Origin of the sequence: Fodinicurvata fenggangensis DSM 21160, from assembly GCF_000686045.1 — a bacterium.
Classification (GTDB): Bacteria; Pseudomonadota; Alphaproteobacteria; order Kiloniellales; family DSM-21159; genus Fodinicurvata; species Fodinicurvata fenggangensis.
In genome coordinates this window covers 1-52,720 of the sequence record NZ_JMLV01000010.1, presented here as the reverse complement: position 1 = coordinate 52,720, position 52,720 = coordinate 1, and the positions used below count along the sequence as shown (strand labels likewise).

General features: G+C 61.5%; 70 protein-coding genes and 1 riboswitch (1 of these 71 cut by a window edge). Of the genes, 23 read left to right on the top strand and 47 right to left on the bottom strand.

What is annotated here, in order from left to right; all coding sequences use genetic code 11:
- The 6 genes from uvrC to BP38_RS0113480 all read left to right on the top strand — a co-directional run.
- A protein-coding gene (gene uvrC, locus BP38_RS20710; protein WP_081816682.1) for an excinuclease ABC subunit UvrC crosses the window boundary here: on the top strand, positions 1-1,716 show its 3' portion. It extends 207 nt beyond the left edge of the window; 1,716 of the gene's 1,923 nt are visible here — the last part of the coding sequence; its start codon lies beyond the left edge, outside the window; its stop codon occupies positions 1,714-1,716.
- 76 nt (positions 1,717-1,792) lie between these two features.
- Positions 1,793-2,350, top strand: a complete 558-nt coding sequence (gene pgsA, locus BP38_RS0113500) for a CDP-diacylglycerol--glycerol-3-phosphate 3-phosphatidyltransferase (protein WP_026988159.1) — start codon at positions 1,793-1,795, stop codon at positions 2,348-2,350.
- Positions 2,351-2,365: 15 nt separating this feature from the next.
- Positions 2,366-2,926 (top strand): molybdopterin-guanine dinucleotide biosynthesis protein B, encoded by a 561-nt coding sequence (mobB, locus tag BP38_RS0113495; protein ID WP_026988158.1) that lies wholly within the window; start codon positions 2,366-2,368, stop codon positions 2,924-2,926.
- Entirely contained in the window at positions 2,910-4,172 is a 1,263-nt protein-coding gene (locus tag BP38_RS0113490) for a molybdopterin molybdotransferase MoeA (RefSeq protein ID WP_026988157.1), read from the top strand. The genes mobB and BP38_RS0113490 overlap by 17 nt, the downstream gene beginning before the upstream one ends.
- Positions 4,173-4,192: 20 nt before the next feature.
- Positions 4,193-4,444, top strand: coding sequence for a molybdopterin converting factor subunit 1 (gene moaD, locus BP38_RS0113485; protein WP_026988156.1), 252 nt, complete (start codon positions 4,193-4,195; stop codon positions 4,442-4,444).
- A gap of 5 nt (positions 4,445-4,449) precedes the next feature.
- Entirely contained in the window at positions 4,450-4,905 is a 456-nt protein-coding gene (locus tag BP38_RS0113480; protein ID WP_026988155.1) for a molybdenum cofactor biosynthesis protein MoaE, read from the top strand.
- A 61-nt stretch (positions 4,906-4,966) separates the two neighbouring features.
- On the opposite strand, the gene BP38_RS0113475 is transcribed toward BP38_RS0113480, so the two are convergent.
- Positions 4,967-5,872 carry a branched-chain amino acid aminotransferase gene (locus tag BP38_RS0113475; RefSeq protein WP_026988154.1) on the bottom strand — a complete coding sequence of 302 codons (906 nt, stop codon included), beginning with the start codon at positions 5,870-5,872 and terminating at the stop codon, positions 4,967-4,969.
- Positions 5,873-6,082: 210 nt separating this feature from the next.
- On the opposite strand from BP38_RS0113475, the gene BP38_RS20705 reads away from it, so the two are divergent.
- The 3 genes from BP38_RS20705 (at position 6,083) to BP38_RS0113460 (ending at position 8,771) form a co-directional block, all read left to right on the top strand.
- Positions 6,083-6,595, top strand: coding sequence for a MarR family winged helix-turn-helix transcriptional regulator (locus BP38_RS20705; RefSeq protein WP_051609361.1), 513 nt, complete (start codon positions 6,083-6,085; stop codon positions 6,593-6,595).
- Between the two features lie 24 nt (positions 6,596-6,619).
- Positions 6,620-7,312 (top strand): response regulator, encoded by a 693-nt coding sequence (locus tag BP38_RS0113465; protein ID WP_026988153.1) that lies wholly within the window; start codon positions 6,620-6,622, stop codon positions 7,310-7,312.
- Positions 7,313-7,385: 73 nt separating this feature from the next.
- Positions 7,386-8,771 carry an ATP-binding protein gene (locus tag BP38_RS0113460; RefSeq protein ID WP_081816670.1) on the top strand — a complete coding sequence of 462 codons (1,386 nt, stop codon included), beginning with the start codon at positions 7,386-7,388 and terminating at the stop codon, positions 8,769-8,771.
- A 39-nt stretch (positions 8,772-8,810) separates the two neighbouring features.
- Here the strand turns inward: BP38_RS0113460 and BP38_RS0113455 are convergent, their stop codons facing one another.
- From BP38_RS0113455 to BP38_RS20690, 7 genes are all read right to left on the bottom strand, one after another.
- Entirely contained in the window at positions 8,811-9,164 is a 354-nt protein-coding gene (locus BP38_RS0113455; protein ID WP_026988151.1) for a tRNA-binding protein, read from the bottom strand.
- Between the two features lie 158 nt (positions 9,165-9,322).
- Entirely contained in the window at positions 9,323-9,817 is a 495-nt protein-coding gene (locus BP38_RS20700; protein WP_035725289.1) for a phasin family protein, read from the bottom strand.
- Between the two features lie 98 nt (positions 9,818-9,915).
- Complete coding sequence (locus BP38_RS20695) at positions 9,916-10,557, bottom strand: TetR family transcriptional regulator (protein ID WP_035725286.1); 642 nt, start codon at positions 10,555-10,557, stop codon at positions 9,916-9,918.
- A gap of 57 nt (positions 10,558-10,614) precedes the next feature.
- Positions 10,615-11,097, bottom strand: a complete 483-nt coding sequence (locus BP38_RS0113440) for a YbaK/EbsC family protein (RefSeq protein ID WP_026988150.1) — start codon at positions 11,095-11,097, stop codon at positions 10,615-10,617.
- On the bottom strand, positions 11,097-11,915 hold the full coding sequence (proC, locus tag BP38_RS0113435) for a pyrroline-5-carboxylate reductase (protein ID WP_026988149.1): 819 nt from the start codon (positions 11,913-11,915) through the stop codon (positions 11,097-11,099). The genes BP38_RS0113440 and proC overlap by 1 nt, the downstream gene beginning before the upstream one ends.
- 6 nt (positions 11,916-11,921) lie before the next feature.
- A complete protein-coding gene (locus tag BP38_RS0113430; protein WP_026988148.1) occupies positions 11,922-12,422 on the bottom strand; it encodes a type III secretion system chaperone family protein in 501 nt (166 codons plus the stop codon).
- 156 nt (positions 12,423-12,578) lie between these two features.
- Complete coding sequence (locus tag BP38_RS20690; RefSeq protein WP_081816669.1) at positions 12,579-12,965, bottom strand: accessory factor UbiK family protein; 387 nt, start codon at positions 12,963-12,965, stop codon at positions 12,579-12,581.
- A 140-nt stretch (positions 12,966-13,105) separates the two neighbouring features.
- Here BP38_RS20690 and lgt point away from each other — a divergent pair, with 140 nt between their 5' ends.
- From lgt to BP38_RS0113400, 5 genes are all read left to right on the top strand, one after another.
- Positions 13,106-13,930: a prolipoprotein diacylglyceryl transferase gene (gene lgt / locus BP38_RS0113420; RefSeq protein ID WP_026988147.1), complete on the top strand. Its 825-nt coding sequence runs from the start codon at positions 13,106-13,108 to the stop codon at positions 13,928-13,930.
- On the top strand, positions 13,927-15,045 hold the full coding sequence (locus BP38_RS20685; RefSeq protein WP_051609360.1) for a class I SAM-dependent methyltransferase: 1,119 nt from the start codon (positions 13,927-13,929) through the stop codon (positions 15,043-15,045). Before lgt ends, BP38_RS20685 begins: the two co-directional genes overlap by 4 nt.
- Positions 15,042-15,809 (top strand): peptidoglycan editing factor PgeF, encoded by a 768-nt coding sequence (gene pgeF, locus BP38_RS0113410; protein ID WP_026988146.1) that lies wholly within the window; start codon positions 15,042-15,044, stop codon positions 15,807-15,809. The genes BP38_RS20685 and pgeF overlap by 4 nt, the downstream gene beginning before the upstream one ends.
- Positions 15,810-15,838: 29 nt before the next feature.
- A complete protein-coding gene (locus BP38_RS0113405; RefSeq protein WP_026988145.1) occupies positions 15,839-16,990 on the top strand; it encodes a M24 family metallopeptidase in 1,152 nt (383 codons plus the stop codon).
- Between the two features lie 79 nt (positions 16,991-17,069).
- Positions 17,070-18,065 (top strand): hypothetical protein, encoded by a 996-nt coding sequence (locus BP38_RS0113400; RefSeq protein WP_026988144.1) that lies wholly within the window; start codon positions 17,070-17,072, stop codon positions 18,063-18,065.
- A 12-nt stretch (positions 18,066-18,077) separates the two neighbouring features.
- Here BP38_RS0113400 and BP38_RS20680 read toward each other — a convergent pair whose 3' ends face one another.
- Positions 18,078-18,998, bottom strand: coding sequence for a methyltransferase domain-containing protein (locus BP38_RS20680; RefSeq protein ID WP_155992437.1), 921 nt, complete (start codon positions 18,996-18,998; stop codon positions 18,078-18,080).
- 232 nt (positions 18,999-19,230) lie between these two features.
- Between BP38_RS20680 and BP38_RS0113390 the strand changes: the two genes are divergently transcribed.
- The 4 genes from BP38_RS0113390 to cbiB are packed head-to-tail and all read left to right on the top strand — an operon-like array spanning position 19,231 to position 22,073.
- Positions 19,231-19,677, top strand: coding sequence for a PAS domain-containing protein (locus BP38_RS0113390; protein ID WP_026988143.1), 447 nt, complete (start codon positions 19,231-19,233; stop codon positions 19,675-19,677).
- Positions 19,674-20,096, top strand: coding sequence for a hypothetical protein (locus tag BP38_RS0113385; RefSeq protein ID WP_026988142.1), 423 nt, complete (start codon positions 19,674-19,676; stop codon positions 20,094-20,096). Before BP38_RS0113390 ends, BP38_RS0113385 begins: the two co-directional genes overlap by 4 nt.
- Before the next feature lie 11 nt (positions 20,097-20,107).
- On the top strand, positions 20,108-21,115 hold the full coding sequence (gene cobD / locus BP38_RS0113380; RefSeq protein ID WP_211250322.1) for a threonine-phosphate decarboxylase CobD: 1,008 nt from the start codon (positions 20,108-20,110) through the stop codon (positions 21,113-21,115).
- Entirely contained in the window at positions 21,108-22,073 is a 966-nt protein-coding gene (gene cbiB, locus BP38_RS0113375; protein ID WP_026988140.1) for an adenosylcobinamide-phosphate synthase CbiB, read from the top strand. The genes cobD and cbiB overlap by 8 nt, the downstream gene beginning before the upstream one ends.
- Here cbiB and BP38_RS0113370 read toward each other — a convergent pair whose 3' ends face one another.
- The 7 genes from BP38_RS0113370 to BP38_RS0113340 form a co-directional block, all read right to left on the bottom strand.
- On the bottom strand, positions 22,074-23,543 hold the full coding sequence (locus tag BP38_RS0113370) for a cobyric acid synthase (RefSeq protein WP_026988139.1): 1,470 nt from the start codon (positions 23,541-23,543) through the stop codon (positions 22,074-22,076).
- 21 nt (positions 23,544-23,564) lie between these two features.
- Positions 23,565-24,191, bottom strand: coding sequence for a cob(I)yrinic acid a,c-diamide adenosyltransferase (cobO, locus tag BP38_RS0113365; protein WP_035725284.1), 627 nt, complete (start codon positions 24,189-24,191; stop codon positions 23,565-23,567).
- 3 nt (positions 24,192-24,194) lie between these two features.
- Positions 24,195-27,932 (bottom strand): cobaltochelatase subunit CobN, encoded by a 3,738-nt coding sequence (gene cobN, locus BP38_RS0113360; protein ID WP_026988137.1) that lies wholly within the window; start codon positions 27,930-27,932, stop codon positions 24,195-24,197.
- A gap of 25 nt (positions 27,933-27,957) precedes the next feature.
- The gene (cobW, locus tag BP38_RS0113355; protein WP_026988136.1) at positions 27,958-29,007 is read right to left on the bottom strand and encodes a cobalamin biosynthesis protein CobW; all 1,050 of its coding nucleotides are present in this window, start codon (positions 29,005-29,007) and stop codon (positions 27,958-27,960) included.
- On the bottom strand, positions 29,004-29,681 hold the full coding sequence (cobU, locus tag BP38_RS0113350) for a bifunctional adenosylcobinamide kinase/adenosylcobinamide-phosphate guanylyltransferase (RefSeq protein ID WP_322098961.1): 678 nt from the start codon (positions 29,679-29,681) through the stop codon (positions 29,004-29,006). The genes cobW and cobU overlap by 4 nt, the downstream gene beginning before the upstream one ends.
- A riboswitch (cobalamin riboswitch) is annotated at positions 29,666-29,887 on the bottom strand. (Overlaps the previous gene by 16 nt.)
- A gap of 3 nt (positions 29,888-29,890) precedes the next feature.
- A complete protein-coding gene (locus BP38_RS0113345) occupies positions 29,891-30,343 on the bottom strand; it encodes a hypothetical protein (protein WP_026988134.1) in 453 nt (150 codons plus the stop codon).
- A 67-nt stretch (positions 30,344-30,410) separates the two neighbouring features.
- Positions 30,411-31,181 carry an ABC transporter ATP-binding protein gene (locus tag BP38_RS0113340; protein ID WP_026988133.1) on the bottom strand — a complete coding sequence of 257 codons (771 nt, stop codon included), beginning with the start codon at positions 31,179-31,181 and terminating at the stop codon, positions 30,411-30,413.
- Positions 31,182-31,606: 425 nt separating this feature from the next.
- On the opposite strand from BP38_RS0113340, the gene BP38_RS0113335 reads away from it, so the two are divergent.
- Positions 31,607-31,960: a helix-turn-helix domain-containing protein gene (locus tag BP38_RS0113335; RefSeq protein WP_026988132.1), complete on the top strand. Its 354-nt coding sequence runs from the start codon at positions 31,607-31,609 to the stop codon at positions 31,958-31,960.
- A gap of 38 nt (positions 31,961-31,998) precedes the next feature.
- Here the strand turns inward: BP38_RS0113335 and BP38_RS0113330 are convergent, their stop codons facing one another.
- Positions 31,999-32,313, bottom strand: coding sequence for an I78 family peptidase inhibitor (locus tag BP38_RS0113330; protein WP_026988131.1), 315 nt, complete (start codon positions 32,311-32,313; stop codon positions 31,999-32,001).
- Between the two features lie 24 nt (positions 32,314-32,337).
- Positions 32,338-34,023, bottom strand: coding sequence for a thiamine pyrophosphate-binding protein (locus BP38_RS0113325; RefSeq protein ID WP_211250320.1), 1,686 nt, complete (start codon positions 34,021-34,023; stop codon positions 32,338-32,340).
- An 89-nt stretch (positions 34,024-34,112) separates the two neighbouring features.
- Here BP38_RS0113325 and pncA point away from each other — a divergent pair, with 89 nt between their 5' ends.
- The 4 genes from pncA (at position 34,113) to speE (ending at position 36,604) form a co-directional block, all read left to right on the top strand.
- The gene (gene pncA, locus BP38_RS0113320; RefSeq protein ID WP_051609356.1) at positions 34,113-34,781 is read left to right on the top strand and encodes a bifunctional nicotinamidase/pyrazinamidase; all 669 of its coding nucleotides are present in this window, start codon (positions 34,113-34,115) and stop codon (positions 34,779-34,781) included.
- Positions 34,782-34,846: 65 nt separating this feature from the next.
- Complete coding sequence (locus tag BP38_RS20675; protein WP_035725281.1) at positions 34,847-35,125, top strand: YrhK family protein; 279 nt, start codon at positions 34,847-34,849, stop codon at positions 35,123-35,125.
- Positions 35,126-35,215: 90 nt separating this feature from the next.
- On the top strand, positions 35,216-35,740 hold the full coding sequence (speD, locus tag BP38_RS20670; RefSeq protein WP_245602412.1) for an adenosylmethionine decarboxylase: 525 nt from the start codon (positions 35,216-35,218) through the stop codon (positions 35,738-35,740).
- A 15-nt stretch (positions 35,741-35,755) separates the two neighbouring features.
- Positions 35,756-36,604 carry a polyamine aminopropyltransferase gene (gene speE / locus BP38_RS0113305; RefSeq protein WP_026988128.1) on the top strand — a complete coding sequence of 283 codons (849 nt, stop codon included), beginning with the start codon at positions 35,756-35,758 and terminating at the stop codon, positions 36,602-36,604.
- Positions 36,605-36,653: 49 nt separating this feature from the next.
- Here the strand turns inward: speE and BP38_RS0113300 are convergent, their stop codons facing one another.
- From BP38_RS0113300 to tuf, 29 genes are all read right to left on the bottom strand, one after another.
- Complete coding sequence (locus BP38_RS0113300; protein ID WP_245602411.1) at positions 36,654-37,241, bottom strand: biotin transporter BioY; 588 nt, start codon at positions 37,239-37,241, stop codon at positions 36,654-36,656.
- Between the two features lie 96 nt (positions 37,242-37,337).
- Positions 37,338-37,766 carry a 50S ribosomal protein L17 gene (rplQ, locus tag BP38_RS0113295; protein ID WP_026988126.1) on the bottom strand — a complete coding sequence of 143 codons (429 nt, stop codon included), beginning with the start codon at positions 37,764-37,766 and terminating at the stop codon, positions 37,338-37,340.
- 116 nt (positions 37,767-37,882) lie between these two features.
- Positions 37,883-38,899 (bottom strand): DNA-directed RNA polymerase subunit alpha, encoded by a 1,017-nt coding sequence (locus tag BP38_RS0113290; protein WP_026988125.1) that lies wholly within the window; start codon positions 38,897-38,899, stop codon positions 37,883-37,885.
- Between the two features lie 154 nt (positions 38,900-39,053).
- Positions 39,054-39,446: a 30S ribosomal protein S11 gene (gene rpsK, locus BP38_RS0113285; RefSeq protein ID WP_022728243.1), complete on the bottom strand. Its 393-nt coding sequence runs from the start codon at positions 39,444-39,446 to the stop codon at positions 39,054-39,056.
- Positions 39,447-39,461: 15 nt separating this feature from the next.
- Complete coding sequence (gene rpsM, locus BP38_RS0113280; RefSeq protein WP_022728244.1) at positions 39,462-39,839, bottom strand: 30S ribosomal protein S13; 378 nt, start codon at positions 39,837-39,839, stop codon at positions 39,462-39,464.
- 152 nt (positions 39,840-39,991) lie between these two features.
- On the bottom strand, positions 39,992-40,564 hold the full coding sequence (locus BP38_RS0113275; protein ID WP_026988124.1) for an adenylate kinase: 573 nt from the start codon (positions 40,562-40,564) through the stop codon (positions 39,992-39,994).
- Positions 40,561-41,913 (bottom strand): preprotein translocase subunit SecY, encoded by a 1,353-nt coding sequence (gene secY, locus BP38_RS0113270; RefSeq protein WP_026988123.1) that lies wholly within the window; start codon positions 41,911-41,913, stop codon positions 40,561-40,563. The genes BP38_RS0113275 and secY overlap by 4 nt, the downstream gene beginning before the upstream one ends.
- A 34-nt stretch (positions 41,914-41,947) precedes the next feature.
- Positions 41,948-42,442 carry a 50S ribosomal protein L15 gene (gene rplO, locus BP38_RS0113265; RefSeq protein ID WP_026988122.1) on the bottom strand — a complete coding sequence of 165 codons (495 nt, stop codon included), beginning with the start codon at positions 42,440-42,442 and terminating at the stop codon, positions 41,948-41,950.
- Positions 42,443-42,527: 85 nt separating this feature from the next.
- On the bottom strand, positions 42,528-42,746 hold the full coding sequence (rpmD, locus tag BP38_RS0113260) for a 50S ribosomal protein L30 (RefSeq protein ID WP_051609355.1): 219 nt from the start codon (positions 42,744-42,746) through the stop codon (positions 42,528-42,530).
- A gap of 6 nt (positions 42,747-42,752) precedes the next feature.
- Positions 42,753-43,322 carry a 30S ribosomal protein S5 gene (gene rpsE / locus BP38_RS0113255; RefSeq protein ID WP_022728249.1) on the bottom strand — a complete coding sequence of 190 codons (570 nt, stop codon included), beginning with the start codon at positions 43,320-43,322 and terminating at the stop codon, positions 42,753-42,755.
- 19 nt (positions 43,323-43,341) lie between these two features.
- The gene (rplR, locus tag BP38_RS0113250) at positions 43,342-43,704 is read right to left on the bottom strand and encodes a 50S ribosomal protein L18 (protein ID WP_035725277.1); all 363 of its coding nucleotides are present in this window, start codon (positions 43,702-43,704) and stop codon (positions 43,342-43,344) included.
- The gene (rplF, locus tag BP38_RS0113245; protein ID WP_026988118.1) at positions 43,704-44,237 is read right to left on the bottom strand and encodes a 50S ribosomal protein L6; all 534 of its coding nucleotides are present in this window, start codon (positions 44,235-44,237) and stop codon (positions 43,704-43,706) included. Before rplF ends, rplR begins: the two co-directional genes overlap by 1 nt.
- Positions 44,238-44,250: 13 nt before the next feature.
- On the bottom strand, positions 44,251-44,649 hold the full coding sequence (gene rpsH, locus BP38_RS0113240; protein ID WP_026988117.1) for a 30S ribosomal protein S8: 399 nt from the start codon (positions 44,647-44,649) through the stop codon (positions 44,251-44,253).
- Between the two features lie 13 nt (positions 44,650-44,662).
- The gene (rpsN, locus tag BP38_RS0113235; protein ID WP_026988116.1) at positions 44,663-44,968 is read right to left on the bottom strand and encodes a 30S ribosomal protein S14; all 306 of its coding nucleotides are present in this window, start codon (positions 44,966-44,968) and stop codon (positions 44,663-44,665) included.
- Between the two features lie 21 nt (positions 44,969-44,989).
- Positions 44,990-45,532: a 50S ribosomal protein L5 gene (rplE, locus tag BP38_RS0113230; RefSeq protein WP_026988115.1), complete on the bottom strand. Its 543-nt coding sequence runs from the start codon at positions 45,530-45,532 to the stop codon at positions 44,990-44,992.
- 15 nt (positions 45,533-45,547) lie between these two features.
- On the bottom strand, positions 45,548-45,859 hold the full coding sequence (rplX, locus tag BP38_RS0113225; RefSeq protein ID WP_155992435.1) for a 50S ribosomal protein L24: 312 nt from the start codon (positions 45,857-45,859) through the stop codon (positions 45,548-45,550).
- A gap of 11 nt (positions 45,860-45,870) precedes the next feature.
- Complete coding sequence (rplN, locus tag BP38_RS0113220) at positions 45,871-46,239, bottom strand: 50S ribosomal protein L14 (protein ID WP_026988113.1); 369 nt, start codon at positions 46,237-46,239, stop codon at positions 45,871-45,873.
- 11 nt (positions 46,240-46,250) lie between these two features.
- Positions 46,251-46,502, bottom strand: a complete 252-nt coding sequence (gene rpsQ / locus BP38_RS0113215; RefSeq protein ID WP_026988112.1) for a 30S ribosomal protein S17 — start codon at positions 46,500-46,502, stop codon at positions 46,251-46,253.
- 13 nt (positions 46,503-46,515) lie between these two features.
- The gene (gene rpmC / locus BP38_RS0113210; protein ID WP_026988111.1) at positions 46,516-46,719 is read right to left on the bottom strand and encodes a 50S ribosomal protein L29; all 204 of its coding nucleotides are present in this window, start codon (positions 46,717-46,719) and stop codon (positions 46,516-46,518) included.
- Between the two features lie 4 nt (positions 46,720-46,723).
- Entirely contained in the window at positions 46,724-47,143 is a 420-nt protein-coding gene (gene rplP / locus BP38_RS0113205; protein ID WP_022728259.1) for a 50S ribosomal protein L16, read from the bottom strand.
- A gap of 32 nt (positions 47,144-47,175) precedes the next feature.
- Positions 47,176-47,865, bottom strand: coding sequence for a 30S ribosomal protein S3 (rpsC, locus tag BP38_RS0113200; RefSeq protein WP_026988110.1), 690 nt, complete (start codon positions 47,863-47,865; stop codon positions 47,176-47,178).
- Between the two features lies 1 nt (position 47,866).
- The gene (rplV, locus tag BP38_RS0113195) at positions 47,867-48,247 is read right to left on the bottom strand and encodes a 50S ribosomal protein L22 (protein ID WP_035725276.1); all 381 of its coding nucleotides are present in this window, start codon (positions 48,245-48,247) and stop codon (positions 47,867-47,869) included.
- Between the two features lie 5 nt (positions 48,248-48,252).
- The gene (gene rpsS, locus BP38_RS0113190; protein WP_026988108.1) at positions 48,253-48,531 is read right to left on the bottom strand and encodes a 30S ribosomal protein S19; all 279 of its coding nucleotides are present in this window, start codon (positions 48,529-48,531) and stop codon (positions 48,253-48,255) included.
- A gap of 12 nt (positions 48,532-48,543) precedes the next feature.
- Positions 48,544-49,380 (bottom strand): 50S ribosomal protein L2, encoded by an 837-nt coding sequence (gene rplB / locus BP38_RS0113185; protein ID WP_026988107.1) that lies wholly within the window; start codon positions 49,378-49,380, stop codon positions 48,544-48,546.
- A gap of 3 nt (positions 49,381-49,383) precedes the next feature.
- Positions 49,384-49,716 carry a 50S ribosomal protein L23 gene (locus BP38_RS0113180; protein ID WP_051609354.1) on the bottom strand — a complete coding sequence of 111 codons (333 nt, stop codon included), beginning with the start codon at positions 49,714-49,716 and terminating at the stop codon, positions 49,384-49,386.
- Complete coding sequence (rplD, locus tag BP38_RS0113175; protein WP_026988105.1) at positions 49,713-50,333, bottom strand: 50S ribosomal protein L4; 621 nt, start codon at positions 50,331-50,333, stop codon at positions 49,713-49,715. The genes BP38_RS0113180 and rplD overlap by 4 nt, the downstream gene beginning before the upstream one ends.
- Positions 50,334-50,335: 2 nt before the next feature.
- Complete coding sequence (rplC, locus tag BP38_RS0113170; RefSeq protein WP_026988104.1) at positions 50,336-51,136, bottom strand: 50S ribosomal protein L3; 801 nt, start codon at positions 51,134-51,136, stop codon at positions 50,336-50,338.
- A gap of 4 nt (positions 51,137-51,140) precedes the next feature.
- Positions 51,141-51,455: a 30S ribosomal protein S10 gene (gene rpsJ / locus BP38_RS0113165; RefSeq protein ID WP_022728267.1), complete on the bottom strand. Its 315-nt coding sequence runs from the start codon at positions 51,453-51,455 to the stop codon at positions 51,141-51,143.
- A 74-nt stretch (positions 51,456-51,529) separates the two neighbouring features.
- A complete protein-coding gene (gene tuf, locus BP38_RS0113160) occupies positions 51,530-52,720 on the bottom strand; it encodes an elongation factor Tu (RefSeq protein WP_026988103.1) in 1,191 nt (396 codons plus the stop codon).

The window sequence follows — 52,720 nt, the reverse complement described above, 5'->3', positions numbered from 1 at the left end:
GTTTACAACTACACCCAGATCGCCAAGCAGCCCCGTCGGCTACAGCGCATGATCGCCGAAACCTGTGGCCTGGAGATCGTGCGAACCAACAGCGAGGTTGAGGCCCTGCTGCTGGAAAGCAATCTGATCAAGCGCTTCATGCCGCGCTACAACGTGCTGCTGCGCGATGACAAATCCTTCCCCTATATCTATCTCGGCAGCAATCATGACTATCCACGCCTGACCAAGCATCGCGGCGCCCACGAACACGAGGGCAACTATTATGGCCCCTTTGCCTCTGCCGGGGCTGTCAACCGGACTCTGACCGCACTGGAAAAGGCCTTCCTGCTGCGTTCCTGCTCCGACCATGTCTTTGCCAATCGGACACGCCCCTGCCTGCTCTACCAGATCAAGCGCTGCTCGGCCCCCTGTGTCGGCCGCATAAGCCCGGAGGACTACCAACAGCTGGTCCAGGCCGCCCAGGATTTCCTTTCCGGCAAGGACAGCGCCATCCAGGGAGAGTTTGCCCGGCTGATGCAGCAGGCCTCAGAGGACCTGGATTTCGAGACAGCAGCCCGCTATCGCGACAGGATCCGGGCCCTGGCGCATATCCAGTCCAACCAGGATGTGAATGTGGAAGGCGTGAATGACGCCGATGTCATCGCCCTGCACCAGGAAGGCGGGCAAAGCTGCCTGCAGGTCTTCTTCTTCCGCGCGGGACGCAACTACGGCAATCGCTCGTATTTTCCAGGTCATGACAGCAACCTGGACCCGGCGGAGGTATTGGGCGCGTTCCTGGCCCAGTTCTATGACAACAAGCCCGTGCCCGGCCTGGTCCTCCTGAGCCACGAACCTTCGGAGAAGGACCTGCTGCTGGAAGCCCTCGAACTGCGCGCCGGTCATCGCATTCGCATGCAGGTTCCGCGACGCGGCGAGAAGCGCAAATTGATAGACACCGCCCTTCTGAATGCGCGCGAGGCCCTTTCGCGCCGCCAAGCCGACATCACCGCCCAGAGCCAGCGCATGGAAGAACTGGCCAGGTTGCTTGACCTGGACGCGTCGCCCGAGCGCATCGAGGTCTATGACAACAGCCATATCCAGGGCAGCAATCCCTATGGCGTGATGATCGTGGCCGGCCCCGAAGGCTTTCGCAAGAATGCCTACCGGAAGTTCTCCATCCGCTCGCTGAAGGACTCGGACAGTGCCGGCGATGACTACGCCATGATGCGCGAGGTCCTGACACGACGCTTTTCGCGCGCGATCAAGGAGGACCCCGACCGCGAGGGCGGCCAATGGCCCGATCTGGTGCTCCTCGACGGCGGACGCGGCCAGCTGGGCGTGGCTGAAGAGGTCTTCGCCGAGCTTGGCATTGAGGATCTTCCGATGGCCGGCGTGGCCAAGGGGCCGGACCGCGATGCCGGGCGTGAACGTATCTTCCTGCCGGGCCGCACCCCCTTCCTGCTGACACCGGACACCCCGCTCCTGCACTATATCCAGCGCCTGCGCGACGAGGCCCACCGCTTTGCCATCGGCACCCATCGTGCCGGCAGGAGCAAGAGCCGGCTGACCTCCAGCCTGGACGATGTTCCGGGTATCGGGGCCAAGCGCAAGAAGGCCCTGCTGCTCCACTTCGGCTCGGCCAGGGCCGTGGAACAGGCTGCCCTGAGCGACCTTGAAGCGGTGGATGGAATCAGTCATGCGGTTGCGCGAAAGATCCATGAGCATTTTCATGCATGACCGCAGCCGTCATATTGCGTATTAAGACAGAGGAACGCCACGCAGCGCCCCGGTTCCCAAGCAGAGCGGAGACTTCATGCTGACCAGCCTGCCCAACCTCCTGACACTGGGACGAATCCTGGCCATCCCCGCTCTCATCATCCTGCTCTATATCAACGAGCCAGGCACGCGCTGGGCTGCGCTTCTGCTGTACATCCTTGCCTGCGTGACCGATTGGCTGGACGGCAAACTGGCGCGCTCCATGGGCGAAGTGTCACCGCTAGGCCGCTTTCTCGACCCCATTGCGGACAAGCTGCTGATTGCAGCCATCATCATCATGCTGGTCGCGCTTGGCGACATTAGCGATCTGTCTCTTCTTGCCGCAATCATCATCCTCTGCCGGGAAATCCTGGTCTCCGGCTTGCGCGAATACCTCGCCGAGCTGCGCGTGCCCATGCCGGTCAGCCGGCTGGCCAAATGGAAAACCATGGTCCAGATGACGGCACTGGGTGTTCTGGTGCTGGGGCCGGCAGGACCACCTCTTCTGATGCTACCGGTCTTAGGCGACCTCTTGCTGTGGATTGCAGCTGCCCTCACCTTGATAACGGGATATGATTACCTCATGCGAGGAATCGCTCACATGAAAACGCATTGAGGCAAGACGCACCGGATGTCGGGTGAGAAGAAGGTAATCGGGCTGGCCGGCTGGAGCGGCAGTGGCAAGACAACGCTGCTCTCGAAGCTACTGCCTGAACTGACAAAACGTGGCCACAGGGTGTCCACGATCAAGCATGCCCATCACAAGTTCGACGTGGATAGGCCGGGCAAGGATTCCTGGGTCCACCGCCAGTCCGGCGCCAGCGAAGTGCTGGTCTCCTCGAACCAGCGCTGGGCCCTGATGCATGAATTGAGAGACGAGCCCGAAGCCACGCTGGACTATCTGCTGACCCGCCTCTCACCGGTCGACCTGGTGATCGTCGAGGGCTTCAAGCGTGAACCCCACGCCAAGCTGGAAGTATACCGTCCGGATATCGGCAAGCCCATGCTGGCTGAGGAAGACCCGGATGTCGTTGCCCTGCTGACCGACAGAACGCTCGAAACAGAGAGGACCTCCGCAGCCCTCCCATGCCTCGACCTGAATGACATTCCTGCGATAGCGGATTTCATCGAGCTGCATTGCGGCCTGGAGCAGAAATGGAAACAGGAAAGCCTTCATGGCCCAACTGAGTGACGACTGCTTTGCCCATGGCGGCCCGCTTATGCGCTTCGACAGCGCGCTGGAACTGCTTGCCCAGCGGCTGACGGCCGTCACCGAAACGGAATCCCTCCCGCTGCAACAGGCCCTGGGGTGCATCCTGCGCCAGGACCTTGTGTCAGCCCTGGACGTGCCGCCCGGCGACAATTCGGCGGTCGACGGTTATGCCCTGCGCCATGAGGATCTGGACCCCGATCAGGACACCCGCTTGCGCCTGGCCGGACGTGCTGCGGCCGGCCATCCCTGGCAGCAGGAGGTCCAGCCCGGTACAGCCGTGCGGATATTCACCGGCGCTCCCATGCCGCCGGGGGCTGATACCGTGATGATGCAGGAGGACTGCAGGGAGGCGGACGGCTGGGTTGAGATCCGCCCGGGCATCAAGCCGGGGGCCAACCGCCGTTTGAGCGGAGAGGACATCAGTGCAGGGACGAAGGTCTTGCCGGCCGGGCGCAGGCTGAGAGCCGTCGACCTGGGCCAGGCCGCGGCCATTGGACAAACCGAGCTGGTCGTGTCCCGCCCCTTGCGCGTCGCTCTTCTTTCGACAGGCGACGAACTTTGCGAGCCTGGCGAGACCCTCACACAAGGACAGATCTATGACTCGAACCGGCGGGTCCTGTTCGGCCTGTTACAGACTCTTGGCTGTGCGCTCACGGATCTCGGCATACTGAAGGACGAGCGTACATCGCTGGCCGAAACCCTGGAAAGCACCGCTGCGCACCATGACCTGATTGTGACCTCGGGTGGCGTTTCCGGCGGTGAAGAGGACCATGTGAAGCAGGCCGTCGAGCAGGCGGGCGGCCAGCTGCACTTCTGGCGCCTCGCCATCAAGCCAGGCCGGCCGGTTGCCCTCGGGCAGATCGCACGCGTGCCCGTGATCGGCCTGCCCGGAAATCCGGCAGCGGTGGTGGTCACTTTCCTGCAGCTTGCGCGCCCCCTGATCCTGCAACTCATGGGGGGCACGCCCCAGCGCCCGCCGCAGTTCCCAGTCACCGCCAACTTCACCCACCGCAAGAAGAAGGACAGGCGGGAATGGCTGCGCGTGCACATCACCCATGACCAGAACGGCTTTCCCCTGGCCGAAAAATTCGCACGCGATGGGGCCGGCATCCTCAGTTCGCTTTCCGAAACCGATGGCTTGGCCGAACTGCCGGAAGACTTGACCAATATGGAGCCCGGGACCACGCTGTTCTATACACCTTACAGTGCGCTCTTCCACGGCTGAACAGCACAAGGGGTCTCGGAGTGAAACTGCTATACTTTGCTTGGCTGAAGAACAAGCTCGGGGCCGACAGCGAAGAAGTCGCGCCTCCGGAAGAGGTGGTCGACGTGGCCAGCCTGCTGGAGTGGCTGCATAACCAGGGCCCTGCCTATGCCGAGGCCCTGGGAGACCGTCGGCGCATTCGCGTTGCCGTGAACCAGGAATATGCACGCCCTGACACGCCGCTGTCCCAAGGCGACGAAGTCGCGCTTTTTCCGCCTGTCACCGGGGGCTAGCGTCCATGTCGGTGCGAGTCCAGGAAGTGGATTTCGATCCGGGACGTGAACTCGACAGGCTGACGCGGGAAAATACCGGCATTGGCGGTGTGACCTCGTTCATCGGGCTGGTGCGCGACATGGCTGGCGATCAACCGGTCAGCGGCATGACTCTGGAGCACTATCCCGGCATGACGGAGAAGATGCTGGAACGCATTGAAGCCGAGGCACACGAGCGCTGGCCCCTGGATGCCAGCCTCATCATTCACAGGGTTGGCCCACTCGAGGCCGGCGACCGCATTGTCATGGTGGCCACGGCAAGTGCCCATCGCCAGGCCGCCTTTGAATCCTGCCACTTTCTGATCGACTGGCTGAAAACCAAAGCTCCCTTCTGGAAGGCCGAGCGAACGTCCGAAGGTCAGGAGCTCTGGGTGGAAGCACGTGAAAGCGATGAAGAGGCCAGCGAACGCTGGAACCGCTGAAACAGGAAACGGCGGACCCCGAAGGATCCGCCGCCCTGTTTTCAGCTTGCTGTGAGCCTGCTCAGGCTGCGCTGGTGGAAGTCTGCGCCGCCATGTCGTGGGTCCGGTTGACCAGGGCGTCGTAGTCCTTCATCAGGTTCAGCGTAATCTCGCCTGGCGTGAAGCTGTACTGGTCGATTTCCCTGACCGGGGTCACTTCGACGGCGGTGCCGCAGATAAAGACTTCCTGTGTCTTGGCAAACTCTTCAGGCATGATCGCGCGTTCGATCACTTCGTAACCACGCTGCCGCGCCAGATCGATGACGGTCTGCCGTGTTATGCCGTTCAGGAAACAATCCGGTGTCGGCGTGTGCAGCTTGCCGTCCTGGACCAGGAAGATGTTCGCTCCGGTCGCTTCGGCCACCTGCCCGCGCCAGTCCAGCATCAGGGCATCGTTGAAGCCCTGCTGTTCGGCTTCGTGCTTGGACAGCGTGCAGATCATGTAGAGCCCGGCCGCCTTGGAATGCACGGGCGCCGTACGCGGATCGGGGCGTCGATACTTCCCTTCGGTCATGCGGATGCCTTCCAGGCGCGCTTCCGGCGTAAAGTAGGTCGGCCATTCCCAGGCGGCAATCGCCAGGTGGATGCGCGTCTTCTGGGCGGATACACCCATCATCTCGCTGCCTCTCCAGGCGACCGGACGGATATAGCCATCAGAGATGCCGTTGGCTTTCAGGACCTCTGCAGCGGCCACATCGATATCGGCGACACTGTAGGGAATCTCGAACCCCATGATCTCGGCGGACTTGTGCAGGCGCTGGTGATGTTCCGTCGCCTTGAAGATCTCGCCTCCATAGGCTCTCTCGCCCTCGAAGATACAGCTTGCATAATGCAGGCCATGCGTCAGAACGTGGAGATTGGCGTTGCGCCAGGGCACCAGCGCGCCGTCGTACCAGATAACACCGTCACGATCATCGAAAGGAAGCATGGAAAACCGGGGTCCTTAGGCCCTATAAAAGACAAGCAGACATGGGCTCCCCTCTTGGCGGGGGTAAACCAGCTATCTCCTCTGTTACAGGATGTTCCAGCGATGAAGTCAAGCGCAGCGGACCAAGGAATTTCCTGCTACATGGAGAATTTGTTAGATTATGTCACTACTGACCTTGAACAGGTAACAACTTTAGCCAAATAAGTCAACATGACTGACGTAAAAACCGCAATCAATCCGCTTTTCCTGCGTGAGGAAGAACTGCGCCAGGCCATAGAGCTGCTGTTCTTCGCCTATCGCGATTCCACAGCCGAACCCGACCGTATCCTTGCCAAGTACAACTTCGGCCGGGCGCATCACCGCGTCATCTATTTCGTCGGGCGCAACCCCGATCTGCCGGTCAGCGAATTGCTGCGTATTCTCAAGATTACCAAACAGAGTCTTTCGCGCGTCCTCAGCCAACTGGTGGAGGAGGGTTTCATCGAACAGAAACCGGGCCACCATGACCGGCGCCAGCGGTTGCTGTGCCTGACGGACAAGGGACGCAACCTCGAACAGCAACTCAGCGAAGCCCAGCTGGCGCGTTTCGCGCATGCCTATCGCGCGGCGGGCGCGGAATCCGTCGTCGGCTTCCGAACGGTCCTGCTCGGCCTGATCAACGAGGAAGACCGGGAACGCTTCCTGGCCGACCGTGATTCCCAGCGCCTGCCCGGCGAACACTGAGCGATAGTCTTCAAGTTCATGCCAATGCACGAGAACCAGCCTCATATCCTTGTCGTCGATGATGACAAGCGGTTACGCGAACTGCTCCATCGCTACCTGAGCGACCAGGAATTGCGTGTCAGTACCGCCGCAGATGCCGAAGAGGCGCGCGGCAAGCTAGCCGGCCTGGACTTCGATCTGATCGTGCTGGATGTCATGATGCCGGGGGAAAGCGGATACGAACTGACCCGTTGGCTGCGCCAGCAGGAGCGCCAGATTCCTATCCTGATGCTGACCGCTATGGAGGAAGTCGAAAGCCGTATCACGGGCCTGGAATCCGGCGCCGACGACTACCTTTCGAAGCCCTTCGAGCCGCGTGAGTTGATCCTGCGCATCAATGCGATCCTGCGGCGGTCCGGCCAGGGCCAGTCCGACAGTGGCGGCGACAAGGTATTCTTCGGCGGCTTCTCCTTTGACCTGGCGCGTGGCGAACTGCGCCGCGGGGAAGCCTACATACACCTGACGTCTGCGGAAAGCTGTCTGCTGAAAGCCCTGGCTGAAACGCCGGGTGTGCCGGTCAGTCGCGATCGCCTGGCCCAGGCCAGCCCGGAAATCGGCAACCAACGCAGTATCGACGTCCAGATGACCCGACTGCGCCGCAAGATCGAGCCCGACAAGAAAATTCCTCGATACCTTCAAACTGTCCGTGGAACGGGTTACGTTCTGATGCCCGATTGACCCAGCGCGCCGTGCAGAAAGGAAGCCTCATGGAACGCCTCCAGGCCACGAGCACTCCGGCCCGCCGGATAGTATGACCGACGACCCCAAGAACATACGCCGCCCACGCGCCCTGGGGGGCGGACAGGCCGGGCGCCGACGCACACGTTTCAAGCTGAAACGCCTGATCCCGCGCAGCCTGCTGGCGCGCTCGCTGTTGATCATCATCATGCCCCTGATCCTGCTGCAGGGCATTTCCACCTGGGCTTTCTATGATCGGCACTATCAATCCATCACCCGGCGCCTCAGCCAGGCGGTGGCCGGTGAAATTGCCTCGGTCATCGACGTGCTGGAGCGCGAATCGCGGACCATGACCAACGTCCAGATGTTTGCCCTGGCCGATGCGCACATGTGGCTCAACATGCGCCTGCTGCCGGACCAGGAACTGAAACAGGTGGACGACACCATCTGGCCGTCCGTCCTGGATAGCCGGCTGACCCATGCATTGCGCGAGCAGCTCTGGCATCCCTATGTTGTCGACAGTCAAAGCCTGACGCACTATGTGGAAATTCAGGTGGACCTGGGCGATTCCGTCCTGCAGGTGCTGGTTCCGCGCCGCCGGCTTTTCAGTTCGACGATCTATATCTTCCTGATATGGATGTTTGGCAGTTCCCTGGTGCTTTCCGTCGCGGCAACACTCTTCATGCGCCACGAGGTTCGCCCGATACGGCGTCTGGCCAAGGCCGCGGACAATTTCGGGCGTGGTGTGGACGTTACCGGGTTCCGCCCTGAGGGGGCCACCGAGGTGCGCCTGGCCGGAACGGCCTTCCTGCAGATGCAGGATCGCATCAAGCGCCAGATCCAGCAGCGCACGGACATGCTGGCCGGCGTCAGTCACGATCTCCGCACACCGCTGACTCGCATGAAACTGGAACTCGCGATGCTGGGCGACGAGGCCGCCACGGAAAGCATGCGCGCAGACATCCAGCAGATGGAGCGCATGATCGAGGGCTATCTGGCTTTCGCGCGTGGCGAGGGAACGGAGAATCCGCAGGAATGCGATATCAGCGAGATCCTGCGTCAGGTGGTCGATGAAGCACGTCGCGACGGGGCGCAGGTGGACCTACACATCGAACATTCGATGCCCACCGTTGCCCGCAAGGAAGCCCTGCGCCGCTGCCTGGCCAATTTGATCAGCAATGCCCGCCGCTATGGGGGAGACATCTCGATTACCGGCCAGTGGTATCGCAAGGGGGTCCAGATCCTGATCGATGACGACGGCCCCGGAATCCCGCCGGACAGGCGCGATGACGTATTCCGTCCCTTCTACAGGCTCGACAGTTCGCGCAATCCGGAAACCGGAGGCACAGGATTGGGTTTGACCATTGCACGCGACATGATCCGCAGCCAGGGCGGCGACCTGAAGCTGGAGGACGCGCCCGGCGGCGGACTGCGCGCGAACATCTGGTTGCCGGGCTAGTTCGCCCGGCACCACAGTGTCTGGTTGGAAACCTGCGGTTCAATGCATGCGTGAACCGTTGGGAACCTTCTTGTTGGGTTCAGACAGGACAACAGCCCCATCTTCGTCGGCGAAGCCCAGAACCAGGACTTCTGAGACAAACTTGCCGATCTGCTTGGGCGGGAAATTCACCACTCCCGTCACCTGGCGCCCCACCAGCTGTTCGGGGGTGTAATGCTCGGTGATCTGTGCGGACGTCTTCTTCTCGCCCACCTCAGGGCCAAAATCCACCCAGAGCTTGTAGGCGGGACGACGTGCCTCGGGATAGGGTTCGCAACGCACCACCGTGCCAGCGCGTATGTCGACTTTCAGAAAGTCGTCGAAAGAGATGTCTTCTGCTTTTTTGTCTGCCATCTGTCGGGCCCCTGCCAGTTTACCGAAGAACAGGCCGGTATGGTCCCGGGCACTTTGAGCGCACCCGGGTTTTCCATACACCACTGACCTGAATCGGCTGAAACCTAGCAGGCCTGACCCTGGCTATAAAGGCGCCCGGGGCAGACAGGGGCTGGCCTTTACTTCTTCTGTTCGCCGCGCTGGGTCTTGGCCTCTTCGGACATCTTCTGGATCGTGCCACGCACTTCCTCGATGCTTTCCGAAACGCGCTGGTTGATCAGGTCCTGAGCTTCGCTGTTGGACTTGGCACCCATCTCGGCCAGCTCACGCATGTTGGCGATGGCCTTCTCGAAGGCCTGGCGGCAGAGTTCGGCCTGCTTTGCCATGCGCTCCTCGGGTGCACCTGAAGCCGCCATGTCGTTCATGACCTTGCTGGCTTCCTCCATGGTGGTCTGGAAGATCTCGGCCTGACGCTGGGCCATGGCCTGGGCGCCTTCGTAAGCCACGCGATTGGCGTTCGTGATGGCCTCGATGTTCTTGCGCTGGGCTTCCAGAACCTGCTGGGGGTCAAACCCGGGAACCTGCCAGTTCTCGGCCATGCGGGAAAAATCCATCATCTTCTGGAAATCGGTATCCAGAAAGGGATTGCTATAGGTCTTGTCTGACTTGGCCATGATCGTTCTCCTCAAGCCGTGGGTGACGTTCTGCTGCAGACACTATCTGTTTATGCTGCGCTGCACAATAGTAAATATTGTGCACTGCAACATAACTGTCAACCAGGGACGCCAACGCTGCCGTCCTTGCCGGCAGCCTGTTCCTCTGCGCTTCGGGTCCGCCGTCGCGTTCGCAAACGCCCCAGGATACTGTCCGCACGCGCCAGCGTGCGATCCAGTGCTGCCATGGTCTTGGCCATGTCCTCGCTTTCGTCTTTCAGCCAGACTCTCAGGACTGAAAGGTAGATTGCCGAAAGCCCCTTCACACGCACCACACCGCGCCAGCCACCGGCTGACAATCCGGCCGCTTCCAGCATCCAGGCCATGGATCGTCCCATCCCGGGCAAGGCACAGAGTGCGCTTACCGGCTGACAGCGATAGGAATCAAGAATATTGCCGATTGCTGCCTTGTGCCGGGACAACTCGTCAAACCGGCGCATCATCACATCGAAAAGCCGATCCCTGGCAGAGCCTTCCATATCGACGGCATCACTGTCGGCCAGGACCGCTGCATCCACCTCGCGCACATAAGCCGAAATGATGGCCTGCTTGTTGCTGAAACGTTCATGGATCGCTGCCAGCGTCACGCCCGCTTCACTCGCAATCTCGGAGAGGCTTATGTCAAGCCAGTCACGCTGTGCCGCCAGCTTGAGGGTGGCATCGATGATCTTTCGATTGGAATCCTGTTTGCGGGTCGCCATAGCGTCACGCCTCCTTGTTCTCCCTAACAGGTAGGCGCCACAAGGCCGGAATCCAAGTCAGTCGCGCCGAATGTCGCTGTAATCCGCTTCAGTCAGCTTTGCCAATACATCGGGCGAAAGGCGAAAAACCGCGTTCGGCGTGCCGGCCGCGGCCCAGATCTCCGTGTGATTCTTCAGGTCCCGGTCCAGAAGAATCCTTGGTGGTTGGCTATGCCCTACCGGTGGCACCCCTCCAATGGCGTAGCCGGTCCTCTCGCGCACGAAAGCGGCATCGGCCTTTGCCACCGCCTGCCCGAGCAACCGCTCCAACTTTCCCTCGTCGACACGATTGACTCCACTGGCCACGACCAACAGTGCCTCATCGCTCTCGGGCAATCGAAAGATCAGGGACTTGGCAATCTGGTCCACACTGCAGCCGATTGCAGCCGCTGCGTCCTGCGCTGTGCGTGTGCCTTCGGGAAAGCTGCGTATGTCACAGTCCAGTCCCTGGCCCGCCAAGGCTTGTTGAACACGGGCCGCTGCCCCCGTCAGCGTGGACATCAGGACGCAAGCTCGCGGCTGCGTCGCGTCGCTTCGGCAATGGCCTTGACCATCAGCGGCTCCAGCCCATCCTCGGCCATCAGCACGGCCAGCGCCTCCACGGTCGTCCCGCCGGGACTGCTGACATTCTTGCGCAGCTGCGCCGGGGCCTCCGAGGACTGGTGAACAAGCTCGCCTGCGCCCGTCACTGTGGCGCGGGCAATACGCTCGGCGACTTCCTTGAGCAGACCGGCTTCTTCTCCGGCCTTGGCCAGGCATTCGATCATGTAGAAAACATAGGCCGGTCCGCCCCCCGAAACAGCGGTCACGGCATTCATCTGGTCTTCGTCCTCCACCCAGTCGGCCAGTCCGACAGCCGACATGAGTTCCTGGCAGAACTGGCGCTGCGGCTCACTTACGGCTGCGTTCGCGACCATAACACTGACCCCGCGTCCGACAGCCGCCGGCGTATTGGGCATGGCCCGCACGATGGCTGCCTCATCGCCTAATTGGCCCTTGAAATAGTCCAGGGTCTTGCCGGCAGCGATTGAGAGAAACACCGTCTCAGGAGTCACGAAGCTGCGCAGTTGTGGCAGGGCCTCGTCCATCTGCTGCGGCTTGACCGCCAGCATGACCAGCGCCGGCCGGAAATCCCCCGGCAAGTCGGCAAATGCCTCTACGTGATTGAGGGGGGCAGAGCCGAATGGCTCAAGCGCGGCAGGATTGGGATCAAGAATGTAGACATCCTTCGCGTCGACACCACGCTCCAGCCAACCTGACAGCAGCGCACCTCCCATCTTGCCACAGCCGATAAGCAGCAGCGGACCCGTAACCTTCATCTTGTCTTATGCCTCTCCAACCGTGTCCATCATGGCGGCCGTCAGGGCTTCATCGACTGGGCGGCCGCCCCACACCATTATCTGCAGCGCGGGATAGAGACGTTCGCATTCAAGCAGGGCCGTGTCGAGCAGGTCTTCAAGCTGCTCCACCGATATGCCACTTGTGCCCCGCAAGGGAATGGTATGGCGGAACAGGATTGCGCCGTCGTCAGGCGCATAATCGAAATGCCCCAACCAGAGACGCTCGTTGGCAGCGGCCAGCAGTTCGAATACGGCACTGCGCCGGGTCGCGGCCACCCGCGCCTCGACATGGCACGAGAGATACATCGCTCCGACATCTGCCTGCCAGAGCGCGCAAACATTGTAGTCGCACCACTGGCCGGCCACCTGGACGATCAGTTCCGAGTCGCTGGACCGGTCATGGACCCAGTCATTGGCGGCAACCAGTTCCTCGAAGAGATCGAGTGGATTGGCGGAGATTCGGGAAGGTTCGACAAGCAGACTCATGGAGGGCCTCCACTTTGCGCCCAGACGCTGATCCGGAAGCGATCAGCTGATTCAGGGCCTTGCCCGGGGTTAGCCCTAGATATCGTCAACCCGAGGGATCACCCCACCAAATGTAGCGTGCCAAATTCCCTGAAGCGACGCAACACAGGATAACGCTCAGCTTGTATCTTTCTTCGTGCCGGTCTTGCTGCGGCTCCTGGACGCGGAAGCGCCGGACGCGGCTGAGCTGCTCTTTCCTGATGCTGTGCCGGTGGTCGCCTTCTTGCGCCCCTTGCTGGCAGCGGCCGGCTTCTCGAGTTCAGCCAGTCGTGCCTCCAAGGCAGATACACGCTCGGCCAGGTTTTCCTGTTCCGCGCGGGCCTTTGCCGCCATGGCCTCGACGACTTCATATTCCTCGCGCGTCACCAGATCCATGCCGGCCAGCATCTTTTCCAGGTGAGCACGCAGCCGCCCTTCGGCCTCAGCGCGAACATCACTGGCGACACCGGCGGCGCCCCCAAATACCCGTGCCAGGTCATCGAACAGACGATTCTGGGATTGCATCAACCGCACTCCTTATTGCTCCCGTGACAAGGCTCAGGGTAACGCAGGACCGCGATCTTGCCACTGCCCTTTTCTTGGGTCATGGCGCCGCCTATAACAAAAGGCGCAGGCATATTCTGAACAAGGATCAATGGACCGAAATGCAAGATCTTCTGCTCTGGGGCGCCCTTACCTTTCCGCAATTCGACCCCGTGGCCCTGGAGATCGGCCCGCTTGCCATCCGCTGGTACGCGCTTTCCTACATCGTCGGCCTGCTCGGTGCCTGGTTCTATTGTCGCTATCTGGTCACCGTCTCCCCTTGCGGCCTGACACGCGAAGCCATCGATGACTTCCTTCTCTGGGCCACCCTGGGCGTGATCCTGGGCGGACGGCTGGGATATGTACTCTTCTACCAGCCGGGCTATTATGCCCACAATCCACAGGAAATCCTCTACCTCTGGCAAGGCGGAATGGCCTTTCACGGCGGCTTGCTTGGCGTGATCGTCGCCATACTCCTGTTCGAGCGCAAACGTGGCGTCGCCTTCATGTCCCTGACCGACATCGTCGCTTGCGCAGCGCCCATAGGACTATTTCTCGGACGCATCGCGAATTTCATTAACGGCGAACTCTTCGGCCGCGCAAGCGATGTCCCCTGGGCCATGGCTTTTCCGGGTGGAGGGCCTGAGCCACGGCATCCAAGCCAGCTTTACCAGGCCGGCCTGGAGGGCCTGCTGCTGTTCATCCTGCTGTTCGTCCTGATGCGCTTTGGCGCCCTCAAATGCCGAGGGCTGCTCTCCGGTACCTTCCTTGCCGGCTATGGCCTGGCCCGCTTTATCGGAGAGTTCTTCCGGGCCCCTGATGCACACCTGGGTTACCTGACAGGGGGGCTCACCATGGGACAGTTGCTTTCCCTTCCCATGCTGCTGGCCGGACTGGCCCTGGTATTCTGGGCACGACGCAACTGTGCAGGGAATCACGCCTCATGAGCAAAGCGCTCCTGGACAGCCTCGTCCGGCGCATACGCTCGCAAGGCCCGATCACGGTGGCCGACTACATGAGCGAAGCTTTGTCCCATCCACAGCACGGCTACTATCAGACGCAGGACCCCTTCGGCCGTGCCGGCGATTTCATCACGGCGCCCGAGATAAGCCAGATGTTCGGCGAACTCATCGGATTGTGGTGTGCCGACACCTGGCAGGCTCAGGGAAGCCCCCCCTCCTGCGCCCTGGTGGAATTGGGGCCGGGGCGCGGCACCCTTATGTCCGACATCCTGCGCGCCGCCCGAACCCTGCCCGGATTCGAGCAGACCCTGGAGGTGCACCTGGTCGAGACAAGCCCGGCCTTGCGCCGCCTGCAGCAGGAAAACCTGGCCGGCAGGACGGAGCCAACCTGGCACGAGGATCTCGAGAACCTGCCTCAGCGCCCGACGTTCTTTCTGGCCAACGAATTCTTCGATGCCTTGCCGGTTCATCAATACCAGCGCAGCGAAACCGGATGGCATGAACGCCTTGTGGGCCTGTCGGATGACGGACAGAACCTTGCATTCGGCCTGTCGGGCGCCCTGCCGGACTCCCTGTGCAACGATCTTCCCGAATGCAGCCCGGGCGACGTAGTGACAGTATGCCCGGCAGCACGCAGCTATGCTGCCATCATGGCAAAGCATATATCCCAGTATGGAGGCGCGGCCCTCTGCATCGATTACGGTCATGACCACACAGCTGCGGGCGACACCCTTCAGGCCGTGAAGCAGCACAAATACCATCCCGTTCTCCAGGATCCGGGCGATGCCGACCTGACGGCTCATGTCGACTTCGCCGCCTTGTGCAACGCCGCAAAATCGGCGGGCGCACAAACACATGGTCCCGTGGGCCAGGGCGCATTCCTCAAGGCGTTGGGCATCGAGACCCGCGCCGCCCTGCTGGGCGAATCCGCAACCCCGGATCAGCGCGCGGCCATCGCAGCCGCGCTGCAACGCCTGACAGAGTCTGAACAGATGGGTACACTCTTCCGTGTCATGGCCATAACGGCTGCCCAAGCACCGACACCTGCCGGGTTCCCGGTTACCGAAGCTGACTGCACTGAGGGAAGGGCCTCTGGATGAAGCTGACATCCCCCACCCTGACCGAGAGGGCCGAAGTGAGGCATGGCTTTTTCACACGGCAAGGCGGTGTCAGTGAAGGCATCTACGCATCGCTCAACTGCGGCCTGGGCAGCCAGGACAATCCCGAAGCCGTGGCCGAGAACAGGCGTCTGGCAGCCGAGCAATTGGGCATATCCTCCGATTGCCTTCTGACCTGTTATCAGTATCACTCGACGGAGGTGGCCCGGGTCTCGCGCCCCTGGGGACCAGAGGGGCCGCAGCGCGCCGATGCTCTGGTTACGGACCGGCCCGGACTGGCCATAGGGATCCTGACGGCCGATTGCCTTCCTGTCCTGCTGGCCGATGGTCAGGCAGGCGTGATCGGGGCTGCACATGCAGGCTGGAAGGGCGCACTGACGGGCATTCTGGAAGCAACTCTGACGGCGATGCAGGAGCTGGGGGCCCAGTTGGAGCGGATTACAGCGGCCACCGGTCCTGCCATAAGCGTCGAATCCTACGAAGTGGGTCCGGAATTTCGCGACCGTTTCCTGCAGCAGGACCCTGATCATGACAGCTATTTCACCACTGGCTCGACGGGACGGCCGTATTTCGACCTCAAGGGCTTTGCCCGGGAACGACTCCATGCCGCCGGCGTCCAGAAGGTGGACAGCCTGCCCCAGGACACCTGCAGCGAAACGGATCACTTCTTCAGCTATCGCCGCGCCACCCATCGCGGAGAGCCGGACTACGGACGCTGCCTTTCAGCCATCTGTCTTGCCGAGTGAGGCCTGGCTTATAACGCGGAGGAGAAAGCGTGCCCTTACATTTCAGTGAACTCGAATTGCAGGAGCGGCGCCAGCGCTGCTGCGCCGCCATGTCTCGCGACGGCCTGGACGGCCTGCTGATCTTCCGTCAGGAGTCCATGTACTACCTGACCGGATGCGACACCTTTGGCTACGTCTATTTCCAATGCCTCGTGCTGAAGGCTGACGGCAGCACGGTCCTGCTGACCCGGGCGCCCGACCTGCGCCAGGCCCAGCAGACCTCGACCGTCAAGGACATACGCATCTGGGTGGATGATCCCGGCACCAATCCGGCCGAAGAGCTTCGCGGCCTGCTTCGTGAGCAGGGGCTTGAAGGCTGCCGCCTGGGGGTGGAATACGAGGCCTACGGGCTGACAGGCTACAACTGCAAGCGCCTGGAAGCGGCGCTGGAAGGCTTCTGCCAACTGGAAGACGCCTCCTGGTTGGTCAGTCACCTGCGGGTCGTGAAGAGCCCGAGGGAAATCGAATATCTGCGAAAGGCGGCCGAACTGGCCGATGCGGCCGGGGAAGCTGCCCTGGAGCGAACCGGCCCCGGTACCTATGAGGGAGATATCCTGGCAGACATGCATGCCTGCATCTTCCGTGGTGGCGGAGATGATCCGGCAAACGAGTTCATTATCGGCTCCGGACCCCAGGCCCTGCTTTGCCGCTATCACAGCGGTCGCCGGCATCTGGATGCACAGGACCAGTTGACGCTCGAGTGGGCCGGCACCTATCGCCACTACCACGCCGCCATGATGCGCACCGTTCCGGTTGGCACCTGCCCGCCCGAGCAGGAGGAGATGTTCAAGGCCGCGCGCGATTCACTCCTGGCCGTGGAGGATGCCCTGGCGCCCGGCAACACCGTTGGCTCTGCCTTCGATGCCCATGCCCGTGTCCTGGACCAGGCCGGTCTTGGTGCACATCGGATGAATGCCTGCGGTTATTCCATGGGCACCACCTTTGCGCCCAACTGGATGGACTGGCCGATGCTCTATCACGGCAATCCGGTTCTCATCGAACCCGGCATGGCCTTCTTCGTCCACATCATCATCTTCAACAGCGACAAGGGACTTGCCATGACGCTGGGGCGCTCTTCCCTGGTCGGGGAGTCGGAATCAGAAAGCCTTTCGAAGGCGCCACTTGAACTGATCGTGAAATAGGACATCGATCCGTGCCACATCTCATTCTCTTTGTCTGCTTCATGATACTGGGACTGCTGGCAACCTGCGTGATGATGTGATGCGCCTCGCCGGACCTCTCATTCTGGCACTTCTCCTTCTCGGCGGCTGTGGAGAACTGCCACGCCCTTTCAAACAGGCGGACCAGCAGGCCTTTGACCTGCGCGTGGCACGAGAACGCAACACGATCCAGGTCCAGGGGCCTCAGAGCCTGCCGGATCGGCGCAAGGCCGATTTCGAGCAGATGATCGTCGAGGGGCTGCGCGAGAATGGACTGTCGGCGCGCCGCTCGGCGGCGCCTCGCCCCGGATATGCAAGACTTCTGGCGGACAGCGTGGTCGCGCCGGGAGACAGCAGCCAGACCAACCTGCAACTCTCCTGGCGACTCTTCTCGATGGATGACGAACTGCTGCTCAAGCCGGTGCAGGAAAGGCAGATTTCTCCGGGGTCCTGGACAAACGGGGACAGCGAACTCCTGGCTTCGCTGAGCGACGAACTTGTAACCGAAATCAGCGAAAGCTTCGGATATACCTACCGCCCGCCGGCGCTGGCGCCCGAGGAGCTCGCGAACAGTTCGAATGAATCAGGCACGCCCCCGGAAAGCCGCCCCGAACAGACGACAGCGGTAACAACGAGTGAAGATCCAGCCGATCCGGCCCCCCAGCGCAACGAACAACGCAGCGGCGAGGTCATCGTCCTGCCCATCGAGGAAGCACCAGGCGACGGTCGCGAGAGCCTGGAGATCGCCATGATGCAGGTCCTCCGGGATGCTGGTGTTCCGGTGCGTCGTGTGCCGGAAATCCAGGACTTCCTTCTGGAAGTCGATGTCGAACTGGGGGCACCGCGCGAAGGGATGCAACGCATCCAGATCGTCTGGACCCTCCTGTCCGCGCGCGACTTCTCGGAAATCGGCACCCTGACCCAGGACAACCAGATCCCGGCTGGCAGCCTGGACGGCGAATGGGGCGAAACGGCCTATGCCATCAGCCGGGCAGCGGCAGATGGATTGGTCGAGTTGCTGCGTGAGGCAGGACTGGCGCGTTCGGCTGGCCAGTGATTTCAGTTTGCTTCAGTTGCGGACCTGCTTTCCGCCATGAAAGATGCCGTGGAAGCGATAGACGCGAAGGTGCCCGCTTTCCATGGCCGAAGCGCGACCCGTCCAGAGTTCCGCTTCGGACATCATGGTCTTGGCGAGTTCTTCTTCGGGCCGCTGGTTATGGGTATGATCCAGATACTCTGCCCAGGCCGAACGGATCATATGGACGAAACGATCGGTTATGTCCTCCTGGACGCGGATCTCGATATTCCGGGAAACCAGATTCTTCTGGTACTCGGCAGCCGTCCAGGGATGCGGCGCCATCGGCTCTCTTTCCAGCCAGTCGCTCAGACTGCCGTCCAGGGACTCCGGGCTGTCCACGACATAGTCAGTGAACAATAGCTGCCCGCGTGGCTTCAACGCCTTCACCATGTGATCCAGTAGGTGCTGCTTGTCGATGATGCGAAAGAAGGCGTCCTTCGAGAAAATCGCATCGTAACCGCGCTGTTTCAATTCCGCCTCTGACAGGTTTGCCTGCGCAACAGGCGCGCGCCGCCCCATGCCGGCAGCCTCCGACAGGCCCTCACCAGCTTCGGCCAGAGCGGCATCCTCCTCCAGCGCCGTCACCCAGGCACCGAAGGACTCCGCCATGACCCGGGCACAACCGCCCAGCCCCGCGCCCATATCGAGCACGCTCATCTCGTTGTTGAGGCCCAGGGGCTTTACCATGTCCTGAACGAATTCAGGATCCCCGGGCGAAATCATGCCCGCGCCCCAAAGGGCCTGGGCCAACTCGATGCGGGCCGTTTCCCAGGGCATCTTCGCGCGTTCGTAGGTAATGTTGTGAGCGGGCGGTTCCTCGTCAGGCACCTCGAGAGGGCGCTCCTTCAAGCGCAGGTCATACCCCTGCCACCAGGCCTTCAGCCGCATGCTGATCGGGATCTTTCTGGTCATGGACCATTCCCAGCTGTTGCGTGCTTGGACAAGAAGCAAACCACTCCTGTGATGACGACACTCGCCAGACCTTCAACCTAACGGCAAGTGGTAAAGCCACTGTTAACTCTTCTTCATGGTACTGCCCACGATCGGCTTTCAGCAGCAGTAAAATGACTGCCATGAGCGAAAGTCTCTTGGCCTTTGCCCCGTTTTTGTGATTCACCTAGGGGGTCATAGCTTGGGGGCGATTATGACCAACCCGGATTCCGGCCTTAGCCTGCGCCACACACAACTGAAATCCCTCTACAAGGAATGGGTGAAACTCTGTGGAGAGGGAACCTTTCCCATGGCGGCCGACCTGGATCCGCGCAGCCTGCGTCCCTGGCTCGACCACTTGGTTGTCATACGCATCGCTGCAGACGGCCGCTTCGTATACGGTTATTATAATCCGAACTATGCCGAGATATTCGATGGCGACAGGGTCGGACAATCTCTGGAATCCCTGCCCGAGGAGCAGCGGCGCCTGCTGGAGGCCGAATACAGGCAGGTCCAAGAGGAACGCCTGCCCACCTCGCGCATCTACACGGCCCTGTTCGACGGTGAGGAACAGAGCTGGGAGCGTCTGGTACTGCCATTCTTCACCCCTAAAGGACGCGTCGAGAAAATGCTTGTGGGTGCCTATAGGCTGAACCAATGACTGCTGGACCGCTTTCCTTCTTTCGCTCACACATCCGCAAGGACCCCAGGCGGGAATTGACCCAGGCCGCCACGGTCCTCGAGACCGAGGAATTCAATCTCTGGTGCGCGATGAACGACCGTCCCTTCCGGCTGCGCCTGGTCGAGGTGGATGGCGAACAGCCAGAATGGTGCATCGAGGCCGAACCCGGCACGGCCAATGCCCGGATCGTCTATGCCACCGGAACCGGTTCCGAAACCGCAGCGGTGGCCGTAGCCTATGGCTTCGTGGCCGGCGTCGAATGGCTGGAAGTGCTGCAGGAAGCCGAGCAGCAGGAAGCCGAGGAAGCTGAAGCGGAAGCCTTCCGCCAGGCCGAAAGCGACGAGGCTGGTGATGAGGACACGCAAGAGGCCGGTGCGAACGGACAGGAAAGCACCTGACGGCACACGACATGTCGGACTCACCAACAGAACTGGTCCATGGCGGCGATCTCGACTCTGCCCGGAAGCGCCACCCTGAGGCGGGCAACAGCTGGCTTGACCTGTCCACAGGTATCAATCCCTGGCCCTATCCCATTCCCGCCATGCCAGATGACGCCTGGCAACGCCTGCCCGGGCGTCAGGCCCAGGATGAATTGCTCCAGGCGGCGCGCCTTGCCTATGACCTGGCCCCGGAAGCCGGCCTTACGGCCGCACCTGGGACCCAGCTTCTGATCCAGTTGCTGCCCCGCCTGTTTGAGCCGACAAATGTGGAGATCACGGGCTTCACCTATGGTGAACACCAGCGCTGCTGGGCACTTGCCGGCCACAAGGTTGCAATCCGCGCTCCAGAGGCCCCTCTCAGCGAGGCGGCCCGCATCCGCATCGTAACCCGTCCCAACAATCCGGATGGACGCATCCTTCCTCGCGAAACCCTGATGGACTGGGCGGACCGGCTTGCCGAACGGGACGGCCTCCTGGTCGTGGACGAGGCTTTTGCAGATGTGATCCCGGAGTGCAGTCTTGCCCCGGAGGCCAACCATCCGGGGCTGTGCATCCTGCGTTCTTTCGGAAAATTCTTTGGTCTCGCCGGGCTCAGGCTCGGTTTCGCCCTGGGGGCTCCCGCCCTCCAGGAAAGACTGACCGTCGCACTGGGACCCTGGGCCGTGGCCGGTCCTGCCCTGGCCATCGGCAGGGCCGCTCTTGCCGACCTGCAGTGGTCGGCTGAAACGCGTCAGGCCCTGCAGAGGCAGTCCCAGCACCTGGACGAGGTCCTGCAAAGGGCCGGTCTGGAAATCCTGGGCGGCACGTCACTTTTTCGACTCAGCGCGCATGATTCGGCAAGCAGAATTGCCGAGGACCTCGCGGCCCAGGGCATCCTGGTGCGCAGCTTTCCCGAGGAACCCCACTGGCTTCGCTTTGGCCTGCCGCCCGATGAGGGGGCCCTGGACCGACTGACGCGGGCCCTGCCGCATGGCTGATGTGGCCCTGATCCTTTTGGCCGCTCTGGTTCTGGATGCCCTGGTCGGCGATCCCGACTGGCTCTGGCGTCGCCTGCCTCACCCGATCACCCTGATCGGACGTTTGATCGGTCACATCGACCACCAGTTCAATCTGCCGAACGCGGCCTTCGGCACACGCCGACGCCTGGGGGTCATGGTCATCCTGCTGCTGCTAGCCGCGGCCGCTGTCTGCGGGATGGCGTTGGCATTTCTCTTCAAGATCCTGCCCTTCGGCTGGATTCCCGAAACGCTCCTGGTCGCCGTGTTCCTGGCCCAGCGCAGCCTTTGCCAGCATGTTCTGAGCGTTGCCAAGGGCTTTCGCGACGATGGCCTGTCGGGCGCCCGCCAGGCTGTGGGGATGATCGTCGGTCGTGATCCCGAGCAACTCGATGAAGCGGGAGTCTGCCGGGCCGCCATCGAATCCCTGGCCGAAAACTTCTCGGATGGAGTCATGGCGCCGGCCTTCTGGTACCTGTTGGCAGGTCTGCCGGGATTGCTGGCCTACAAGCTGCTCAACACCGCCGATTCCATGATCGGCCACCGCAATGAACGCCACGCTGCCTTCGGCTGGGCAACGGCGCGCCTGGACGACCTGGCCAACCTGCCGGCAGCGCGGCTCAGCGCGCTCCTGATCCTGCTGGCGAGTGCCCCGCCAAGCTGGCACGGGATCCTTCGCAGCCTGTGGCATGACGCCCCGAAGCATCGCTCCCCCAACGCGGGCTGGCCGGAAGCTGCCATGGGCGCAAGCCTTGGCCTGGCGCTCGCGGGTCCGCGCAGCTATGGCAGCGAGCAGGTCGAGGATGCCTGGATGAACGCCACGGGGCGACAGGCCGCCAACTCACAAGATATCCAAAGAGCCGTTGCCCTCTGCTGGCGCAGCTTTTTCATGCTTCTGCTCGCCCTTGCGCTGATCGCTGCCGGAGCATTGCTCGCCTGATCACCCTGCGCCCGCGATCTCGAGAAGGCGATCGGCATCGACATGAGTTTCCAGGTGATCGGCCAGAACGTCCAGCGCCGTATCCACCTGGACTTCATAGGCCAGGCCGGAGTTCGCGCGCTGGCGCAGGCTGCCCAGGAAGGCATTGCGGAAGGCATCGGCCTGGAAGAGGCCGTGGAGGTAACAGCCCATGACCCGGCCATCCGGGGAAATGGCGCCATCGGCGCGTGCGGGATCGAGCTGAAGGAAGGGCGCTTTAATACCCGGACCGTCCGTGTGCCCCAAGTGCATCTCGTAGCCCTGCACCGGAAAACCGCTGGCCAGATGACGGCCGCGCATCTCCACCAGCGTCTTGTCTGGCTTCATGGTCGTCTCGACCTCCAGGAAGCCCAGCCCCTCATGGGTACCGCCCGGGCTTTCCAGTCCTTCCGGATCGTGCAGGCGCTGCCCCAGCATCTGGTAGCCGCCGCAGATGCCCAGCACCCAACCGCCACGGCGCAGATGCGCCTGTAGGTCGATATCCCAGCCCTGCTCCCGGAAGAAGGCCAGGTCCCCCAGCGTGGATTTCGAGCCCGGCAGGATTACGAGATCGGCCGTCCCGGCCAGTGCTCGTCCCGGTTCTATGAATTCCAGCTGGACGTCCGGCTCCTGCGCCAGGGGGTCGAAATCGTCGAAGTTGGCAATGCGCGAAAAGCGCGGGACCACGATGTGAATCCGATCCGTGGCGCCCTCAGGGTCGCTTTGTGAAAGCGAAACCGCATCCTCTGCCGGCAGGTACCCGGCCTGAGGCAGGAAAGGCACCACCCCAAGTGCCGGCCAGCCGGTTTGCCGGGCGATCAAGTCCAGGCCATCGTTGAACAGGCTGGTGTCTCCCCGGAACTTGTTGATCAGGAACCCGCGAATGCGTGCCCGTTCCTCGGGCCGTATGACGGCATGGGTTCCCACCAGGCTGGCGATCACGCCGCCGCGGTCGATATCTCCGATCAGGATGACAGGGCAGTCGGCGGCCTCGGCAAAGCCCATGTTGGCAATATCGCCGGCGCGAAGATTGACCTCGGCTGGACTGCCGGCCCCTTCCACCAGGACCAGGTCAGCCCCCTCGCCCAACCGGTGATAGCTGTCCAGGACCGCCTGCAGCAGATCCGGCTTGCGGGCCGAATAGTCCCGCGCCTTCAAAGTGGCCCAGCGCCGCCCCTGAACGATCACCTGTGCTCCCAGATCGCTTTCCGGCTTCAGCAGGACGGGATTCATGTCGATGGCCGGCGCAACGCCACAGGCCCGCGCCTGCAGCGCCTGGGCCCGGCCGATCTCTCCACCGTCGGCGGTCACGGCAGCGTTGTTCGACATGTTCTGGGGCTTGAAGGGCCGCACGGACAGGCCCCGACGCGCAAACAGGCGGCAGAGCCCCGCCACCAGCACCGACTTGCCCACATCGGACCCGGTGCCCTGGAACATCAGGGAGGCTGTCATGGAGACGGCCGCACGGCTGGTTCAGAACTCGATGCCGGCCTGGGCCTTCACGCCATCGCGGAAGGGGTGCTTCACCATGGTCATCTCGGTCACCAGGTCGGCGATCTCGATCAGCTCGTCCTTGGCATTGCGGCCGGTGATCAGAACGTGGGTGTCCTTCGGCTTTTCCTCCTGCAGGAAGGTCACCACCTCGTCGATGGGCAGGTAGTCGTAACGCAGCACGATGTTGAGCTCGTCCAACAGGATCATGCGGTAGTTGGTGTCGCGGATCATCTCCTTGGCCTGTTCCCAGGCGGAGCGCGCGGCGTCAATGTCGCGCTGGCGGTCCTGGGTGTCCCAGGTGAAGCCCTGGCCCATGGTCTTTATGGTCACCTGTTCGGGGAAGTGCTCCAGGATCTGGCGTTCGCCGGTCTCCCACTTGCCCTTCACGAACTGGACGACCCCCACCTTGAAGCCGTTGCCCATGGCCCGCATCACCAGGCCGAAGGCTGCCGTGGACTTGCCCTTTCCCTTGCCGGTATGGACCATCAGCAGACCCTTCTCGATGGTCTTGGTGGCCAGGATCTTCTCCCGTGCCGCCTTTTTCTTGGCCATCTTCTCGGCGTGCCGCGCGTTGATTTCCTCTTCGGTCATTCCGTCGGTCTTCATGGGTCACATATCCTTCCCGGTAATCTCGTTCAGGCGAGCATAGGCCGTATTGGCCCTGGGTTTCCAGAGCCCGCGTTCCAGCGCCTCGTCCATGCGTTCCGCCATTTCCTTCAGCGCTTCCGGATTGTGCGCCTCCAGGAAATCCAGAACCTCGGCATTGTCCAGATAGGCATCGAAAACCGCGTCGAAGTGATGGTCGCGCACGGCATGGGTTGTCGCCGCAAAGGCAAAGAGGTAGTCCACGGTGGCCGCCATCTCGAAGGCGCCCTTGTAGCCATGGCGCATGACCCCCGCGATCCACTTGGGATTCACCACCCGGGCCCGGACAACGCGGCCGATCTCTTCCTGCAGGGTGCGAATGACGGGGCGCTCAGGGCGCGAATGGTCGTTGTGATAGACCGTGGGCGCCTTGCCCGACAGGGATTCGATGGAGACCGAAAGCCCGCCCTCGAACTGATAATAGTCGTCCGAGTCCAGCAGGTCGTGCTCGCGGTTGTCCTGGTTGTGCACCACGGCCTCGACGGCACCCAGCCGCTCCTCGAACAGCCCATGCTCGGCCGCCCCTTCCGCGCCCTGGCCATAGGCATAGCCGCCCCAGGCCACATAGGCGCGCGCCAGGTCGGCCCCGCTGTCCCAGCCCTTCTCGTCGATCAGCGCCTGCAGCCCAGCCCCATAAGCGCCGGGCTTGGAGCCGAAGATGCGATAGCCGGCACGCTGCCTTGCCACCGCTTCCTCAACGCCTTCGCCCACCAGCGCCTCGGCATCGGCTTTCACGCGCGCGGCAAGCGGGTTCTGGGCCTCGGGCTCATCCAGCTCCGCCACGGCCCGCACGGCGGAATCGAACAGGTCGATCTGGTTGGGAAAGGCATCCCGGAAGAAGCCCGAAATGCGCAGGGTCACGTCCACGCGCGGCCGGTCCAGCACCGACAGCGGCAGGATTTCGAAGCCGGTCACGCGCCGCGAGGCCGTCTCCCAGGTCGGCTGCACGCCCAGCAACGCCAGCGCCTGGGCGATGTCGTCGCCGCCGGTGCGCATGTTCGCCGTGCCCCAGGCCGACAGCGCCAGGGTCTTCGGCCAGCCGCCGTGTTCCTGCCTGTGCCGCTCCAGCAGGCGCGTGGCCGATTTCCAGCCCAGCGTCCAGGCGGCCGGGGTCGGCACCACGCGGCTGTCCACGGAATAGAAGTTGCGCCCGGTGGGCAGAACATCCGGTCGCCCGCGCGTCGGCGCACCCGAAGGACCGGGCAGGACGAAGCGCCCCTCGAATGCCTTGAGGATGCCTTGGATCTCGGCCGCCCCGCAGGCCTCGACGGCCGGGCGCATGGATTGAGCCACGCTGTCCAGAACAGCCCGGGTTCGCGTCCAGTTCTCGGGTGGCGTACGCGCGCCGGCCACCAGTTCGCGTGCAAGCCCCTCGAGGCGTTCCACCGTGTCGCCCGCGGTGCGCCAGCGTCCTTCCGCCTGCAGCGCGTCGGGATACGGCCCCTCCCAGGGCGTGGCAAAATCACAGTCCAGCGGATCGAAGCCAAGCTCCAGGTCGGCCACCAGAGCTCGCAGCAGCGAGGCGTCCCCGCCTTCGCCCTTGCCCCGCGGGATGCGCACCAGCGCCACCAGCAGGTCCGTCAATTGATCGCCATCGGGCGACTGGCCGAATATGTGCAGCCCGTCGCGGATCTGCATCTCCTTCAACTCGCAGAGATGATTGTCCAGCTTGGCCAGCGCCTGGTCCTCGTCGTCGGCCTCGGAGATGCCGCAGTCGCTGTCCAGGCCCAGGCGGCGGGTAACGTCCAGGATGTCCTGGCGCAGCACCTCGATCCGGCGCGGATCCACGCCGGCGGCCTCGTAGTACTCGTCCACCAGCAGTTCCAGGTCCTTCAGCGGCCCATAGGTCTCGGCCCGGGTCAGCGGCGGCGTCAGGTGGTCGATGATGACCGCCTGGGCCCGGCGCTTGGCCTGTGTCCCCTCGCCCGGATCGTTCACGATGAAGGGATAGATGTGCGGCATGGGGCCCAAGGCTGCCTCGGGAAAACAGCCCTCGGACAGGGCCAGTGCCTTGCCCGGCAGCCATTCCAGGTTCCCGTGCTTGCCCATGTGCACCACGGCATCGGCTTCCTGCTGCAGCCAGGCATAGAAGGCCAGGTAGGCGTGCGGCGGCACCAGGTCGGGATCGTGGTAGCTGCGCTCGGGGTCGATGTTGTAGCCACGCGCCGGCTGCAGCCCGACCAGCACCTTGCCCAGCCGAAAGGCCGGCAAGGCGAAGGCGCCGCAGTCCAGTTCACCGTGCAGATAGAAGGGATCGGCCTCGGGCGGCCCCCAGCGTTCGAGCACGGCCTCCTGCACCACCTGCGGCAAGTTGCCGAAAAAGAACTCGTACTCAGGCCGCGGCAGGGTCTCGCGGATCTCGCGCCCCGCCAGACCGGCATTGGTCGGCCCTTCGGCCATCTGGGTGATCAAAGCATCGCCGTCTTCGGGCTGATCCCGGACATCGTAGCCAGCTGCCGCCATGGACTGCAGAAGCGTGATGGTCCCGGCGGGTGTGTCCAGGCCAACACCGTTGCCCATACGCCCGTCCCGGTTCGGATAGTTGGCCAGCACCAGCGCGATGCGGCGCGCGGCCACTGGCTTTTCCCTCAGCTTCAACCAGCGTGCTGCCAGGCGCGCCACGAAGGCAACGCGATCGGCCACCGGTTCGTAGCGCACCAGCGATGTCTGGGTTGCCGGGTCATAAAGCGCCTCGCCCTTGAAGGAGATCGCACGCGTCAGCAGGCGGCCATCCACCTCGGGAAGGGCCACGTTCATGGCAATGTCGCGCGCGGCCAGTCCCTGGCTGCCCTCTTCCCAGCTTTCCCGATCGGAACCGGCGAACACCACCTGGAGCACCGGCGCATCGATGCTGTCGTAAGGCGTTGCGCTGCGCTCGGCTGAAGGGCTGGAAACCGCAAAGCCTGTCGCATTCAGGACCAGTCCGGTCCCGGCTTCCTCCAGCAAGGCCTGCAGCGTGCTTGCGGAAACCTCTTCCTTGAGGCTGGCACAATAGATCGGCAGGGGATTGATGCCTTCTGCCTGCAGCTTCTCGATCAAGGCATTCACAGGTGCCAGGTTGCCGGCCTGAAGCAATGCCCGGTAAAAGACAACGGCCGCCACGGGCGCCCCGTCCGTCCAGTGCGCTCGCAGCTGCGTCAGGTCCGGCTGCTCCAGTCCTGGCCAATAGGGGCCCGCACGCAACAGCGGGGCAGGCTCCCGCCAATCCCGTTCTGCGCCCAGCAGAGTGCAGGCATAGGCCAGCAGGTTGCGCGCGTTCTCGGGACCGCCGTGAATGCAATACTGCCATAGCCGATTGCGCGCGCTTTCCTCCAGGGAGCTGCTTGCTGCCAGGTCCGGATCCGGCTTGTCGTCGCCGGGCAGGAAGGCCACGGGAATCCCCCGCTCGCGCGCCAGGGCTTCAAGCTGCTCGACCCCGTAGGACCAGTAGCCGCGCCCGCCCAGTACACGCACGACCACCAGGCGCGCTTGCTCCAATACCTGTTCCAGGTAGAGGTCCACCGACATGGGGTGACTGAGCTGCATCAGGTTTGCCAGGCGCAGACTCAGCCCCTCCTCGTTCAGGTCGGCCCAGGCGGTGGACAGGCTGGCCAACTCAGTGTCTGCCGCCGAAAGAAAGACGATGTCGCCCGGCGTCTGCTCCAGATCGACGGCTTCGCTGCCATCGGAGACCCTGCCTGGCTGTGCGGCGAGTAGATGCATGCTTTCGGTCCAGTGTCTTGGCGGGTCAGGCCGCAGCCTGTTCCTGTGCCAGGGCGGCACGGATTGCCGGCTCGTCCAGGCCCTTCTCGCCGATGACCACCAGCCGCGTGCGGCGGCTTTCCTCCGCGCGCCAGTCTCGGTCGTAGTAGTGCTGGAATCGTGGTCCGACCCCCTGCACCACCAGGCGCATGTCCTTGCCGCTCACGACTGCAAAACCCTTCACCCTCAGCACGCCGAAGCGTGCCGATAGCGGGGTCAGTAGGTCCAGCAGCCCCTGGGGTGAATCGCACTCGCCCAGCTCCACCACGAAGGATTCGAAGTCGTCATGGTCGTGGTCGTCATCGCCGTCATGGTGCGAGGGACGGCTGTCCAGATCGTCTTCGGCCTCGGCACCCAGGCCCAGCAGAACACGGGGGTCCAGTTGTCCCTGGGTGGCGGCGACTGCGGGAACGCCCGCGCGCAGGTAGCCATGCGTGGTCTCCAGGACCTGGCGGTAACCATCCTCGTCCAGCAGGTCACGCTTGTTGATCACAACCAGGTCGGCACAGCCGAGCTGCTCCTCGAAGAGCTCCTCCAGGGGGCTTTCGTGGTCCAGTGCAGGATCGGCCTGGCGCTGGGCCTGCACGGCCGCGGGCGCACTGGTGAAAATGCCTGACTCGACAGCAGGCCCATCCACCACGGCGACGACACCATCCACCGTCACGCGGTTGCGTACGTCCGGCCAGCCGAAGGCCTTGACCAGGGGTTTCGGCAAGGCCAGGCCCGAGGTTTCTATGATGATATGATCGGGCGGGTCCGGGCGGTCGATCAGCTTCTGGATGGTCGGCAGAAAGTCATCGGCCACCGTGCAGCAGATGCAGCCATTGGCAAGCTCCAGCACGTCATCCTCGCTACAGCCCTCGACGCCGCAACCCTTCAGGATTTCTCCGTCCACGCCCACATCACCGAATTCATTGATGACCAGCGCCAGGCGTCGCCCACCGGCATTCTCCAGCAATGAACGGATCAGGGTCGTCTTTCCGGAGCCGAGGAATCCCGTGATTACGGTGGCGGGTATCTTTGCTAGATCTTTCATGGAGTGTCACCTTCCGGGGCTTTCAGGGTAAGCGGCAAGCCGGCTGCCAGGAAGACCACTTGGTCGGCGGCAGCAGCCAGTCTTTGATTGAGATATCCGGCATGGTCGCGAAAGGCGCGCGCCAGCGCATTCTCGGGCACAATGCCAAGGCCGACTTCGTTGGACACCATGACCAGTGGAACGTCAAGCTGCGTCAGGCTTTCGAGCAGTTCTCGAACCCGCGCGTCTACATCCATTTCGGCAAGCATCAGATTGCTGAGCCACAGCGTCAGGCAGTCCACCAGAATCGGCTGCTTCAATGCGGCCGCCGAGTGCAGGGCCGCTTCCAGGTCAAGGGGCGCCTCCAAAGTCTGCCATCTGGAATCGCGGCGCGCCCGATGCGCGGCTATGCGTGCCTCCATTTCGGCATCGAAGGCCTGGGCCGTTGCCACATAGCAGATGGCCCCCTCCTGGCACTGGAACAGCTGCTCGGCATAGCTGCTCTTGCCCGAACGCGCGCCCCCCAGCACCAGTGTCATACCGGGTAGCTGCGGCGTAGTGTGGGACAAGGCGGACATGCCTTCGACTGTCTCCCGTTTGCTTCTGGCGGGAGAGGCGACGCGGCACAGCAAGACGATCAGGCTGGACTTTGGCGCCACCGGTACACCCCGCCCGGTGTTCAAGAGTGGATCCACGGGCAGGTTTCCTGGCTCACGGGTCCAAACTCGGCGCAGTAGGCCTTCCCGATCACGAGATCAGTGGCCTGCATTTACCTTGCGCCGGGCTCGCCGTTTACAGTTGCGGGGGCAGCCGCGGCATTGGCCAATCATACTGGCCGCACCGCGTTCCCTTTCCCGATGATCGCAGGCGAGCTTAGGAAGCCTGCCTAAGGGAAGTCAACGACTTACTGATAGAAATCCACGTCCGTTCGATTTGCCAGGTTCAGGATATCGTTGCAGTCCTCGCGATCACCCGATGCATCGGCGCAGGGAGACACTCCGTTGACCAGCATACGGTCGATGCTGTCACACTGCTGCTCCGTAAAGTCGAAGAACTTGACGGTGGACCGCCCTGTTTCCAGGGGGGCCGCTTCTATGGCGATACGCCGGCTGATAACCCCCTCGGCGTCGAAAAGCACAAGATCCAGCCGAAACTGGTCAAAATCGCTGCCGCTGTCGTTCTCGAACAGCATGTAGGCGCGGCAGGTCTGGTCCACCTGTTCCAGCTTGTTCAGCTCCAGGGTGACCCTGTCATCCATGGCCGCCGCATCCGACTCATCCTGTGCGGCGGCGGAGACGGCCAGCCCAGCGGCCATGACCCCCGAGACAACTGCTGCTGCAAACCTGTTCACTGTCATGTTCTGCCTCCCTGTATCAGTGCGAATTCATCTATTATCTATCTTGCCATCGGTCCTGACTGTTATCTCAGGCGCGCACCGCCATGCTGATGGGGCCTTCGGAACGTCCTTCCAGTAGCTGTCTCAAGCGTGGCTCGGTTTCCTCTCGTGCTGCTTCGGTCGTCCCCTTCCAGATGATGCGCCCCTCATACAGCATGGCGAGATCGTCGTAAAATTCCAAGGCCGAGGGCATATCGGTGGTAATGCTGAAAACGGTTACCTTGTGCTGTTGTACGACCCTGCGGATCAGAAGATTGGTGTGTCGGGTCATGATTGGATCCAGCCCGTCCGTAGGCGCGTCCAGGACAAGGATTTCCGGATCCATGGCAAATGCCCGCGCCAGGCCAGCCCGTTTCTGCATGCCCCCTGACAGTTCGGCGGGGTAGCGTTCACCCACCCAGGGTTTCAAGCCAAAAAGCCCCAGCTTTTCCTGGGCGATTTCACGCGCCTGCTTGCGCGTTACACGCCCGCGGCTCAGCAACCTGAAAGCCACGTTCTCCCAGACGGGAAGGCTGTCAAACAGGGCATTCTGCTGAAAGACGACCCCGATTCTGTCATGCATGCGCTCCAGATCCTCACGGGACATGCGGTTCAAGGACTGCCCTTCCAGCAGGACCTCGCCGGAATCTGTCTCCATCAGGCCCAGCATGCATTTCATAAGAACCGATTTCCCCGAAGAGGACGGCCCGATCAGGACACTCGCCCGCTCCGCCGAAATATCCAGGTCGACATGGTCCAGTACCGTCTTGTCGCCAAAGGTCTTGCGAAGCCCCTGCAAGGAAATCAGCTTCTGAGACACCTGTTGCTCCCCTGCCTGCACACGAAACGTTCTCGCGCTGGCTGCCATCTACGGCATAGCCTGCCGGGTGCCAACCATAGAGCAAAGCTCCGGCATTGTAACCTCATGAACTAAGAGGCAAGACAAGCCGGCTATTGCATACTGCAATGCAAAATACGACGTATTTTGCAAATATTTCGGGACAAGGCCCGAGACGGCTCACTGAAGCCCCCCTGGATCAATCGCCTTAAACGAGAGATGGGGCGGGAAGCCGCATAGCGAGACGGGTTTCTGGAAAAAAGGGGAGTCTGCAGTTTTTTGGCCCGATGGTTGCATTGTCAATCTGGACGCCGCGCGCTGCGGGCGCGTAGTATCGACAAGGCTACCAAGCAGAATGAAGGGACTGACACGGTCACCTTTGCATAACAGGAAAGGCTCACAGGAAGATGTATCACAAGACGGACATACACATCGGCCATCGTCTACGCGAACGCCGTGTGGCTCTGGGGCTCAGCCAAAGCGAGCTTGCAGAAAAGCTGGGGGTCAGCTTCCAGCAGGTCCAGAAGTATGAAAGCGGCGCCAACCGCATCAGCGGTAGCCGCCTCTGGGACATCAGCACAGCCCTGGAAACACCGGTCAGCTACTTCTTCGAAGGTCTGGAGGATGAGGGACTTGGTGCCGACGAGCCTCCGCTGGACCGCCAGACCCTGGAACTGGCACGCGCCGTGAGCTCAATAGAGGACGAGAACGTACGCTCCCAGATCGTGAAGCTGGTAAAGGCGTTCGCCAAGGCCAACTGACTCTGGATCCTGGCTCCTGCGCGCCAAGGACAGGCCGTCTAACCGATATAGGAACGGCTGATTCGCCCCTGTTCGTCCAGGACAAGGGTCAGACGGTCCCTGCGATAATCCTGGGTCACCGGCTGGCCTTCCTGCACGGCACGAAGGTGCAAGCCCTCGAGTCCGGAAACGCAGGCCTCAGAGGGACCGCCTTCCCCTTCCTCCCGGGCGCCTGCCGCTCCGCTTGTACGCGCACAGCCCGCCAGGAACGCTCCGCCCAGGACAACGGGAACCTGGCTTAGCAGCCCGTCCAGGAATCTGCGGCGTGAGCGTGATGTACCGCCTGTCGAAGTGGGTCCAAGAAAGCTCCGCATAGCCTCCTCCTATGGATTTGCCCCTCAGGTTCCGGCCTTCATGCGCTCCAGGGCCTCCGCGCGAATTTGACTCAGTGTCTTGGCCGGATTGATGACTTCCGAATCCAGGCGCAGCTCGATCAGGGCCGGACGACCTGCCGCCCAGGCGCGCTCGAATGCAGGCTTGAACTCTTCGGTCCGTTCCACCAACTCGCCATGCGCCCCATAGGCCCTGGCCAGGTCGGCAAACTGCGGATTCTTCAACGCCGTTGCAGAGACACGCCCCGGGTATTCGCGCTCCTGATGCATCCGGATCGTCCCGTACATCTCGTTGTTCACCACGATCACGATGATCGGCAGCTCGTACTGCATGGCCGTGGCCAACTCCTGCCCATGCATCATGAAGCACCCGTCTCCGGCAAAGGCCACCACAGGACGCACCGGGAAGGCCCGCTTTGCCGCCACTGCAGCCGGCGTCCCATAGCCCATGGAGCCCGAGGTCGGGGCAAGCTGCGTGTAGCAGCCGCTGTAGCGGTGGAAACGATGCACCCAGCCGGCATAGTTTCCCGCGCCATTGCACACTACGGTCTCACGTGGCAGGCGCGTGCGCAGCCAGTCCATGATCTCGCCCATCTGGAGCGGTCCCTGCACCTGCGGCGGTTCCGACCAGGCCAGGTACTCCTGCCGCGCCTGCCGTGTTCGATCCTGCCAGCTTGGCGTGCTGGCCGGCTTCAACTTGGCCAGGGCACGGGCAAACGGACGCATGGACGCGAGGATCGCCAGCTCCGGCTGGTAGACACGTCCCAGTTCCTCGGCTCCGGGATAGACGTGGACCAGCTTCTGCTGCGGTTGGGGAATGTCGACCAGGCTGTACCCACTGGTGGTCATCTCGCCAAGGCGTGCGCCCAGCACCAGCAGCAGGTCCGCTTCACGCACACGCGCGGCCAGAGCCGGGTTGATGCCGATGCCGACGTCACCGACATAGTTGTCGTGCATGTTGTCAAAGCAGTCCTGGCGCCGGAAAACCGCGCCCACGGGCAGATCCCAGCTTTCGACAAAGCTTTCCAGATCAGCCCGTGTCTGCGGATCCTTGCCATCACCCACCAGGACCAGAGGGCGTTCGGCCTCGCCCAACAAGCCTTGCAAGCGCTCCATCTCGCTGTCGCCCGGATGCGCCTCGACCTTCTGGTAGGTTGTGCTGTCAAGCTGGCGCACCGTATCGCAAAGCATATCCTCCGGCAGGGCCAGGACAACGGGACCGGGGCGGCCGCTGGTGGCCGTGTAGTAGGCGCGGCTGATGAACTCGGGGATGCGCTCGGCGTCATCGATCTGCGCCACCCATTTCGCCATCTCGCCATACATGCGGCGATAATCGATTTCCTGGAAGGCTTCGCGCTCCATGTCTCCGCGCGCGACCTGACCGATAAACAGGATCATCGGCGTTGAATCCTGTTGGGCGATATGCAAACCAGCCGTCGCATTGGCCGCGCCTGGCCCGCGGGTTACGAAACAAAGACCCGGCTCCCCCGTCAGCTTGCCGTAGGCGTCCGCCATCATGGCCGCACCGCCTTCCTGACGGCAAACCGTCACCTTCATGTCCGGGACATCGTGCAGCGCATCGAGGACTGCCAGATAGCTTTCACCAGGCACACAGAAGACATGTTCGCCGCCATGCTGGCGCAAACAATTGACAAGGATTTCCCCACCGGTCTTCAGTTCATTGGATTTCATGGTTATCTCTATGCTGATGGCTGTTGTTTGGCCGGATCATGCGCAACGATGGCTGACAAGTCACGCACGGATGGAAAGTGGGATTTTCTATGACTGACATCACACTGGATCAAAATCGGGACCTGCTTCTGGTCGTTGACCTGCAAAACGATTTCTGTTCCGGCGGCGCCCTCGAAGTCCCGGAAGGCGAGCGCGTGGTTCCCGTGATCAACCGCCTGATCCCCGCCTTCGCCAATGTTGGAGCGACCCAGGACTGGCACCCGGTGGGGCACAGTTCCTTCGCCAGCCAGCATGAAGGCAAGGCGCCGTTCGAGACCACTGAAATGCCTTATGGCACCCAAGTGCTCTGGCCGGACCACTGCGTGCAGGGAAGCAGAGGCGCTGCCTTCCATGACGATTTCCAGCTGGACGCCTGCCAGTTCATCGTCCGCAAAGGCTTCCGCAAGACGATAGATTCCTACTCCGCCTTTTACGAGAACGACGGAGAGACGACCACGGGCCTGAGCGGATATCTGAGAGAACGAGGAATCACCCGCCTGTTCATGACCGGCCTGGCCCTCGACTTCTGTGTTTTCTACTCTGCCCTGGACGGACGCCGCGAAGGCTTCGAGGTCGTCCTGATCAACGATGCCACGGCGGCCATCGACCTGAACGGCTCCAGGGAGGCCGCCCTTTGGCAGATGGAGGACAAGGGCGTCGTGATGACCGAGTCCACGAACATTCTGCGGACTGTCGCTCCTGAAGTGCAGGGTGCATGAGGGGGCGCTTTCGCATGGACCTGTGACACCTCCGGGCAGGACCCAAAAGACAGGGAAGGCATGCCATGACCGAACGACTGAACGGATTCCAGCGCGAACTGGACGACCAGCTGGAACAACTGCGTAAGTACTACTTCTGGATCCACTTGGCGGCGGACATGGGCTGCGGTATCTGCTTTGTTATCGGCAGCGTCTTCTTCTTTTACCAAAGCCTGCTTTATGACGGGACTTGGCTGTTCCTGATCGGCAGCATTCTCTTTGCTGCCAAGCCTTTCATCCGTCTGATTCACGAGCTGCACAGACAAAAACGGATCCATCAGGCGCAAGCTGTAAAAAACTCTTGAACTCAAAGTCATAATAGCCCATTTCCCTGCGTTCCACCCGAAAGCGCAAGCGCTGGCTGGGTTCATCCGCTGTTACGAAGGGGACTTGCCTTGAAGACACTGACTGCCCTTTCCGAATCGGTGATGGACTTGGATCTGCGGACCCCAGACCCCGAAACCGAACAGGAAATTCCGCATACCGGCGTGGCAAATGACCACCATGCCGACGGCTCGCGCATTGGTTCGCTGTTTGATGCGAACCGATTGGACCATTTCATCGAAAAGGATGGCCAACGCTTTGCGGGAACCCATCTGATCATAGACCTGTGGGATGCCAGCCGCCTGGACGAGCTAGGCCACGTCGAGGAAAGCCTGCGACAGGCCACGGAAGCGGCCGGCGCGACACTGCTGAACATCGACCTCCATTACTTCACTCCCAATGGAGGCGTCTCGGGCGTCGCGGTCCTGGCGGAAAGCCACATCTCGATCCACACCTGGCCCGAGTGCGGCTATGCCGCCATCGACATCTTCATGTGCGGAGATGCCGAGCCGAGCAAGGCGATCGGCGTACTGGAAACCTCCTTCAGTCCGGGGTCCATCGAAGTTGGCGAGCATCGTCGGGGCGTGATCGGATAAGGGAGGAGTGATCCCATGAAGCAGGTCTATCAAGAGACCCTGCATCAGGATTACGGCCAGTTCTTCACCATATCGCATGAACTCTACAGAGAGAAAACGGAGCACCAGGATCTGGTGATCTTCGAGAATGCGGCGTTTGGCAAGGTTCTGGCCCTCGATGGCATTATCCAGACGACCACGGGGGACAACCACATCTACCATGAGATGCTGGTGCATGTCCCCCTGCTCGCCCATGGCAATGCCCGCAATATCCTGATCGTAGGCGGCGGTGACGGCGGAACCCTGCGTGAAGCCGTGAAGCACCCTCTGGACAGGGCAACGATGGTCGAGATCGACAGCCATGTCATCGAGCTGTCGAAGGAACACCTGCCCGAACTTTCAGATGGCGCGTTCGATCATCCAAGATCCGAGGTCATCGTCGCGGACGGCTTTGCCTTCGTGGAACAGACGGACCAACGCTTCGACGTGATTATCGTGGATTCAAGCGACCCGGTCGGGCCGAGTGCAGTGCTTTTCTCGGAAGAGTTCTATCGCAACTGCCGGCGCTGCCTGAATCCCGATGGCATCCTGATCACCCAGAACGGTGTACCTTATCTTCAAAGTGATGAATTGAAGAATGGGCACCGTATTCTCTCCGGGCTTTTCGAGGATGTGACCTTCTATCTGGCGACCGTACCGACCTACAGCGGCGGCCCCATGGCCTTCGGCTGGGCCAGCACTTCGCCGGACCCCCGCAACACGCCCCTGGAGACGCTGCAGGCGCGATACGCCGAACGCGCTTTGCAAACCAGCTACTACACACCGGATATCCACAAGGGCGCCTTTGCCCTGCCTCCCAGGGTTTCCCGATTGATCACCGGTTGAAGGAAAGGGGCTGCACAGCCCCTTTCTTCTTGCTTGCATAACGCTGCACTTACCGGCGCTCGACCAGCTTCCAGACAGACGGCAGCATCAACGCGCCCAGGACGATCTTCAGGACACCGCCCGCGATGAAGGGTGTGAACCCGCTGGCAAGCGCCTGTTCAAACCCGATCAGGGTGGCAAGCCAGGCGACGCCACAGCCCATCAGGATCAACGTCCCCAAGGTCATCGCCACCATGCTGAGCCAGATGTTTCGATCCCATCCCCGTTCTGCCAGCCAGCCAGCGGCGGCGGCCGCCGCCACGAAACCGAACAGGTAACCGGACGTGGGCCCTGCCAGGTAGGCCAGGCCTGCTCCCGATGCAAAGACGGGCAGCCCGACAGCCCCCTCGACCAGATAGAGCGCCAGGGTGGCCACGCCCAGGCGGAAGCCAAAGCTCATGCCAATGACCAGAACGGCAAGGCTCTGCATGGTGATCGGAACCGGCCAGAAAGGCACCTGGACCTTGGCAGAAATCGCCAGGACAAGAGTGCCGGCCAACATGAGAACAACCGTGCGCGGCCAGGCCGCAAAACCGCCTGATGCCGGCCAAAGCACATGCGCCAGGGTTGGTTCCATTCTTGGTGTGTGGGCCATCATGTATCTCCCCTCGAGTTCACCCTCACTGTCACCGGGCAAAAAAATCCCCGCAGGAAGACTTTCCAGCGGGGATTATCGTAAAGACTGCAGGAAAAATCAGCTTTCCTCGTCATCCTCGTCGTCATCCGCGAACTGCGTCGGACCCGAATCCTGGCCCTTCGCATCGGGGTTGCGGTCAACCAGTTCGATGACAGCCAGCGGGGCCATGTCGCCGTACCGGAAACCGGCCTTGAGTACGCGCGTATAACCGCCATTGCGGCTCTGGTAGCGCTCGGCCAGTTCTCCGAACAGCTTCTGGAGCTGCTTGTTGTCACGCACGGTAATCGCCGCCTGGCGACGAGCATGCAGGTTGTTGCGCTTGCCCAGAGTGATCAGGCGATCCGCAATACGACGGAGCTCCTTGGCCTTGGGAAGCGTGGTAACGATCTGCTCATGCTTGATGAGCGAGGTCGCCATGTTGGAGAACATCGCCTTGCGATGCTGTGATTTCCTGTTCAGCTTGCGCTGTGCCATGCCGTGACGCATTGCCATTCCTCCTGATCATCCGGATCTCGCGCACGAGATCGATTACACTGCCCACTGCCCTTCATCCGGAACAATGGGGCGGGCCCGTACGGCCCTGTAACTTAAGCCAGCCGAATTTAGTACGGCTCTTCAAGGCGCTTGGAAAGCTCCTCGATGTTCTCTGGCGGCCAGTTTGGGATCTCCATACCGAGATGCAGACCCATCTGTGCCAGCACTTCCTTGATCTCGTTCAGCGACTTTCGGCCGAAGTTCGGCGTACGCAACATTTCACCTTCGGACTTCTGTACCAGATCACCGATGTAGACGATGTTGTCGTTCTTCAGGCAATTGGCCGAACGAACAGACAACTCAAGCTCGTCCACCTTGCGAAGCAGATTGCGATTGAACGGCGGCTCACCCTCGTCTTCCTTGGCATCATGCGCCTGAGGCTCGTCGAAGTTGATGAAGAGCTGCAGTTGGTCCTGAAGGATACGCGCGGCGTAGGCCAAGGTATCCTCGGGTGACAGAGCTCCATTGGTGTCGATTTCCATGGTCAGCTTGTCGTAGTCGGTGACCTGGCCCACACGCGTGTTCTCGACCTTGTAGGCGGCTCTGCGCACGGGAGAGAAAATGGAATCCACCGGGATCAGACCGATCGGCGCATCCTCCGGTCGATTCTGCGAGCCGGGAACATAGCCCTTGCCCTGCTCGACGGTCAGTTCCATGTCGAAGCGCGCCCCATCGTCCAGGGTGCAGATGACCAGGTCGGGGTTCATGACCTCGATGTCGGCACTGAGTTCGATCTGTGCGGCGGTGACTTCGCCCGGCCCCTCGGCACGCAGGCGCATGCGCTTCGGTCCCTCGGCATGCATCCGCAGTGCCAGAGCCTTCACGTTCAGGACAATGTCGGTCACGTCTTCGCGCACACCCGGGATGGACGAGAATTCATGCAGAACTCCGTCAATCTGGATTGCGGTGACGGCAGCCCCCTGTAGCGAGGAGAGCAGGACGCGGCGCAGGGCGTTGCCCAGCGTCAGTCCAAACCCGCGCTCCAGTGGTTCTGCAACAATCTTGGCAGTACGTTCAGCCGAACTCCCGGGCTGGACATCCAGCTTGTTCGGCTTGATCAGGTCGGTCCAATTCTTTTCCAGCATTCATATGCCTCTTGAGTCGAGCTAGGTTCTTGAAACACACCCACCGTCTCTTCCGAGACGGCGGTGTCTCAAACGCTGTCCCTCTATCTCGCAGTCGGCGGCGGCTCGATACACCGTCGACGGCCATCCGTTGAGGGATGCGCAGATAGCAGTGTCAGACGCGGCGGCGCTTGCGCGGGCGACAGCCATTATGCGGGATCGGCGTGACGTCCCGAATGGCCGTGATCTGGAAGCCCACGGATTGCAGCGCACGCAAAGCCGATTCGCGGCCCGAACCCGGGCCCTTCACATTGACTTCCAGGGTGCGCATGCCGTGTTCCTGGGCCTTGCGCCCGGCATTCTCGGCAGCGATCTGTGCGGCATAAGGCGTGGACTTGCGAGAGCCCTTGAACCCCTGCGCACCGGCCGTCGACCAGGCGATGGCATTGCCCTGGACATCCGTGATGCTGATCACGGTGTTGTTGAAGGAAGCGTTCACATGCGCGATGCCGGAAGTGATATTCTTCTTTTCGCGGCGGCGCAGGCGGGAAGTTTGCTGTTTGGCCATAATATCTGTGCGCCCTTATCTCGTCGCTTTCTTTTTGCCGGCAATCGGCTTCGCAGGACCCTTGCGGGTACGTGCGTTGGTATGCGTACGCTGACCGCGAAGCGGCAGGTTCTTGCGATGCCTCAGGCCACGATAGCAGCCGAGATCCATCAAGCGTTTGATGTTCATCGCGACCTCACGGCGCAGATCACCTTCGACCAGGTATTCCCGGTCAATGGTCTCACGCACCCGCACGACTTCGTCGTCGGTCATTTCATGAACGCGCCGACTCTCGGGCACGGACACCTTCTCACAGATCTCCTTAGCCTTGGCAGGGCCGATCCCGTGAATGTAGGTAAGCGCAATGGGAACGCGCTTGCCTGTAGGAATATTGACGCCAGCGATACGTGCCACGCCGCAGTCTCCTTAAAACCTGTATCAAGTTCAAACCAACAACAGGACAAATCGAACAGGCAAAACAGCCCGGTCGCACCCGCGCCAGGAAGCCGCGATTATAGGAACGGCCTCCGCTGGGTCAAGTCTTGCCTTTACTCCTTCAGACCCTTTTATGCGGCCTTCAGGATACCTTCGATCTGCTCCGTCACTTCATCGATTGGCTTCATGCCATCGACCGTCTTCAGTATGCCCTTTTCCCGGTAATAGGGAAGTATCGGAGCTGTCTGCTCATGATAGACTTCCAGCCGGCGCTTAAGGGTATCTACCGTGTCATCGGAACGCGCCTGTTCCGATTCATTGATTCGGCTTTCGATCCGGCTGACCAGTTCAGCCTCGTCCACCTTGATCTCGATGACTGCCCCCAAAGGCAGCCCCTTGCCTTCCAGAAGAGTGTCCAGGGCCTCAGCCTGCGGGACGGTCCGCGGGAACCCATCCAGGATGAAGCCCTTGGCGCAATCCGGTTGCTCTATGCGCTCGGAGATCATCTTGATCATCAGTTCATCGGGCATCAACTGCCCTTCATCCATGATCTTCTTGGCGCGCTGTCCCAGCTCGCTTCCCGAAGCAACCGCGCTGCGCAACATATCCCCCGTCGACAGGTGCGCAATTCCGTGACGCTCCGTCAGAAGTTGCGCCTGCGTTCCCTTTCCGGCCCCCGGAGGACCGAGAAGAATGATATTCATCCCCGCCTGCCCTTCAATTTCGATTTCTTGATGAGTCCCTCATACTGATGCGCCAACAAGTGCGCATGGACCTGGGCCACTGTATCCATGGTGACCGAAACCACGATCAGCAGGCTGGTGCCCCCGAAATAGAACGGCACGGCATACTGTGAGATAAGCACTTCCGGCAACAGGCAGACCAGGGCCACATAGATCGAGCCAACGGTAACCAGCCTGGTCGTCACATAGTCGATATAGCGCGCGGTATTCTTGCCTGGACGTATGCCCGGAATGAACCCACCGTTTTTCTTCAGATTATCTGCCGTGTCCTCCGGATTGAAGACAATGGCGGTGTAGAAGAAGGCAAAGAAGATGATCAGGCCTGCATAGAGAACCATGTAGAGCGGCTGACCATGGGAGATGTTCGTGGTGATCCAGTCCAGCCAGGCTGGACCTGCGACCCCGCCACCACCTGAGAACCCGGCTACGGTCATCGGCATCAGCAGCAAGGAGGACGCAAAGATCGCCGGAATGACACCCGATGGGTTCAGCTTGAGCGGCAGATGCGAGGTCTCTCCACCAAACATCCGGTTGCCAACCTGGCGCTTGGGGTATTGGACCAGCAGGCGGCGCTGAGCACGCTCCATGAAGACGATGAAGGTGATCACAGCCACGGCCATGACAATCAGGAACAGGATGAACGCCGTGGACATGGCGCCAGTGCGTCCCAGCTCAAGCAACTGAGCTATCGCACCCGGCAGGTTTGCGACGATGCCCGAGAAAATGATCAGGGAAATGCCGTTACCGACACCGCGCTGCGTGATCTGTTCACCCAGCCACATCAGGAAGATCGTGCCGCCGGTCAAGGTGATCACGGTGCTGATGCGGAATATCATGCCCGGATCGATCACCGCAGACCCGGAACCGACATTCATCGTCTCCAGTCCCACAGCCATGCCATAGGCCTGGAAGGCCGCCAGCACCACCGTGAAGTAGCGCGTATACTGGTTGATCTTCTTGCGGCCCGTTTCACCTTCCTTCTTCAACTGGGAAAGGGTCGGCGAGACGGCGGTCATCAGCTGCACGATAATCGACGCCGAAATGTACGGCATGATGCTGAGTGCAAAGATCGTCATGCGGCCCAGCGACCCGCCGGAGAACATGTCGAAAACGCCTATGATCCCCCCGGCCTGCTGCTCGAAGATATCGGCAAGGATCGCCGGGTCGATACCAGGAACGGGGATATAGGTGCCCAGACGATAGACAATCAGCGCACCCAGCGTGAACCAGATGCGCCTCTTGAGCTCAGTTGCCTTTGCAAAGGCACCGAAATTGACGTTTGCGGCAAGTTGTTCGGCGGCTGAAGCCATGAGTGCCTACTATCCTGTCTGCGCGGACCTGATCTTAGCCCTGATCCTGCTTTTCGCTCTTCTCTGCGGGCGCATCAACCGTCAGGGTGCCGCCCGCCTTCTCGACTGCGGCCTCGGCGGACTTGGTTGCTCCGGCCACCTTGAGATCGAGCTTCGCTGTCAGTTCGCCATTGCCCAGCAGGCGCACGCCATCCCGTCCCGGCTTCTTGAACAGGCCAGCCGCGCGCATGGCTTCAGCATCAACGGTTTTCTTGGGATCCAGACGCTTGGAGTCGACGGCTGCCTGCAGGCGCGCCAGCGTCACTTCCGCATACTCACGCGCAAAGATATTCTTGAAGCCGCGCTTCGGCAGGCGGCGATAGAGCGGCATCTGGCCACCCTCGAAGCCCTTGATGGAAACGCCGCTGCGTGCCTTCTGACCCTTGTGGCCCTTACCGGAAGTCTTGCCCAGACCCGAGCCCATTCCACGTCCGACGCGCTTGCGTGCTTGGCGCGCGCCCGGATTGTCGCTCAGTTCATTCAGCTTCATCTCTACGTTCCTTAACTTTCCGGCGCAGTGGCGCCGACCTCTTGACAGAAACTTGTGCCGGGCACGAGAGCGCCCAGGCCGCCTCTTATTCGACCACGCGCACCAGATGGCGCACCTTGCCGATCATCCCGCGTACGGCCGGAGTGTCTTCCAGTTCGCGCCTGCGGTTGACCCGGCCAAGCCCGAGCCCACGCAGGGTCGCAAGCTGGTCTTCGGTTCGGCCAATGGCACTGCGTGTCTGCTGGACCACAACGCGGCCTGTGGCGGTCTTCGCCGTCTTCTTGGTTGTCGTCTTGGCTGCCATAAGGGGTTACTCCTGAGCTGGCGCTGAAGCCGCTGTGTCTTCGCGCTTGCCAATAACCTCGCTAACCTTTTTGCCGCGACGCTGAGCCACCATGCGGGGGCTGTTGATGCGCTGCAGGCCGTCGAAGGTTGCACGGATCATGTTATAGGGGTTCTGCGTGCCTGCCGATTTGGCAACGATGTCCTGGATACCCAGGCATTCGAAGACAGCACGCATCGGTCCACCGGCAATGATGCCGGTACCCGCCGGTGCCGCACGCAGGATAACGTGTCCGGCACCGAAGTTGCCCTCGATGTCGTGATGCAGGGTACGGCCCTCTCGCAGCGGAATGCGCTTCATCCCGCGCTTGGCCGACTCGGTCGCCTTGCGGATCGCCTCGGGAACCTCACGGGCCTTGCCGTGGCCAAAGCCGACGCGACCACGTTGGTCGCCGACCACCACAAGTGCGGCAAAGCCGAAGCGCCGACCGCCCTTTACCACCTTGGCAACGCGGTTGATGCCGACCAGCTTGTCGACAATCTCCGTATCCTCGCGCTCTCCACGGGCGCTGCGGTCATCTTTCTGCGGACGTGCCATTGCTACGCTATTCCCTGACTTAGAACGAGAGACCGCCCTCACGGGCGGCATCGGCCAGCGTCTTGACGCGGCCGTGATAGAGATACCCACTGCGATCGAAAACGACATTCTCGACGCCAGCCTTCTTGGCTCGCTCGGCAACCAGCTTGCCAACCTCACTCGCGGCCGAGGTATCGGAACCGGACTTGAGCTTGCCCTTCAGATCCGTGTCGATGGTCGAGGCTGCAGCCAGGGTCCGGCCCTGCTTGTCGTCAATCACCTGTGCATAGATATGCTTGCTCGAGCGAAACACCGACAGACGCGGGCGGTCGCTCGACTTGCGCCGCAGGCTCGCACGCACACGCTGCGAGCGCTTAACCAGCTTTTGCTTCGCGTTCACCATTACTTCTTCTTGCCTTCCTTGCGCAGGATCGTTTCGTCCGCATAGCGCACACCCTTGCCCTTGTAGGGCTCAGGACCACGCGCGCTGCGTATCTCCGAAGCAAACTGACCGACCAACTGCTTGTCTGCACCACTGACGGCAACGGCCGTCGGACGCTCACAGACCACCTTCAACCCCTCCGGAATTGGAAAGTTGATGTCGTGGCTGTAGCCGAGCTGCAGGTTCAGGGTGCTTCCCTGGACCGCGGCACGGTAACCAACACCGGTGATCTCAAGCGACTTGGTGAAGCCTTCCGATACACCCTGGACCAGGTTCTGGATCCGGGCACGTGTCGTACCCCAAAGCGCGCGCGCCTTCTTGGTGTCATTGGCGGGCTTGACCGTAACCTGATCGTCCTCGTGAACCAACTCGACTTCCTCGGTGGTTTCGTACGAGAGCTCACCCAGTTTGCCCTTCGCAGTGACGGTCCGGCCTTCGATCTTCAGATCGACACCGCTCGGTACACTCACCGCATTCTTGCCTACACGCGACATGAAACAGGACTCCTTAGAACACGCGGCAAAGCAGCTCGCCGCCAACATTGGCAGCACGGGCCTCGTGATCCGACATCACCCCGCGTGGGGTCGAGAGAATCGCGATGCCCAAGCCGTTGTAGTAGCGGGGCAGTTCACGGATCTTGGAATAGACCCGACGGCCCGGCCTGGAAATACGCGAGATCTCGCGAATGACCGGCTCACCCTCGAAGTACTTCAGCTCGATCTCGAGGACATCAAAGCCCTCATCATCCACCGAGCCACGGTACTCACGGATGTACCCCTCACGCTTGAGAACCTCAAGGACATTGGCTCGCAGCTTGGAGGCCGGCGCCGAAATTACAGACTTGTTGGAGCGCTGCCCGTTTCGAATGCGGGTCAGCAAATCCCCTAAGGGATCGCTCATCGCCATAGCGTCGTTCCTCCTACCAGCTCGACTTCACCATGCCCGGGATCTGTCCGTTACTGGCCAGATCACGCAGCGCGATACGCGAAACACGCAGCTTGCGGTAATACGCGCGCGGACGCCCGGTAACCTCGCAGCGGTTGCGGATGCGCACCTTGGCGGAATTGCGGGGCAATTCTGCCAGTTTAAGGGACGCCTGAAAGCGTTCCTCGGGTGCGCTATTGCCATCATGCACGATCGCCTTCAAAGCCGCGCGCTTGGCGGCATAGCGGCGTGCCTGACGAGCACGGTTCTTGTTACGTTCAACAGCACTTTTCTTTGCCATAGGTCCTTATCCTTCCGCCGTTCAGTTTCGGAACGGCATGTCGAAGTGCTTCAGCAGAGCATGCGCTTCGGCATTCGTCTTGGCCGTGGTGCAAATGATGATATCCATGCCCCGGATCTCGTCGACGGCGTCATAGTCGATTTCCGGAAACACGATCTGTTCCTTCAGGCCCATGGCATAGTTGCCATGCCCATCGAAACTCTTGCCGTTCAGCCCGCGGAAATCGCGCACACGTGGCAGGGCAATGGTCACCAGGCGATCCAGGAATTCATACATGCGATCTGCACGTAGTGTGACCTTGCAGCCGATGTCCATACCTTCGCGAACCTTGAAGCCGGCAATCGACTTCTTCGCCTTGGTGCTGACCGGCCTCTGACCGGAAATACGGGCCAGCTCTTCCATGGCCGTCTTCAGCTTCTTGCTGTCGGCCACGGCTTCGCCAACGCCCATATTGATCACGATCTTGTCGAGGCGTGGTATTTCCATGTCGTTCTTGTAGCCGAACTCTTCCTTGAGCTGCGGCTTGACGACTTTCGAGTAGTGCTCTTTCAAGCGGGCTGTCATCGCACTCGCCTTTACTTAGCTATCGATTGTTTCGCCGGAGCGGCGCGCAACACGGAGTTTGCGCCCCCCTTCGACAGTTTTCCAGCCGACGCGGGTCGCGCGGTCATCGCGCGGATCCAGCAACGCCACGTTGGAAATGTGAATGGGTGCCTCCTTCTCGACGATCCCGCCCTGGCTCTGTGCCGACTGGCGTTCGTGCCGCTTCACGATATTGGCACCCTGGACAAGCACGCGTTCATCCTTGGGCATGACACGCAGGACTTCGCCAACGTGCTTCTTGCTCTTGCCCGTGGTGACCACGACCTTGTCGCCCTTGCGGATTTTCATCTTGTTCGCCATCACAACACCTCTGGCGCAAGAGATACGATCTTCATGAACTTCTTGGCACGAAGCTCACGTGTGACCGGCCCGAAGATACGCGTTCCGATGGGCTCGTTCTGTTTGTTCAGCAGAACCGCCGCATTGTTGTCGAACCGGATCACCGAACCGTCCTGACGGCGAATATCGTTCGCAGTCCGCACAATTACGGCACGCACGACATCGCCCTTCTTGACGCGACCACGGGGAATGGCCTCCTTGACAGACACGACGATGACGTCACCCACGCCGGCGGACTTGCGCTTGGAACCACCCAGCACCTTGACACACATGACGCGGCGCGCACCGGAGTTGTCGGCCACATCGAGATTGCTCTGCATCTGAATCATGACGTCAACTCCTAGCTCTGGGTTGCGCCTGCGCCGTCATCAAGGACAGCCCAGCGCTTCGACTTCGACATCGGTCGGCATTCGACGATTCGAACACGCTCACCTTCCTCACAGCGATTCTGCTCGTCGTGAGCACGGTACCGCTTGGAGGACTTAATAAATTTCTTGTACAGCGGGTGCATCACCCGCCGTTCAACCAGGACCGTCACCGTCTTGTCCGTTTTGGTACTGACGACGACACCTTGCAGCATACGACGCGGCATGGATCACAAACTCCTACTGAGCGGCCTGCGCAACCTGGTGGTCGCGCAGAACGGTCTTGATACGAGCGATGTCACGGCGCACCTGCCGCACCCGCGCGGTGTTCTCGAGCTGGCCGCTGGCCTGCTGGAAGCGCAGGTTGAAAGCTTCCTTGCGCAGCGTCACCAGCTGCTCCTTCAGCTCATCCTGGCTCTTGGCCCGAATATCTTCCGCTTTCATCGCTTTAATCCTCCTCACCGATGCGCGTCACGAAACGCGTCTGCACCGGCAGTTTCGTCGAGGCCAAACGGAAGGCTTCACGCGCCATTTCCTTGTTGACCCCTTCGAGTTCGAACATTACTCGGCCGGGCTTCACACGTGCTGCCCACCATTCAGGCGACCCCTTGCCGGACCCCATACGGACTTCGGCGGGCTTGGAAGATACCGGAACATCCGGGAAAACACGGATCCAGAGCTTACCGACACGACGCATATGGCGTGTAATCGCCCGACGCGCAGCCTCTATCTGACGGGCCGAAACGCGGCCCGGAGTCGTTGCCTTCAGGCCATACGTCCCGAAGTTCAACTCGGTTCCACCCTTGGCCATCCCGTGGATGCGCCCTTTGAACTGCTTGCGATACTTCGTCCGCTTTGGAGACAGCATCTTTCCCGTTCCCTAACTCTTGACCGGCCGCCTTACTGGCGGGCGGGGGCTGCACTCTGGCTCTCGCTCAGACGCTTTTCCTGCGCCATGGGGTCGTGAGCTATGATCTCGCCCTTGAAAATCCAGACCTTTACACCGCAGGTGCCATAGGTCGTGTTTGCGCGGCCTTCGCCGTAATCGATGTCCGCACGCAGCGTGTGCAACGGCACGCGGCCTTCACGGTACCATTCGGTGCGCGCGATCTCGGCACCGCCGAGGCGACCGGCGCAGTTGATCCGAATGCCCTGGGCGCCTAGGCGCATGGCGTTCTGGACCGCTCGCTTCATCGCGCGCCGGAAGGCGACACGGCGTTCGAGCTGCTGCGCAATGTTGTCGGCCACCAGCTTGGCATCCAGTTCCGGCTTGCGGATTTCGACGATGTTGAGGCTGACCTCACCACCCGTCATTTTCTGCAATTCCTGGCGCAGCTTTTCGATGTCTGCGCCCTTCTTGCCGATAACAACACCCGGGCGCGCCGTATGGATCGTGATACGTGCCCGCTTCGCCGGACGCTCGATGATCACGCGTGCCACACCCGCCTGACGCAGGCGCTTGTAGAGGAACTCACGAAGCTTGAGATCCTCATGGAGGTAGTTGCCGTATTCCTTGCCGGCGAACCAGCGGGAATCCCAGGTACGGTTGATTCCGACCCGCAGGCCGATCGGATTGATTTTCTGACCCATATCAGGCGCTCTCCTCGCGCTCACGCACTACAACACGCAAGCGGCTCCAGGGCTTCAAGAGTTTGCCCGCACGACCACGTGCGCGCGGACGGAATCGTTTCATCATGAAGGCCTTGCCGACAGAGGCCTCCGCCACATAAAGGCGGTCAACATCCAGATGATGGTTGTTTTCCGCATTGGCGATCGCGGCCTGTAGCACCTTCTTGACCTCCTGGGAGATCCGGCGCTTGCTGAAAGTCAGGTCCGAAAGCGCACGCTCCGCAGACTTACCGCGGATCATCCCGGCAACCAGGTTCAACTTGCGCGGACTGGTCCGCAGCAGGCTGGCGCTGGCCAGGGCCTCGTTCTCAGACAGGCTGCGTTCGCTCTTGAGCTTACCCATCGCCCTTAACCTCTCTTCGCCTTCTTGTCCGCCACATGCCCTGTAAAGGTGCGGGACGGAGCAAACTCGCCAAACTTGTGCCCGATCATGTTCTCGTTGACGAGAACCGGGAGGAACTTGTGACCGTTGTGGACGCCGAAGGTCAGGCCGACGAATTGCGGCATGATGGTCGAGCGTCGCGACCAGGTCTTGATAATCTCGTTGCGGCCCGCGTTACGTACTGTCTCGGCTTTCTTGAGCAGGTAGCCGTCGACGAAAGGGCCTTTCCAAACTGAACGCGCCATTCTATCGGCTCCTTACTTCTTCTTCCGCGTTTTCCGGCGGCGTACGATCAGGCCGTCGGTCGTCTTGTTGTGCCGGGTCTTGTGACCCTTGGTGGGCTTACCCCAGGGCGTCACCGGATGACGTCCGCCAGAGGTCCGACCCTCACCACCACCATGCGGGTGATCAATGGGGTTCATCGCGACACCACGCACCGCAGGGCGCTTGCCGGTCCAGCGCTTGCGCCCGGCCTTGCCTAGATTGGTGTTGGCCTGGTCCGGATTGGAGACCGCACCGACACTGGCCATGCAGTCCGAGCGCACCATCCGAACTTCACCGGATGCCAGGCGCAACAGGGCGTACCCCGCATCACGACCAACCAACTGGACATAGGTTCCGGCGGAACGCGCAAGTTGGGCACCCTTGCCGGGCTTCAGCTCGACGTTGTGGATAATCGTTCCGATCGGCACGGAGCGCAGCGGCATGGCATTGCCTGGCTTCACATCTGCCTTGTCGGATGCGATCACCTGGTCGCCTTCGCTCAAGCGCTGAGGTGCAATGATATAGGCCTGCTCGCCATCCTCATAGGTCAACAGCGCAATGAACGCCGTGCGATTCGGATCATACTCCAGTCGCTCGACTTTCGCAGGCACATCGAACTTACGCCGCTTGAAATCGATCACGCGATAGGTGCGCTTGTGCCCACCACCGATACGGCGTGCCGTGATGCGCCCAAGGTTGTTGCGCCCACCGGATTTGCCCAGCCCTTCGGTCAGCTTCTTGACGGGCTCGCCCTTCCAAAGGCCGGACCGGTTGACCTGCACCAGCTGGCGGCGCCCCGGCGTGACGGGATTGTATGTCTTCAACGCCATGGATCAGATCCCCGTGGTCACGTCGATGGAATGACCTTCCTCAAGCGTGACCATCGCTTTCTTGTAATCAGAACGCTGTCCGGGACGTCCCCGGAAACGCTTGGTCTTGCCCTGCTGACGCAGAGTGTTGACCGCCTTAACCTTCACCTTGAACAGGGTCTCAACCGCCGTCCGGATCTCCGGCTTGGTGGCGTCGAGGGACACCTGGAAGGTAACCTGGTTGTGTTCACCGGCCAGGGTGGCCTTTTCCGTGATAACCGGCTTGCGGATGACTTCATGCATCCGTTCGCCGGACAGCTTCCCAGCTGCAGTCGTGCGGGCACGTCCCTTGCTCATTTCAGTCGCGCCTCCAGCGCTTCCACCGCCGTGCGGGTCAGAACCAGCCTGTCGCGGCGCAGGATGTCGTGAACGTTGGCGCCCTGCTGCGGCAGAACGTCGACCATCGGGATGTTGCGCGAAGCGCGCGCGAACATCTCGTCGATTTCCGCACCGTCGATGATGAGAGTGTTGGACCAGCCAAGCCCTGCGAAGCGCTTGGCAAGCTCCCCTGTCTTATGACTGTCCAGCTTGGCGCTGTCCAGCACAGAAAGCTTGCCGTCGGCAGCTTTTGCCGAAAGTGCTGTCTTCAGGGCCAATTGGCGGAACTTACGCGACAGGTCATGGCCATGATCACGCGGAGACGGACCGTGAACGGTTCCCCCACCACGCATGATGTTGGTCTTCATGTCACCGCGCCGGGCACGACCTGTGCCCTTCTGGCGATAGGCCTTCTGAGCGCGACCCGCGACTTCACCACGCGTCAGGGTCTTGTGCGTGCCAGCCCGGCGTTGAGCCAGCTGCCAGTTCACGGCACGTGCCAGGACGTCGCGGCGCACGGGCACCCCGAAGACGGAATCGCTAAGCTCGATCTCGCCGTTCTCTTTATTGTCGAGAGTCGTGACCTTCAACTTCATGGTCACTGCTCCTTCTGCTCTTCATTGCCTTCAGAGGCAGTGTCTGCCTCAACAGGCGCTTCCGTTTCAGCGGCCGGCGCGTCTTCGGTCGGTGCCGCTTCGGCTCCGCCATTCGCCTTGGCATCGGCAGCCTGCTTCAGGCCTGCCGGGAAGGGGATGCCTTCGGGCAGGGTTGCCTTGGTCGCGTCCGAAACCAGGAGCCAACCGCCGTCGGATCCTGGTACGGCACCACGAACCATGACCAAGCCGCGCGCCTCATCGGTCGCCACCACTTCCAGGTTCTGGGTCGTCACGCGACGATTGCCCATCTGCCCGGCCATCTTCTTACCCTTAAAGACCTTTCCCGGATCCTGCATCTGGCCGGTCGACCCGTGGCTGCGGTGCGAAGCGGAAACGCCGTGGCTCGCACGCAGGCCAGAAAATCCGTGGCGCTTCATGGCACCTGCAAAGCCCTTACCAATGCTGGTGCCGACCACATCGACCTTCTGTCCGGCGACAAAATGTCCGGCGGACAGCTCTGTCCCCACATCGAGGACTGCATCCTCGGACACGTGGAACTCGGCCAACTTCTTCTTCGGCGTCACCTTGGCCTTGGCGAAACGCTCGCGCTCCGGCTTGGACACGCGATTCGGCTTCGCCTTGCCGGCGCCCAGCTGAAGGGCCGTATAGCCGTCCTTGTCCTTGGTACGGACGGCCACAACTTGGCAATCTTCCATCTGCAGAACGGTCACCGGAACATGCGTTCCGTCTTCCCGGAAAATCCGGGTCATGCCCAATTTCTGCGCAATAATACCCGTGCGCATCGGATCATCCCTTCAGTTTGATCTCGACGTCGACACCAGCGGCCAGATCGAGCTTCATCAGCGCATCGACTGTCTGCGGGGTCGGGTCAACTATGTCCAGAAGCCGCTTGTGCGTCCGCATTTCGAACTGCTCGCGGCTTTTCTTGTCGATGTGCGGCGAGCGCAACACCGTGAAACGCTCGATTCGGGTCGGCAGCGGAATCGGACCGCGCACCTGCGCCCCCGTCCTCTTGGCCGTGTTCACGATCTCCCCGGTCGACTGGTCCAGGACCCGGTGATCGAACGCCTTCAGGCGAATACGGATATTTTGATGATCCATTGTTCAGCGCTCGTCCAAAGAGGCCGGCCCGATGTCTAGGCAACGGGCCGGCCGGTACACACAAAAAACCTGACTCACTCGACGATGGAGGCGACGACGCCAGCGCCGACGGTCCGTCCACCTTCGCGGATGGCGAAGCGCAGGCCCTCGTCCATGGCAATCGGCGCAATCAACTCCACGTCCATCGAGACGTTGTCGCCCGGCATCACCATCTCCGTGCCCTCAGGAAGCGTGACAACACCCGTCACGTCCGTCGTACGGAAATAGAACTGCGGACGGTAGTTCGTGAAGAACGGCGTATGACGACCGCCCTCGTCCTTGTTCAGAATGTAGGCCTCGGCCTTGAACTTCGTGTGCGGCGTGATCGTCCCCGGCTTCGCCAGAACCTGGCCACGCTCAACGTCGTCACGGCCAACACCGCGCAGAAGCGCACCGATGTTGTCACCGGCCTCGCCCTGGTCCAGAAGCTTGCGGAACATCTCCACGCCGGTCACCGTCGTCTTCCGCGTGTCATGCAGGCCAACGATCTCGACTTCCTCGCCAACCTTCACCACACCGCGCTCAACACGCCCCGTCACAACAGTCCCGCGACCCGAAATCGAGAACACGTCCTCGATCGGCATCAGGAACGGCTGGTCCTTCGGACGCTCCGGCGTCGGAATGTAGTCGTCAATCGCCTGCATCAGCTCGATAATCGAATCATGGCCCAGCTTCTGGTCCGTGTCCTCGATCGCCGCCAGGGCAGACCCCTTGATGATCGGAATGTCGTCGCCCGGAAAGTCATAGCTCGACAGAAGCTCGCGCACCTCAAGCTCAACCAGCTCAAGAAGCTCCTCGTCGTCAACCTGATCACACTTGTTCAGGTAGACAACAAGCGCCGGAACGCCAACCTGGCGCGCCAGCAGAATGTGCTCGCGCGTCTGCGGCATCGGCCCGTCCGCTGCGGACACAACCAGAATGGCCCCGTCCATCTGCGCCGCACCCGTGATCATGTTCTTCACATAGTCCGCGTGTCCCGGGCAGTCCACGTGCGCATAGTGACGGTTCGCCGTCTCGTACTCAACGTGCGCCGTCGAAATCGTGATCCCGCGCGCCTTCTCCTCAGGCGCCTTGTCAATGGCGTCATACGCCATCACCTCGCCAGATCCAGACTCCGCCATCACCTTCGTGATCGCCGCCGTCAACGTCGTCTTACCATGGTCAACGTGACCAACCGTCCCAATGTTGCAGTGCGGCTTCGTCCGCTCGTATTTCGCCTTCGCCAT

What these genes read in the sequence shown, in the direction of transcription:
- pgsA (WP_026988159.1), top strand. Translation starts at nt 1,793, where the DNA reads ATGCTGACCAGCCTGCCCAACCTCCTGACACTGGGACGAATCCTGGCC.
- mobB (WP_026988158.1), top strand. Translation starts at nt 2,366, where the DNA reads ATGTCGGGTGAGAAGAAGGTAATCGGGCTGGCCGGCTGGAGCGGCAGT.
- BP38_RS0113490 (WP_026988157.1), top strand. Translation starts at nt 2,910, where the DNA reads ATGGCCCAACTGAGTGACGACTGCTTTGCCCATGGCGGCCCGCTTATG.
- BP38_RS0113480 (WP_026988155.1), top strand. Translation starts at nt 4,450, where the DNA reads ATGTCGGTGCGAGTCCAGGAAGTGGATTTCGATCCGGGACGTGAACTC.
- BP38_RS0113475 (WP_026988154.1), bottom strand. Translation starts at nt 5,872, where the DNA reads ATGCTTCCTTTCGATGATCGTGACGGTGTTATCTGGTACGACGGCGCG.
- BP38_RS20705 (WP_051609361.1), top strand. Translation starts at nt 6,083, where the DNA reads ATGACTGACGTAAAAACCGCAATCAATCCGCTTTTCCTGCGTGAGGAA.
- BP38_RS0113465 (WP_026988153.1), top strand. Translation starts at nt 6,620, where the DNA reads ATGCACGAGAACCAGCCTCATATCCTTGTCGTCGATGATGACAAGCGG.
- BP38_RS0113460 (WP_081816670.1), top strand. Translation starts at nt 7,386, where the DNA reads ATGACCGACGACCCCAAGAACATACGCCGCCCACGCGCCCTGGGGGGC.
- BP38_RS0113455 (WP_026988151.1), bottom strand. Translation starts at nt 9,164, where the DNA reads ATGGCAGACAAAAAAGCAGAAGACATCTCTTTCGACGACTTTCTGAAA.
- BP38_RS20700 (WP_035725289.1), bottom strand. Translation starts at nt 9,817, where the DNA reads ATGGCCAAGTCAGACAAGACCTATAGCAATCCCTTTCTGGATACCGAT.
- BP38_RS20695 (WP_035725286.1), bottom strand. Translation starts at nt 10,557, where the DNA reads ATGGCGACCCGCAAACAGGATTCCAATCGAAAGATCATCGATGCCACC.
- BP38_RS0113440 (WP_026988150.1), bottom strand. Translation starts at nt 11,097, where the DNA reads ATGTCCACGCTGACGGGGGCAGCGGCCCGTGTTCAACAAGCCTTGGCG.
- proC (WP_026988149.1), bottom strand. Translation starts at nt 11,915, where the DNA reads ATGAAGGTTACGGGTCCGCTGCTGCTTATCGGCTGTGGCAAGATGGGA.
- BP38_RS0113430 (WP_026988148.1), bottom strand. Translation starts at nt 12,422, where the DNA reads ATGAGTCTGCTTGTCGAACCTTCCCGAATCTCCGCCAATCCACTCGAT.
- BP38_RS20690 (WP_081816669.1), bottom strand. Translation starts at nt 12,965, where the DNA reads ATGCAATCCCAGAATCGTCTGTTCGATGACCTGGCACGGGTATTTGGG.
- lgt (WP_026988147.1), top strand. Translation starts at nt 13,106, where the DNA reads ATGCAAGATCTTCTGCTCTGGGGCGCCCTTACCTTTCCGCAATTCGAC.
- BP38_RS20685 (WP_051609360.1), top strand. Translation starts at nt 13,927, where the DNA reads ATGAGCAAAGCGCTCCTGGACAGCCTCGTCCGGCGCATACGCTCGCAA.
- pgeF (WP_026988146.1), top strand. Translation starts at nt 15,042, where the DNA reads ATGAAGCTGACATCCCCCACCCTGACCGAGAGGGCCGAAGTGAGGCAT.
- BP38_RS0113400 (WP_026988144.1), top strand. Translation starts at nt 17,070, where the DNA reads ATGCGCCTCGCCGGACCTCTCATTCTGGCACTTCTCCTTCTCGGCGGC.
- BP38_RS20680 (WP_155992437.1), bottom strand. Translation starts at nt 18,998, where the DNA reads ATGACCAGAAAGATCCCGATCAGCATGCGGCTGAAGGCCTGGTGGCAG.
- BP38_RS0113390 (WP_026988143.1), top strand. Translation starts at nt 19,231, where the DNA reads ATGACCAACCCGGATTCCGGCCTTAGCCTGCGCCACACACAACTGAAA.
- BP38_RS0113385 (WP_026988142.1), top strand. Translation starts at nt 19,674, where the DNA reads ATGACTGCTGGACCGCTTTCCTTCTTTCGCTCACACATCCGCAAGGAC.
- cobD (WP_211250322.1), top strand. Translation starts at nt 20,108, where the DNA reads ATGTCGGACTCACCAACAGAACTGGTCCATGGCGGCGATCTCGACTCT.
- cbiB (WP_026988140.1), top strand. Translation starts at nt 21,108, where the DNA reads ATGGCTGATGTGGCCCTGATCCTTTTGGCCGCTCTGGTTCTGGATGCC.
- BP38_RS0113370 (WP_026988139.1), bottom strand. Translation starts at nt 23,543, where the DNA reads ATGACAGCCTCCCTGATGTTCCAGGGCACCGGGTCCGATGTGGGCAAG.
- cobO (WP_035725284.1), bottom strand. Translation starts at nt 24,191, where the DNA reads ATGAAGACCGACGGAATGACCGAAGAGGAAATCAACGCGCGGCACGCC.
- cobN (WP_026988137.1), bottom strand. Translation starts at nt 27,932, where the DNA reads ATGCATCTACTCGCCGCACAGCCAGGCAGGGTCTCCGATGGCAGCGAA.
- cobW (WP_026988136.1), bottom strand. Translation starts at nt 29,007, where the DNA reads ATGAAAGATCTAGCAAAGATACCCGCCACCGTAATCACGGGATTCCTC.
- BP38_RS0113345 (WP_026988134.1), bottom strand. Translation starts at nt 30,343, where the DNA reads ATGACAGTGAACAGGTTTGCAGCAGCAGTTGTCTCGGGGGTCATGGCC.
- BP38_RS0113335 (WP_026988132.1), top strand. Translation starts at nt 31,607, where the DNA reads ATGTATCACAAGACGGACATACACATCGGCCATCGTCTACGCGAACGC.
- BP38_RS0113330 (WP_026988131.1), bottom strand. Translation starts at nt 32,313, where the DNA reads ATGCGGAGCTTTCTTGGACCCACTTCGACAGGCGGTACATCACGCTCA.
- BP38_RS0113325 (WP_211250320.1), bottom strand. Translation starts at nt 34,023, where the DNA reads ATGAAATCCAATGAACTGAAGACCGGTGGGGAAATCCTTGTCAATTGT.
- pncA (WP_051609356.1), top strand. Translation starts at nt 34,113, where the DNA reads ATGACTGACATCACACTGGATCAAAATCGGGACCTGCTTCTGGTCGTT.
- BP38_RS20675 (WP_035725281.1), top strand. Translation starts at nt 34,847, where the DNA reads ATGACCGAACGACTGAACGGATTCCAGCGCGAACTGGACGACCAGCTG.
- speE (WP_026988128.1), top strand. Translation starts at nt 35,756, where the DNA reads ATGAAGCAGGTCTATCAAGAGACCCTGCATCAGGATTACGGCCAGTTC.
- BP38_RS0113300 (WP_245602411.1), bottom strand. Translation starts at nt 37,241, where the DNA reads ATGATGGCCCACACACCAAGAATGGAACCAACCCTGGCGCATGTGCTT.
- rplQ (WP_026988126.1), bottom strand. Translation starts at nt 37,766, where the DNA reads ATGCGTCACGGCATGGCACAGCGCAAGCTGAACAGGAAATCACAGCAT.
- BP38_RS0113290 (WP_026988125.1), bottom strand. Translation starts at nt 38,899, where the DNA reads ATGCTGGAAAAGAATTGGACCGACCTGATCAAGCCGAACAAGCTGGAT.
- rpsK (WP_022728243.1), bottom strand. Translation starts at nt 39,446, where the DNA reads ATGGCCAAACAGCAAACTTCCCGCCTGCGCCGCCGCGAAAAGAAGAAT.
- BP38_RS0113275 (WP_026988124.1), bottom strand. Translation starts at nt 40,564, where the DNA reads ATGAATATCATTCTTCTCGGTCCTCCGGGGGCCGGAAAGGGAACGCAG.
- secY (WP_026988123.1), bottom strand. Translation starts at nt 41,913, where the DNA reads ATGGCTTCAGCCGCCGAACAACTTGCCGCAAACGTCAATTTCGGTGCC.
- rplO (WP_026988122.1), bottom strand. Translation starts at nt 42,442, where the DNA reads ATGAAGCTGAATGAACTGAGCGACAATCCGGGCGCGCGCCAAGCACGC.
- rpmD (WP_051609355.1), bottom strand. Translation starts at nt 42,746, where the DNA reads ATGGCAGCCAAGACGACAACCAAGAAGACGGCGAAGACCGCCACAGGC.
- rpsE (WP_022728249.1), bottom strand. Translation starts at nt 43,322, where the DNA reads ATGGCACGTCCGCAGAAAGATGACCGCAGCGCCCGTGGAGAGCGCGAG.
- rplR (WP_035725277.1), bottom strand. Translation starts at nt 43,704, where the DNA reads ATGGTGAACGCGAAGCAAAAGCTGGTTAAGCGCTCGCAGCGTGTGCGT.
- rplF (WP_026988118.1), bottom strand. Translation starts at nt 44,237, where the DNA reads ATGTCGCGTGTAGGCAAGAATGCGGTGAGTGTACCGAGCGGTGTCGAT.
- rpsH (WP_026988117.1), bottom strand. Translation starts at nt 44,649, where the DNA reads ATGGCGATGAGCGATCCCTTAGGGGATTTGCTGACCCGCATTCGAAAC.
- rpsN (WP_026988116.1), bottom strand. Translation starts at nt 44,968, where the DNA reads ATGGCAAAGAAAAGTGCTGTTGAACGTAACAAGAACCGTGCTCGTCAG.
- rplE (WP_026988115.1), bottom strand. Translation starts at nt 45,532, where the DNA reads ATGACAGCCCGCTTGAAAGAGCACTACTCGAAAGTCGTCAAGCCGCAG.
- rplX (WP_155992435.1), bottom strand. Translation starts at nt 45,859, where the DNA reads ATGAAAATCCGCAAGGGCGACAAGGTCGTGGTCACCACGGGCAAGAGC.
- rplN (WP_026988113.1), bottom strand. Translation starts at nt 46,239, where the DNA reads ATGATTCAGATGCAGAGCAATCTCGATGTGGCCGACAACTCCGGTGCG.
- rpsQ (WP_026988112.1), bottom strand. Translation starts at nt 46,502, where the DNA reads ATGCCGCGTCGTATGCTGCAAGGTGTCGTCGTCAGTACCAAAACGGAC.
- rpmC (WP_026988111.1), bottom strand. Translation starts at nt 46,719, where the DNA reads ATGAAAGCGGAAGATATTCGGGCCAAGAGCCAGGATGAGCTGAAGGAG.
- rplP (WP_022728259.1), bottom strand. Translation starts at nt 47,143, where the DNA reads ATGCTGTCTCCAAAGCGGACGAAGTATCGCAAGCAGTTCAAAGGGCGC.
- rpsC (WP_026988110.1), bottom strand. Translation starts at nt 47,865, where the DNA reads ATGGGTCAGAAAATCAATCCGATCGGCCTGCGGGTCGGAATCAACCGT.
- rplV (WP_035725276.1), bottom strand. Translation starts at nt 48,247, where the DNA reads ATGGGTAAGCTCAAGAGCGAACGCAGCCTGTCTGAGAACGAGGCCCTG.
- rpsS (WP_026988108.1), bottom strand. Translation starts at nt 48,531, where the DNA reads ATGGCGCGTTCAGTTTGGAAAGGCCCTTTCGTCGACGGCTACCTGCTC.
- rplB (WP_026988107.1), bottom strand. Translation starts at nt 49,380, where the DNA reads ATGGCGTTGAAGACATACAATCCCGTCACGCCGGGGCGCCGCCAGCTG.
- BP38_RS0113180 (WP_051609354.1), bottom strand. Translation starts at nt 49,716, where the DNA reads ATGAGCAAGGGACGTGCCCGCACGACTGCAGCTGGGAAGCTGTCCGGC.
- rplD (WP_026988105.1), bottom strand. Translation starts at nt 50,333, where the DNA reads ATGAAGTTGAAGGTCACGACTCTCGACAATAAAGAGAACGGCGAGATC.
- rplC (WP_026988104.1), bottom strand. Translation starts at nt 51,136, where the DNA reads ATGCGCACGGGTATTATTGCGCAGAAATTGGGCATGACCCGGATTTTC.
- rpsJ (WP_022728267.1), bottom strand. Translation starts at nt 51,455, where the DNA reads ATGGATCATCAAAATATCCGTATTCGCCTGAAGGCGTTCGATCACCGG.
- tuf (WP_026988103.1), bottom strand. Translation starts at nt 52,720, where the DNA reads ATGGCGAAGGCGAAATACGAGCGGACGAAGCCGCACTGCAACATTGGG.